The 46079-nt window shown below is 38.4% G+C and carries 50 protein-coding genes, 1 tRNA gene and 1 pseudogene; 30 read left to right on the forward strand and 22 right to left on the reverse strand.

The window, feature by feature from the left end; genetic code table 11:
• Positions 1-122: pseudogene (locus tag H5968_RS15050) on the reverse strand (photosystem II D2 protein (photosystem q(a) protein)); the annotation flags it as partial.
• Positions 123-675: 553 nt separating this feature from the next.
• Here H5968_RS15050 and H5968_RS15055 point away from each other — a divergent pair.
• The 5 genes from H5968_RS15055 to H5968_RS15075 all read left to right on the forward strand — a co-directional run bounded on the left by H5968_RS15055 (position 676) and on the right by H5968_RS15075 (position 4050).
• Positions 676-951, forward strand: a complete 276-nt coding sequence (locus H5968_RS15055) for a hypothetical protein (RefSeq protein ID WP_096567746.1) — start codon at positions 676-678, stop codon at positions 949-951.
• A gap of 14 nt (positions 952-965) precedes the next feature.
• Entirely contained in the window at positions 966-1643 is a 678-nt protein-coding gene (locus tag H5968_RS15060; RefSeq protein WP_187040604.1) for an ABC transporter ATP-binding protein, read from the forward strand.
• A 300-nt stretch (positions 1644-1943) separates the two neighbouring features.
• On the forward strand, positions 1944-2492 hold the full coding sequence (locus H5968_RS15065) for an NYN domain-containing protein (RefSeq protein WP_096567750.1): 549 nt from the start codon (positions 1944-1946) through the stop codon (positions 2490-2492).
• A 264-nt stretch (positions 2493-2756) separates the two neighbouring features.
• Positions 2757-2828: transfer RNA gene (locus tag H5968_RS15070), tRNA-Asn, on the forward strand.
• A gap of 22 nt (positions 2829-2850) precedes the next feature.
• The gene (locus H5968_RS15075) at positions 2851-4050 is read left to right on the forward strand and encodes an aminotransferase class V-fold PLP-dependent enzyme (protein ID WP_187040605.1); all 1200 of its coding nucleotides are present in this window, start codon (positions 2851-2853) and stop codon (positions 4048-4050) included.
• Positions 4051-4094: 44 nt separating this feature from the next.
• Here the strand turns inward: H5968_RS15075 and H5968_RS15080 are convergent, their stop codons facing one another.
• Positions 4095-4934, reverse strand: coding sequence for a M56 family metallopeptidase (locus H5968_RS15080; RefSeq protein ID WP_096567754.1), 840 nt, complete (start codon positions 4932-4934; stop codon positions 4095-4097).
• Positions 4935-4949: 15 nt separating this feature from the next.
• The gene (locus H5968_RS15085) at positions 4950-5369 is read right to left on the reverse strand and encodes a BlaI/MecI/CopY family transcriptional regulator (protein WP_096567756.1); all 420 of its coding nucleotides are present in this window, start codon (positions 5367-5369) and stop codon (positions 4950-4952) included.
• Between the two features lie 143 nt (positions 5370-5512).
• On the opposite strand from H5968_RS15085, the gene H5968_RS15090 reads away from it, so the two are divergent.
• Together H5968_RS15090 and H5968_RS15095 are read left to right on the forward strand one after the other, a co-directional pair.
• Positions 5513-5965 carry a DUF29 domain-containing protein gene (locus H5968_RS15090; RefSeq protein WP_187040606.1) on the forward strand — a complete coding sequence of 151 codons (453 nt, stop codon included), beginning with the start codon at positions 5513-5515 and terminating at the stop codon, positions 5963-5965.
• A gap of 200 nt (positions 5966-6165) precedes the next feature.
• Positions 6166-6906, forward strand: coding sequence for a 2-phosphosulfolactate phosphatase family protein (locus tag H5968_RS15095; RefSeq protein WP_096567764.1), 741 nt, complete (start codon positions 6166-6168; stop codon positions 6904-6906).
• A 111-nt stretch (positions 6907-7017) separates the two neighbouring features.
• Here the strand turns inward: H5968_RS15095 and H5968_RS15100 are convergent, their stop codons facing one another.
• The gene (locus H5968_RS15100) at positions 7018-8802 is read right to left on the reverse strand and encodes a M61 family metallopeptidase (RefSeq protein WP_187040607.1); all 1785 of its coding nucleotides are present in this window, start codon (positions 8800-8802) and stop codon (positions 7018-7020) included.
• 1002 nt (positions 8803-9804) lie between these two features.
• Between H5968_RS15100 and H5968_RS15105 the strand changes: the two genes are divergently transcribed.
• Entirely contained in the window at positions 9805-10485 is a 681-nt protein-coding gene (locus H5968_RS15105; RefSeq protein ID WP_187040608.1) for a helix-turn-helix domain-containing protein, read from the forward strand.
• 343 nt (positions 10486-10828) lie between these two features.
• Positions 10829-11164: an STAS domain-containing protein gene (locus tag H5968_RS15110; RefSeq protein ID WP_187040609.1), complete on the forward strand. Its 336-nt coding sequence runs from the start codon at positions 10829-10831 to the stop codon at positions 11162-11164.
• Here H5968_RS15110 and H5968_RS15115 read toward each other — a convergent pair.
• From H5968_RS15115 to H5968_RS15130, 4 genes are all read right to left on the reverse strand, one after another.
• Entirely contained in the window at positions 11161-12297 is a 1137-nt protein-coding gene (locus tag H5968_RS15115; protein WP_187040610.1) for a PP2C family protein-serine/threonine phosphatase, read from the reverse strand. The two genes, H5968_RS15110 and H5968_RS15115, sit on opposite strands and share 4 nt — an antisense overlap.
• A 484-nt stretch (positions 12298-12781) precedes the next feature.
• Positions 12782-13549: a DUF1350 family protein gene (locus H5968_RS15120; RefSeq protein ID WP_187040611.1), complete on the reverse strand. Its 768-nt coding sequence runs from the start codon at positions 13547-13549 to the stop codon at positions 12782-12784.
• A gap of 455 nt (positions 13550-14004) precedes the next feature.
• A complete protein-coding gene (locus H5968_RS15125; protein WP_137666596.1) occupies positions 14005-14724 on the reverse strand; it encodes a hypothetical protein in 720 nt (239 codons plus the stop codon).
• A 170-nt stretch (positions 14725-14894) separates the two neighbouring features.
• The gene (locus tag H5968_RS15130) at positions 14895-15296 is read right to left on the reverse strand and encodes a hypothetical protein (RefSeq protein WP_187040612.1); all 402 of its coding nucleotides are present in this window, start codon (positions 15294-15296) and stop codon (positions 14895-14897) included.
• A 259-nt stretch (positions 15297-15555) separates the two neighbouring features.
• Here H5968_RS15130 and H5968_RS15135 point away from each other — a divergent pair, with 259 nt between their 5' ends.
• The 4 genes from H5968_RS15135 to H5968_RS15150 all read left to right on the forward strand — a co-directional run bounded on the left by H5968_RS15135 (position 15556) and on the right by H5968_RS15150 (position 17900).
• Positions 15556-15870, forward strand: a complete 315-nt coding sequence (locus H5968_RS15135) for a hypothetical protein (RefSeq protein ID WP_334310632.1) — start codon at positions 15556-15558, stop codon at positions 15868-15870.
• Positions 15871-15984: 114 nt separating this feature from the next.
• Complete coding sequence (locus H5968_RS15140; protein WP_096567777.1) at positions 15985-16332, forward strand: YtxH domain-containing protein; 348 nt, start codon at positions 15985-15987, stop codon at positions 16330-16332.
• Positions 16333-16352: 20 nt separating this feature from the next.
• Positions 16353-16826, forward strand: a complete 474-nt coding sequence (locus H5968_RS15145) for a hypothetical protein (RefSeq protein WP_187040613.1) — start codon at positions 16353-16355, stop codon at positions 16824-16826.
• 264 nt (positions 16827-17090) lie between these two features.
• Positions 17091-17900 carry a TPM domain-containing protein gene (locus H5968_RS15150; protein ID WP_096567781.1) on the forward strand — a complete coding sequence of 270 codons (810 nt, stop codon included), beginning with the start codon at positions 17091-17093 and terminating at the stop codon, positions 17898-17900.
• On the opposite strand, the gene H5968_RS15155 is transcribed toward H5968_RS15150, so the two are convergent.
• Positions 17852-18022: a hypothetical protein gene (locus tag H5968_RS15155; RefSeq protein ID WP_187040614.1), complete on the reverse strand. Its 171-nt coding sequence runs from the start codon at positions 18020-18022 to the stop codon at positions 17852-17854. The genes H5968_RS15150 and H5968_RS15155 overlap by 49 nt on opposite strands.
• A 103-nt stretch (positions 18023-18125) precedes the next feature.
• Here H5968_RS15155 and H5968_RS15160 point away from each other — a divergent pair, with 103 nt between their 5' ends.
• Positions 18126-18755, forward strand: a complete 630-nt coding sequence (locus tag H5968_RS15160) for a precorrin-8X methylmutase (RefSeq protein WP_096567783.1) — start codon at positions 18126-18128, stop codon at positions 18753-18755.
• A gap of 63 nt (positions 18756-18818) precedes the next feature.
• Here H5968_RS15160 and H5968_RS15165 read toward each other — a convergent pair whose 3' ends face one another.
• The 4 genes from H5968_RS15165 to hisF form a co-directional block, all read right to left on the reverse strand.
• A complete protein-coding gene (locus H5968_RS15165) occupies positions 18819-19523 on the reverse strand; it encodes a phosphate ABC transporter permease (protein WP_187040615.1) in 705 nt (234 codons plus the stop codon).
• A gap of 221 nt (positions 19524-19744) precedes the next feature.
• Positions 19745-20581, reverse strand: a complete 837-nt coding sequence (dapB, locus tag H5968_RS15170) for a 4-hydroxy-tetrahydrodipicolinate reductase (protein ID WP_096567788.1) — start codon at positions 20579-20581, stop codon at positions 19745-19747.
• A gap of 162 nt (positions 20582-20743) precedes the next feature.
• The gene (locus tag H5968_RS15175) at positions 20744-20935 is read right to left on the reverse strand and encodes a hypothetical protein (protein ID WP_096567789.1); all 192 of its coding nucleotides are present in this window, start codon (positions 20933-20935) and stop codon (positions 20744-20746) included.
• Between the two features lie 99 nt (positions 20936-21034).
• Positions 21035-21808 carry an imidazole glycerol phosphate synthase subunit HisF gene (gene hisF, locus H5968_RS15180; RefSeq protein ID WP_187040616.1) on the reverse strand — a complete coding sequence of 258 codons (774 nt, stop codon included), beginning with the start codon at positions 21806-21808 and terminating at the stop codon, positions 21035-21037.
• Between the two features lie 236 nt (positions 21809-22044).
• Here hisF and ruvB point away from each other — a divergent pair, with 236 nt between their 5' ends.
• From ruvB to H5968_RS15200, 4 genes are all read left to right on the forward strand, one after another.
• Positions 22045-23163 (forward strand): Holliday junction branch migration DNA helicase RuvB, encoded by a 1119-nt coding sequence (gene ruvB / locus H5968_RS15185; RefSeq protein ID WP_187040617.1) that lies wholly within the window; start codon positions 22045-22047, stop codon positions 23161-23163.
• Positions 23164-23528: 365 nt separating this feature from the next.
• Positions 23529-24182 (forward strand): MotA/TolQ/ExbB proton channel family protein, encoded by a 654-nt coding sequence (locus tag H5968_RS15190; RefSeq protein ID WP_187040618.1) that lies wholly within the window; start codon positions 23529-23531, stop codon positions 24180-24182.
• Complete coding sequence (locus H5968_RS15195) at positions 24166-24564, forward strand: biopolymer transporter ExbD (protein ID WP_187040619.1); 399 nt, start codon at positions 24166-24168, stop codon at positions 24562-24564. Before H5968_RS15190 ends, H5968_RS15195 begins: the two co-directional genes overlap by 17 nt.
• A 12-nt stretch (positions 24565-24576) precedes the next feature.
• Positions 24577-25377, forward strand: a complete 801-nt coding sequence (locus H5968_RS15200) for a tetratricopeptide repeat protein (protein ID WP_187040620.1) — start codon at positions 24577-24579, stop codon at positions 25375-25377.
• Positions 25378-25441: 64 nt separating this feature from the next.
• On the opposite strand, the gene H5968_RS15205 is transcribed toward H5968_RS15200, so the two are convergent.
• Entirely contained in the window at positions 25442-25942 is a 501-nt protein-coding gene (locus H5968_RS15205) for a dihydrofolate reductase (protein ID WP_187040621.1), read from the reverse strand.
• Between the two features lie 195 nt (positions 25943-26137).
• Here H5968_RS15205 and H5968_RS15210 point away from each other — a divergent pair, with 195 nt between their 5' ends.
• The 3 genes from H5968_RS15210 to H5968_RS15220 all read left to right on the forward strand — a co-directional run bounded on the left by H5968_RS15210 (position 26138) and on the right by H5968_RS15220 (position 29978).
• The gene (locus tag H5968_RS15210; protein ID WP_187040622.1) at positions 26138-27409 is read left to right on the forward strand and encodes a glycosyltransferase; all 1272 of its coding nucleotides are present in this window, start codon (positions 26138-26140) and stop codon (positions 27407-27409) included.
• A gap of 56 nt (positions 27410-27465) precedes the next feature.
• Positions 27466-28791, forward strand: coding sequence for a condensation domain-containing protein (locus tag H5968_RS15215; RefSeq protein ID WP_187040623.1), 1326 nt, complete (start codon positions 27466-27468; stop codon positions 28789-28791).
• 89 nt (positions 28792-28880) lie between these two features.
• Positions 28881-29978: a glycosyltransferase family 4 protein gene (locus tag H5968_RS15220; protein WP_187040624.1), complete on the forward strand. Its 1098-nt coding sequence runs from the start codon at positions 28881-28883 to the stop codon at positions 29976-29978.
• A gap of 53 nt (positions 29979-30031) precedes the next feature.
• On the opposite strand, the gene H5968_RS15225 is transcribed toward H5968_RS15220, so the two are convergent.
• Positions 30032-30829, reverse strand: coding sequence for a TIGR01548 family HAD-type hydrolase (locus tag H5968_RS15225; protein WP_187040625.1), 798 nt, complete (start codon positions 30827-30829; stop codon positions 30032-30034).
• A gap of 372 nt (positions 30830-31201) precedes the next feature.
• Here H5968_RS15225 and H5968_RS15230 point away from each other — a divergent pair, with 372 nt between their 5' ends.
• Positions 31202-31813, forward strand: coding sequence for a hypothetical protein (locus tag H5968_RS15230; RefSeq protein WP_222620692.1), 612 nt, complete (start codon positions 31202-31204; stop codon positions 31811-31813).
• A gap of 267 nt (positions 31814-32080) precedes the next feature.
• Here H5968_RS15230 and H5968_RS15235 read toward each other — a convergent pair whose 3' ends face one another.
• Positions 32081-32893: a nuclear transport factor 2 family protein gene (locus H5968_RS15235; protein ID WP_187040626.1), complete on the reverse strand. Its 813-nt coding sequence runs from the start codon at positions 32891-32893 to the stop codon at positions 32081-32083.
• A gap of 453 nt (positions 32894-33346) precedes the next feature.
• Between H5968_RS15235 and murG the strand changes: the two genes are divergently transcribed.
• Entirely contained in the window at positions 33347-34423 is a 1077-nt protein-coding gene (gene murG / locus H5968_RS15240; protein WP_187040627.1) for an undecaprenyldiphospho-muramoylpentapeptide beta-N-acetylglucosaminyltransferase, read from the forward strand.
• 184 nt (positions 34424-34607) lie between these two features.
• On the opposite strand, the gene H5968_RS15245 is transcribed toward murG, so the two are convergent.
• Positions 34608-35438, reverse strand: a complete 831-nt coding sequence (locus H5968_RS15245; protein ID WP_187040628.1) for a squalene/phytoene synthase family protein — start codon at positions 35436-35438, stop codon at positions 34608-34610.
• A 481-nt stretch (positions 35439-35919) separates the two neighbouring features.
• Here H5968_RS15245 and modA point away from each other — a divergent pair, with 481 nt between their 5' ends.
• On the forward strand, positions 35920-36666 hold the full coding sequence (modA, locus tag H5968_RS15250; protein WP_370569775.1) for a molybdate ABC transporter substrate-binding protein: 747 nt from the start codon (positions 35920-35922) through the stop codon (positions 36664-36666).
• Between the two features lie 231 nt (positions 36667-36897).
• Here the strand turns inward: modA and H5968_RS15255 are convergent, their stop codons facing one another.
• On the reverse strand, positions 36898-37359 hold the full coding sequence (locus tag H5968_RS15255) for a phosphate-starvation-inducible PsiE family protein (protein WP_187040629.1): 462 nt from the start codon (positions 37357-37359) through the stop codon (positions 36898-36900).
• A gap of 217 nt (positions 37360-37576) precedes the next feature.
• Here H5968_RS15255 and H5968_RS15260 point away from each other — a divergent pair, with 217 nt between their 5' ends.
• The 3 genes from H5968_RS15260 to H5968_RS15270 all read left to right on the forward strand — a co-directional run bounded on the left by H5968_RS15260 (position 37577) and on the right by H5968_RS15270 (position 39651).
• Entirely contained in the window at positions 37577-37753 is a 177-nt protein-coding gene (locus H5968_RS15260) for a DUF2283 domain-containing protein (RefSeq protein ID WP_096567816.1), read from the forward strand.
• A 35-nt stretch (positions 37754-37788) separates the two neighbouring features.
• Positions 37789-39291, forward strand: coding sequence for an RDD family protein (locus tag H5968_RS15265; protein WP_187040630.1), 1503 nt, complete (start codon positions 37789-37791; stop codon positions 39289-39291).
• 105 nt (positions 39292-39396) lie between these two features.
• Entirely contained in the window at positions 39397-39651 is a 255-nt protein-coding gene (locus H5968_RS15270; protein ID WP_187040631.1) for a hypothetical protein, read from the forward strand.
• A gap of 48 nt (positions 39652-39699) precedes the next feature.
• On the opposite strand, the gene H5968_RS15275 is transcribed toward H5968_RS15270, so the two are convergent.
• From H5968_RS15275 to H5968_RS15290, 4 genes are all read right to left on the reverse strand, one after another.
• Positions 39700-40224 carry a GNAT family N-acetyltransferase gene (locus H5968_RS15275; protein WP_187040632.1) on the reverse strand — a complete coding sequence of 175 codons (525 nt, stop codon included), beginning with the start codon at positions 40222-40224 and terminating at the stop codon, positions 39700-39702.
• 184 nt (positions 40225-40408) lie between these two features.
• Positions 40409-40822 (reverse strand): chorismate mutase, encoded by a 414-nt coding sequence (gene aroH, locus H5968_RS15280; RefSeq protein ID WP_096567822.1) that lies wholly within the window; start codon positions 40820-40822, stop codon positions 40409-40411.
• Between the two features lie 94 nt (positions 40823-40916).
• Positions 40917-41738 carry a signal peptide peptidase SppA gene (gene sppA, locus H5968_RS15285; RefSeq protein ID WP_096567824.1) on the reverse strand — a complete coding sequence of 274 codons (822 nt, stop codon included), beginning with the start codon at positions 41736-41738 and terminating at the stop codon, positions 40917-40919.
• Positions 41739-42253: 515 nt separating this feature from the next.
• Positions 42254-42550 (reverse strand): hypothetical protein, encoded by a 297-nt coding sequence (locus H5968_RS15290; protein WP_096567826.1) that lies wholly within the window; start codon positions 42548-42550, stop codon positions 42254-42256.
• A 404-nt stretch (positions 42551-42954) separates the two neighbouring features.
• On the opposite strand from H5968_RS15290, the gene H5968_RS15295 reads away from it, so the two are divergent.
• The 3 genes from H5968_RS15295 to H5968_RS15305 all read left to right on the forward strand — a co-directional run bounded on the left by H5968_RS15295 (position 42955) and on the right by H5968_RS15305 (position 45722).
• Positions 42955-43752 (forward strand): MlaE family lipid ABC transporter permease subunit, encoded by a 798-nt coding sequence (locus H5968_RS15295; RefSeq protein WP_187040633.1) that lies wholly within the window; start codon positions 42955-42957, stop codon positions 43750-43752.
• 103 nt (positions 43753-43855) lie between these two features.
• Positions 43856-44242, forward strand: a complete 387-nt coding sequence (locus H5968_RS15300; protein WP_187040634.1) for a DUF3119 family protein — start codon at positions 43856-43858, stop codon at positions 44240-44242.
• A 139-nt stretch (positions 44243-44381) separates the two neighbouring features.
• Complete coding sequence (locus tag H5968_RS15305) at positions 44382-45722, forward strand: DUF3086 domain-containing protein (RefSeq protein ID WP_187040635.1); 1341 nt, start codon at positions 44382-44384, stop codon at positions 45720-45722.
• Positions 45723-46079: the final 357 nt, after the last annotated feature.

Genomic DNA, 46079 nt, shown 5'->3' on the forward strand with positions numbered 1-46079 from the left:
AAGGCACAGGGGAATAATAAAACACCTGACCAACCTACGAATACGAAGCGATCGCGCTTTAACCAGTCGTCTAGTACGTCAAACCACCCTCTTGACGGGGCGCGTCCAACTGCTATGGTCATGAGAAAGAATCTCCAAAAATTTATAAGTACGGATTTTGTCTGTTTATGGGTGGCTATGACATGACCTTCCATAAACAGAAGTATAACCAAATTGTCAACCTAGTTTACAATTTTTTACGGTCTCTAATCATAATAAGTGCTTTTCTCTAATTTTTCCAGTGTTATAAAAAAAAAGGCTGAAAACCCTTGAGGTTAAGTTTTTCCGCCATGTTCCAAAACTTAACCGTGCTTTAGGCAAGGGGACGGGAGTTGCTTCAAGCCGGGAGACCTGTCCAACCCACTGCCTCAGCAATACAACTACCTCGCCCGCTGGGGGAAAGTAACGCTTGAGGAGAGAACCACCTCGCTTGTGAGACACCGCAAGTGATCTAGTCTAAGTGGACTCGTTGAACCAAGAATCCCCCCACCTTTAGGTAGGGAATGTCAATGAAGATAAATTTTGATCTTGGTCATGGGTAATGGATAATATTATTCCCAATCCCCAATCACCAATCCCCAATCACCAATAACGCTAGAATTATTCCTACAGTCAGTGAAATGTGATTAATTCTAAATGTTTACCATCGATTTAAGCATCAGAAATACTGCTTTCCCGATCTCAGTACAACGTAAGTCTGCTGAAGATGCTGAAGCTGTTTATCAGCTGATTTTGGCAGCAATGCGTACTGGCAACCCTGATCTTGTTGAACTCAAGTGCGAAGGCAAAACTGAGAAAAAAATTGCTGTCCGTGCTAGTGAAATTTCGGGAGTCCAAATTTCGCAGAAAGATGGTGCAGCTAGTAGCAGTGGTAAACCTCCGGGCTTTGCTGCTTTCACTATGGCTGAATAAACCAAGGTATAAAAATGACGGTAGTAGGCATTGAAGTTAATAATTTGAACTTCTTTTGGCCTAGTGGGGAGCAAGTAATTAAATCTTGCTCTCTCAAAGTCCCTAAAGGTGAATTTTGGATGCTTTTGGGGACTAATGGCAGTGGGAAGTCAACTCTTTTAAGGTTAATAGCTGGTTTATTAGCTCCCCAGTCTGGGGAAATTGGTATTTCTCCTCCTGTGGGTTTTGTGTTCCAAAATCCTGATCATCAATTAGTTATGCCCACTGTTGGCGCTGATGTGGCTTTTGGATTGGTGGAGGAAAAACTACCTCCTGCTATGGTAAAAGCTAGGGTAGAGGAGGCTTTAGACGCAGTAAATTTACTATCTTTACAACGCAGACCTATTTATGCGCTTTCTGGTGGACAAAAACAGCGTGTGGCTATTGCTGGGGCGATCGCTCGTCACTGTGAAGTTTTATTATTAGATGAACCCACGGCTTTATTAGATCCAGATAGTCAATTAGATTTAGTAGCTAGTGTGCGTCGTTTGGTAAAAAATCGCGGTATTACAGCTTTGTGGGTGACACACCGTTTGGATGAATTAAATTATTGTGATGGCGCGTTTTTATTAGAAAGAGGTGTTTTAGTTGACGCTGGTGAAGCTGAACGCCTAAAACAGCGATTAATGACAATAGATGGGGAATCTTTGTGAAATAGGTGACAGGTGACAGTTGATAGACAAGAGATATGAAGAAATTTCTTATCTTTTGCCTTCTGTTACCTGTTCCCTTAAATATAACTTAAATATAAGAATTATTTATTTTGAGATAAAAAACTGTTATAACTCGGATTTTTAGTTGCTTTTCCCAAGTATTGCTCTCTGTCAGAGGGTGTATTTTCATTATGGGAGGCATTTTTTATTTTCTGTAACATGATGTTACAAGCTATACTTCAATTACTATAAGTCTTATGAATGATTTTTGTTAACTCTAGATAATTGTGATTAAAAACCATGCCCCGTTCTATCATCCCATCCATTTTGTTAGTGGATGGTTACAACATTATAGGCGCTTGGCCTTGCTTGAAAAAAACTCGTGATGATGCTGGACTAGAGGCAGCACGCGGTGAATTAGTGGAAGCTATAACTAATTATAGCGCGTTTCAAGGATATGAAACTCAAATTATCTTTGATGCCCAATATCAAAATGCTGCTGGTAGTCGAGAAATGATTACAGAATTCCTCACAGTGCATTACACAGACTTTGGACAGACCGCAGATACTTACATTGAAAAAGCTTGTGCGGGTTTACGTCACCAAATCGCCCAATGTTTAATTTCTCGCGTCATTGTTGCCACATCAGACCGAGCGCAGCAGTTGATGGTTCAGGGGTATGGTGCCCAATGGTTATCAGCACATCAATTATGCGGTGAAGTGGAAGCTACGGTTTGTCGGATGCGTCATAGATATCAACCCAAGAAACAACCCAAAGGCAGATTTTTAGCTAATGCTATTGATGATCAGGCTAGACAGAAGTTAGCACAATTAAGAATGGGACTTTAATTTACGATTGGCAAAAATGTCTGAACTCCTTACCGGGAGTGGCTTTAGCCTGGAATCAATTATATAGCAAGAGTCAGGAGTGAAACCCTTTTGTAGTCAGAGTTTCATGATTAATTGATGTCCTGACTACTCTGTGTACGGCTATATGTACCAGCAGTATAAAAACAACATCGAAAATTAAATAAAAAAATAAATAAAAAAAATTTTGCCAAAGCAGTTGACATCATCTGATTTTCAGTCTAATATAGTAATCGTTGCGAGCGTTCCTCAGTAGCTCAGCGGTAGAGCGATCGACTGTTAATCGATTGGTCGCTGGTTCGAATCCGGCCTGGGGAGTTCAATAAATAGAGGATAAAGCATGAAGGAAGAAAACGCAAATTTCAATCTTCATGCTTTTGATTTTGAGAAATTTTGGTCACTTGAACCAGAGGTGATATTTCTCAATCATGGCTCTTTTGGTGCTTGTCCAAAAGCGGTTTTGGAAGTTCAGCAAAGATTACGTCAACAACTAGAAGCTGAACCTGTGCGGTTTTTTGGTCGAGACTGGGAAATATTAATAGATCATGCTAGAAGCAAATTAGCAAAGTTTGTTGGTAGTGATGTTGAAGATTTGGTATTTGTGCCGAATGCAACCACTGGGGTAAATGCTGTACTCAGGTCATTGAGTTTTGCACCAGCAGACGAAATTCTCACCACTAACCATGAATATAACGCTTGCAGAAATGCCTTAGATTTTGTTGCGAGTCGCACAGGTGCGCGGGTGGTGGTGGCTAAAATTCCTTTTCCTATTGCTTCACCGCAAGAAGTGGTGACAGCAGTGATGGAACAGGTTTCACCAAGAACAAAATTAGCACTGTTAGATCATGTTACTAGCCAAACGGCGTTAATTTTTCCTATTCAAGAGTTAGTTAAGCAGTTGCAAGCACAGGGAGTAAATACCCTGGTTGATGGTTCTCATGCACCGGGGATGATTCCTTTAAATTTAGTGGAAATTGGCGCAACTTATTATGTAGGTAATTGTCATAAATGGTTATGTGCGCCCAAGGGTGCAGGTTTTTTATATGTGCAAAGGGATCAACAAACAAAAATCCGCCCTTTAACAATTAGTCATGGTGCAAATTCTCCCCGCACTGATAAAAGTCGCTTTCAATTGGAATTTGACTGGATGGGTACGGATGATCCTACTGCTTATATGTGCGTACCGGAAGCAATTGATTTTATGGATTCCCTGTTACCTGGTGGGTGGATAGAATTAATGCAGCGTAATCACCAGATGGTTTTAGCAGCAAGAAAGTTACTTTGTGAAGTGTTGGAAGTTGCACCAGTTTGTCCAGAAGAAATGATTGGTTCAATGGCAGTTTTACCAATTTATGGAAAGTTGGCAGATTGGGATTTTATGTTTTTCCATGATCAGTTATTGGATAGATTTGGAATTGAAGTACCTGTGATACCTTGGGAGGGAAATCCGCGTTTGTTGATCCGAGTTTCTGCACAGATTTATAATCAACTTCAGCATTATGAGGATTTGGGGAAGGTGTTAAAAGATTTGTTGGATTAATGGATAGATCCCCGACTTCTTGAAGAAATCAGGGATCTGGGTGATTAGGTATGGAAAATCACCGTTACCAAAGGCAGAAATGCTAATAGAAAAATATGCCAAGATTGTAATGGCATTTCTGAATTTGGTTCTGTTGGTGTTAACAAAGCGTCTATTCTTTGTTCTAACCTATCAACCGCAGAAGAACCTAAAGCTGCACAGCAAACTTCTGATGTTAGGGTTTGGTTACTCACCACTAACAATAAAGATTCAGCTAAAATTAGGGGATCTACTTGGGAAGCTGCATAACTATCAGCCCTTAATTCTCGCAACATTAATAATTCTTGCCAAAGTGCTTCTGTATTGGGCAACCAGGAGGTACAAGAACGCACCCAGCCGAGCCAAAAAAACCAGAATGTATCCCTATACTGGTAATGTCCTTGTTCGTGTGCGAGGACGCTTTCTAGGTGTTCTGGGGAGAGAGTTTCTAGTAATCCTTGACTGACTACTAATTCTGGTTGCCAAAATCCCATTTGACCGGCAAATAAAGCCTTTGTTTCTAGGATTCGGACTTGTTTACCTGCTAGATTGATTTGTGGACATTCACAGGCAGATTTTACAGATTTCCAACCTTGAAAAGCCTGTTTAATTCCTAAAATGTTGAAAATAGCGAGAAAAATTAAGGACAGGAGATAGCTAAAAGAACCTGTAGACATTCCCCCCATTTTACCCTGTGTACCCATGCAAAACACAGCGGTGACAGTCATGAAGATGAGTAAGGGAGGAAAGAGGAATAAAAATAGAGTTTTTCGCCATCTTAAATGCCAATTTCCTGCGGGGATGTGGGCATAATGTCGTAAACTGTAGGCGATCGCTACAGCAATTAAAATCATGAGTAGGTGCATAATGTGATTTGTCTCCTATTTTTCTCCCCTGGCTTGACGTGCAGCTTGAATGCGTTTGGCGATCGCTTCTATTTGTTCACTAGCTGCTTCATCTAAACTATCAGCAAAGGCGGCAACTACATCAGGATTACCTACTGCTAAAAATCGCTGTAGTTGCTCATGGGCTTTAATCATCTCTGCTTGTTGTTTTGTTAGCAGTGGCCGCCAATAAAAGGCTTTTCCTTGTTTATCGCAAGCTAACCAACCTTTTTCCGTGAGACGACGTAAAACGGTGGTGACAGATGTATAAGCTAGTTCGCGGTTAGGATCGGCAAGGATGCGATCGTGTACATCTTTGACTGTAGCTGAACCAAGTTCCCAGACAATGCTGAGAATTTCTGCTTCCAAAGGACCGACGGATAATTGCTTAGGACGGTAATCTGGTAATGGAGCCATGTTGATGGTTTGAGCGATGAAGTTGTTTATATTTCCAGGTTACAGTTTGATTGTCGGTTTGCCACTCTTAAAAATATCAACTTAAACATTCTCAACTGGCTTTAACTTAAACTTAAGTTAGGTCACGTCAGGTAAATAAAGCAATGACACAGACACAAGTTGCAGTATCTTTATATGAGCAAGATTATTTACTGTGGATTGAAGATACAGTCAATAAGTTACGGAGTAGGGATATTGAGGGGTTAGATTTTGAGAATCTGATTGAGGAGATAGAGAGTTTGGGGCGATCGCAAAAACACGAACTTGAAAACCGGCTAGGAGAACTTCTTGAACATCTTCTCAAGCGGACTTATGTAAATATGCCTGATTGTTATCGTGGTTGGGTAGAATCCATTGATAAGCAAAGGGTATCTCTGAAGCGATTACTCAAACAAGCACCGAGTTTAAAGCCCTATTTTCACGAAGTTTTTGATGAAGTTTACGAAGATACTCTCAAAATTGTGCGTCGGGGTTATCCGCAGTGCGAGTTTCCTGATACATGGCTATTTAGTCCTGATCTTGAAGCGATGCTGAATGTGGATTTTTGGGAAGATTAAAAATGAGAAATCCTCATATAGACAATCTCGAGTTTTTTCTATCTTGAAGGACGGTTAAGTTTTTCTGCCACCCTCCAAAACTCAACCTCAAGGGTTTTCAGCCCATTTTCTTATAAAGATCGAGATTTGAAGATAGCCAGTGAGTGACATCAAGTGGGTAGAATATAACCGCAGTAGTATAGAGCAGGTATATCTAGCCCGTGAAGATATTTGTATATCATACTCCAGAATTAACCCCAACTGAGGCAACGCCAGAATGCGCGATCGCTGTTGATGTTTTGCGAGCCACTAGCACAATAGCGACAGTGTTAGCGGCTGGAGGCGAGGCGGTGCAAGTTTTTAGTGATTTAGATCAACTCATGGCAGTGAGTGAACAATGGCCTGCCGAAAAACGATTACGGGCTGGAGAAAGAGGCGGCGCAAAAGTGTCTGGCTTTGAGTTGGGTAACTCGCCCCTAGATTGCACAGCAGAATTAGTACAAGGGCGACGCTTGTTTATCAGTACCACTAATGGTACTCGTGCCTTACAGCGCATTCAACAAGCTCCTATTGTCCTTGCAGCAGCTTTAATTAATCGGTCTGCGGTGGTGAAATTTCTCTTAGAAAAACAACCAGAAACCATTTGGATCGTTGGTTCAGGTTGGGAAGGTAGTTTTTCTTTAGAGGATACTGTTTGTGCAGGTGCGATCGCTCATAGTATTTGGCAACAAACCGATTCTTCCCTGGAAGAAATAGCTGGGAATGATGAAGTTACCAGTGCGATCGCTCTTTATTCACAATGGCAAAATGACTTACTGGGATTATTCCATCAAGCTAGTCACGGTAAGCGATTATTACGCCTGGAATGTTTAGAAGATTTAAAATATTGCTCCCAAACCGATATTTTAGATGTTTTACCAATGCAACACGAAGCAGGTGTTTTAAAAAGTCAGAATCAGTAAGGAGGCAGGAGTTATGTATTTTGGATTTTGGATTTTGGATTTTGGATTGTTTTTGTAGTCTCCAATCTAAAATCTAAAATCTAAAATCTAAAATCTATCTCCCTATCTCCCTTACTTAATAGCTGATAAAGGCACACCTAACCAACCTAAAAAGTTCTCTTGCTGAGTAGTATCAGGATCTTCTACTGGACGTAATTGATATTTATGAGGATGTTGTGGTGCTAAGGTGATGGAATAGTTACGCAGTTCGTCTTGGTGGAAAACAGTGATATTGATAGTATCGTTGGGTTGGTAATCTTTTAACCGTTCACTTAACTGATTTTTTCCTACCTTAATACCATCAATTGCCAATAATTCATCACCTGCATTAATTCCTGCTGTGTATGCAGGAGAACCCATCTCGACAAATTTAATTATTTCCTGTCCATGTTCAGTTTTGATTCTCACACCTAAATATGGTTCTGTCTCTAATTCTTCTACCAATTTTAAACCAAAAGGTTCTAAATATTGATTGAATGGTAACTCATCCAATCCATGAATATAGCGATCAAAGAAATCCGTTAAATCAGTGCCGGAGACAGTTTCAATTACCTCCTTTAATTGTTCTGGAGTATAACCAATTTCTTCTTTACCAAATTGCTGCCACATTTTCCGCATCACATCATCAAAAGACAATTGATTATGATGAAGAGAGCGAATTAACAAATCCAGCAATAGTGATACCATTTCCCCTTTTAAATAATAGGAAATTTGCGAATTACCACTATTAGCATCTTGACGATATAGCTTAATCCAAGCATCAAAACTAGATTCAGCAAGTGGTTGTACTTTCCTTCCTGGCGTTTTCAGATATTTGGTAATTTCTTCATTGACATGATGAAAGTATGATTTAATATCATAAATTCCTGCCCGGAAAGGAATTACTAAATCATAGTAACTTGTAGTACCTTCACAAAACCAGAGAGAATCAGTATAATTTTCTTGATCGTAATCAAAAACTTCTAACCCTTTGGGACGGATTCTTTTAACATTCCACAGATGAAAAAACTCGTGGGCTACTAATTGGGTAAAACGTTCATATTTATCTTGAATATGAAATCCAAACCGGTGATAAATTAATGAACATGAGTTTTTATGTTCTAATCCGCCATAAGCCTGATCAAATAAATGCAGTATAAACAAATATCTTTGATAGGGCAAACCACCAAACATTTGTGCTTCAAATTCAATGATTTTATGGAAATCTTCTAGCAGTTTTTGCGGTTTGTAGTTTCCTTTTCCCCAAATTGCTAACTCATGAGGTTTTCCTAATACATGAAAGTGAAACAAATCATGATTACCAATTTCAAATGGAGTATCAACAAGAGTATCAAAATCTGCTGCTAGGAAGGTATTGGCTTCTTCTGTAACTGCTGGTAAACCTGTGGTTACTTGCCATTCTGGGTGTGGTGGGACGATGGTAATATGAATTGGTTTTTCTTCCCAACCGGGGATTCTTAAAAACAGCGCCGCACCGTTAAAATAACCATGAGTAGCATCTAAATGATTTGTGCGTACTGATAATTCATTGGCAAAAACGCGATAACGCAGGATGACTTCAGCAGCATCACCTTTTTCTATCTGCCAGTGATTTTTACTGATTTTTCGCCAGAATAAGGGTTCTGAGCCGGCAAAGGCAGCAAAATCTTGTAAATTCTTAGCGTATTCTCGCACTAAGTATGAACCTGGTGTCCATACTGGCATTTTCAAGTCAAGAATTGGTAATGGGTAGTTTACAAGGTGTAATGTTACCTCAAACAGATGATTTTCTGGTTGGGGCATTGCTACCCAATAGTGAATTAATACATTAGTATGGGGTAATTGATTGTTACTAAGAATTACTGTTGAATTATTCATTTGCTATTTCGACGGAGTTTGTAACTGCTTAAATAAAAAGTTTTTAATCACTAATTACTATAGTCATTCTCTTTATTGAACCATCTCAAAATAGCAAGTCTTGTTAAAACAAGTCTCTTCAAAATAGATTATACATGAGTTAATTATTTTTTTTATGACAGTTCGTGAATTGTCACTCAATATTTTGGACTATTTCTATAATTTAGATACCATATTCTAATATAACTATACAAATTTTGGTTAGTATTAGTAACTTAAATATCCATCAGTAATCACTATTTACTTAATTGATTTATTTATATGTTTTTTTTTACACTTGACATCAATTCAATAATAATTAGGGGTTGCTGAGAAAGTCTTTCCGTGAGGGCATAGGAGTCAGGAGTCAGGAGTCAGGAGGAGATTTGAAAATTTCTTTGCCATCTCTTGAAATCCCAAAAAATGCACACTTTTTCCGGTATACCCTTCAAAACCCTTGCACTAATTTCTGTGTTTATCAGCCTCTAACCTTTGATATATCAAGGTTTTAGGTTTATTCAGCCAACCCTAATTAAAACTTATTAGTTAAAATCTCTAGCTGTTTGAGGTTAATAAATTGACACTTCCTGCGCGTTTACGTGCGGGGATTCTTGGTTCGGTGAGTCTACTTAGACTAGATCCCTTGCGGTGTCTCACCCAGAGGTGGTTCTCTCCCTAAGCGTTACTTTCCCCCTGTCCGGGGGTAGTTGCGTTACCGCAAATTTTTTTCATAAGTCTTTAATATACCTAAAAATCTGTAATGATAGGCTTTGTATATGGGAATGACACCAACTACACTTACAGTCCACTATATATTCTTTCGTAAAGTCATCCTGGCAGGAATGATGTGAGACCCAATTTTTTGATAAATCTAAAGAATGCAGGTGCATAAAAAAACACATTAAATGCAAGAAAATTTATTGACACACTCAAGATGCAGGAAATGGGGTATAATAGACAACAAAAACCTATATCCTCTGCCTTATGCCGAATCAAGATTTCACCCCAAAGTTGCGAAATTTTATGCAGCGTGTAGGTATCTCTAGTTTTAAATCTTTGAGTGACGCTGCTGGTGTTTCCGAGTGGCAAATCTTGTGTTTAAGACGGGGAAAGCTGGAGCAAATACGGGTAGAGGTTTTGCTGAAGCTATCAAAAATCCTACAGATATCACTGGGTGAAATAGTAGCAGCGTTTTCAACTGCAAGTTCTGATTCCCAAGTTGTAGGTTTTGCAGTCACAACTCACAATTTAGGTACGGATGAACAATTATTACAAGAAATTACTGATTTGAAAAGAGAGTATGAACGAATCGTGCTGATGCTGGAACAACAGCGAGAGGTGTTACAGCAAGAGTTTCAGCAGTCGAGTTTACAAATTTTGGAATCTTTATTGTTGTTTTGGCCTACAGCAGCACAGAAAGCAAAGGATAATCCCCAGCTAGAAGCGGTTAAAATACTACCTGTGGTGCAAAAGCCTCTGGAAAAATTATTGCAAGCTTGGGAAGTGGAAGCGATCGCCTCTGTGGGAGCCGAAATACCTTATGATCCCCAATGGCATGAATTATTGCAGGGAACAGCCCAACTAGGCGAAAAAGTCAAAGTGTGTTATGTTGGATACCGTCAAGGTGATAAGCTGCTTTATCGAGCTAAGGTAAATCCTGTGTAATGATCAATTCTCTGAATCAGTTGTGTAAAATAAATCTTATAGTTAGGAGTTCCCCCGAACCATTTGTTAAATTAGCATAAAACAAAATATGTAATATCAACTATTGATTTGTAGAGAATAAATTTCTAGCTAAAAGCCGATGTCTATCAGTGCAAATTTGACAATTTTTTATAAATTTTTTATTAGAAAATTATATTTTTTTATTCAAAATTTTATATTGCATAAGCTATTTAAAGTAAGTAAATATTTCTATTTTTCTGATGATTATTTGAGGAAAATTTATTATATTGGTATATACTAGCTACAAGAGAACACCATTGATATCAATCAGAGTAACCTAATTATGAGTCAGCAGGTGAAAGTTCTTACACTTAAAAAAAATTTAAATGCTGAAACTGCATCAGAATTTCAGCAAGATATTGCCCAAATTTTAGAAAGTGGTGTAAAGGGTGTAAAGATTGTCTTAGTTGATTGTCAAAATATTACATTTCTGGATAGTTCTGGTTTAGGCTCTCTAATATTAGCTTTTAAAACCCTACGAGATGCTGACATTAAAATGGTTCTCTGCTCGGTGAATGATCAAGTGAGGATGATATTTGAATTAACCAGTATAAATAAAGTTTTGGAAATTTTTCCTAGCCAAGATGCTTTTCATCAAGTCTTACTAGCTACAAGTTAATCAAATTTAATTTGCAGAATAGATAAATCATCATCAAAGGATTCTTTGGAGTTTAAATTGATTAAATATTTCAGTATATAATCAAGTTGGTAATCAACCGAATGTTGTAAGCTAACTAGCAACTGAACAAATCCATCCAGACTCCAAAGATTACCATCTGATTTAGTAATTTCATAAGCGCCATCGCTAAAAATGTAAAGACTACTGCATTTTTCAATTTGGTAAGTTTCATCCACATATTTTGCTTCAGGAAACATCCCAACTGGCATTCCTGGCGTTTTTAAGAGTTTTATTTCTGTGGTACTGCGAGATTTTCCAGATACTAATACTGCGGGTGGATGTCCAGCACTTGCATAAATTAGCTGGCGATTGATGCGGTTGTATACACCATACCAAATAGTAAAATATTTATCATTTTGGTAGTTAATCTGAAAAGTGTCATTTAAAGCTTTTAACACCTGACTAGGCTGATAATAATTAAGTTCTTTGAGCGCACGGGAACGAAGCAGATTGAGTACAGATACAGAGGGAAGAGTTGCTCTGAGTCCATGTCCAGCAGTATCTAATAAATAAATTGCCAAATGATCAGCATCTAACCAATAATAATCAAAGCAATCTCCTCCTAGTTGTCGTGAGGGAATGAATCGAGAACTAACAGTCAGAGGTGTAGACATGGGTAAGGGTAAAAGGGATTTGACATATTCTGCTGCTTCTGCTAGTTCTGTTTCTAACAATAGCTTTTGGGTTTGTAAATCCCGATTTAACTGATGTAGACGTAATCCGGCTCTGACTCTGGCTTGCAGTTCATTTTGTTCAATAGGTTTGGAAATAAAATCATCAGCACCAGCATCTAGTCCTTTGACGCGATCTGCAACTGAATCTAAAGATGTTAATAAAATAAAAAATGTGGAGGATAATTTAGGGTCTTTCTTGATGCGATCGCAGACTTCTAATCCAGATAAACCTGGCATGATCCAATCACAAATGATTAGGGCTGGAGGACAAGCCAAAGCTTGTAAAATCCCTTCTTGACCATTATTAGCAGTGATTACTTGATAACCTTGTTTTTCTAACATCCTTTTAAGAAGGATCTGGATTGAATAGTCATCATCAATTACTAAAATCTGAAACATAATAAATCGTGTATACAATTAATATTATACCCAGGAATACAAATTAAAATACAAGATGAAAGTGATAAACAAATGGTTAGTAGTATGATGTCTCAAAACTACTAACTTTGGTTTTAAAAAATCATTTTTAATGATCCATTTACTTATTACTTAGGGGTTGCTGAGAAAGTCTTTCCGTGAGGGCATAGGAGTCAGGAGTCAGGAGTCAGGAGTCAGGAGTCAGGAGGAGATTTGAAAATTTCTTTGCCATCTCTTGAAATCCCAAAAAATGCACACTTTCTCCGGTATACCCTTCAAAACCCTTGCACTAATTTCTGTGTTTATCAGCCTCTAACCTTTGATATATCAAGGTTTTAGGTTTATTCAGCAAACCCTACTTACTAAGATTCTGATATCATCACATACAGCATATTTCAGTTAATAGCAGTACAGAATTGAAATCAAAGTAAGTATTAATCGTTGTGTATTCCTGACTCCTGGGGTATTATGAAGATGCCAGAGGATTGAGCCATAACAGCATGACTTTTTTTAACTGGTGTATATCACGATATACTTCTTGTTTAAACCATTGTCCTAAAGCATCAAGAGGAGTAAAAGAATTTCCAGCTTGCCAATTAATATCTTGACCTAATGGTGTGGTATGATTTCCTGGTAAGGTTTGTACTGTCACCATTTCTGGAAAACGTTTTTGTAATATTTTTGTTAAAATTACTGATTGATCAAGATTATCATTGCTAAATTTGATTAAAAAATTACGGCGAATTTGATAACTTTCTTCTACAAGTTGGTTAGTTTCTAAGGGTGTGGGAGTAAACTCAATCGCCAAAGTAGAATTTAATTGTTCTACTAGAGGAATGGCATCTTTAGCAGTGTAATTGTTAAATGATATGAGAATATTACCTGCCCTTTCTACTGGGAAAAGACTACCAATCAGTAAATGCAGTTTGCAACCCATACTGTGTCCAATACCATAAATTGGTAGGTACAGCTTGCGTAATTCACCGGAATAGTGTAATCGTTCTAGAGTGCGTTCAAAGTTCAGCAGTACAGATTCGGCGATCGCCTGATGATCTAAGGTGTTGACAAAAGGTGTAGCAACCACCACATAACCTTTAGCTGCCAACTGTTCTAGTAACCAGCGGTAAGTCAGGTGGGGTGCGGTAGCGACAAATGCACCCCCCAAAAAATGGATGATCCCGATGGGATGACGGGGAATAATTACCCAGTTGCCTCTAATTTCTTTCCAGTCCATATCAATGTGCAATACCTACGCTAAATCCACGCTGCCGCGTGCTTCATATTCTTTAATATTACTCTGTTCCTGCCAGAGAAGATTAACAAAATTTTTGCAAGGGAGTAATCTGCTGGAAATAAGCTGTTGGACATTTAACTTCCATATTATCTAAAATTAAAACTCTTGTGGGGTGGGCATCCTGCCCGCCCTGGTTGTGTAAATTAAAGGTTTAAGCTGTTGTGCATTTAATTTGTATAAGTGGAACAGGCATCTTGCCTGTTAAACAAGAGTTCAGAACATTAGGGTTATACAATTTAGCTGTGTAACAGCTTATCAGCTTAGAAATAAGTACCCAGGCAAAATTAATTTAACATATTGATAGAAAACAAAAATGTCTATATTCCTGATCTGTTCCCTCTCCTAACTATAAAATTTATTTTGCCCAACTACTTATTTTTTGATTTGGAAGTTTTTTAACCCTGCTCCTGTAACCTTCGCATTTCATATTGCACATCTAAAGCAATCTGCAATGCTTCATTTAATAATCGTCCATGTTCTGTTGCTTGTTCAGTCACTTGGATAGCAGTTAAAGCAGCTAAATTACTAGCAAATAAATCAGCATTACTCAGGATGAAATTCTTATTTTCTCGCAAAATTCTTTCTGTCTTCAAAGCACGTACTAAATCTAATTTAGTGAAATTTAAAGCTTGAATAACTCGTTCTCTGTGCGTGATACCTACCTCTGGATTACCTGCTTCTTCTATTTGATCATTAATATATATAGCTTTAATCACTGCATTATATCTTTCCACATCATTAAGTAAATTTTGCAAAGAATTAGTCATATTTTTTTTGAGTAATTTGCTTTTACTCCTCCAAAGAAAATATAAGATAGTTTGGCTTAAACCCCCACTCCAGACACTAAATAAAATTAGTAATATCCAAGAGGGAATGGTAATCCAACTGGCAAATATTTTGATCATAACATCAAATACCAGATATGAAAAAACCAAAGTTGAACAACCGATAAAAATTACCGTAGCTCCTTCAGAACCTTTGATTTTTGCGATTAACATTTTTTGCCAATGATTGAGATAATTAGTAATGATAAACAACTCATTATGAACAGGTAAATTAGTCAATTTTTCCAACTCTTGATGACTAATTTCCAAACCTCTTAAATCATCACGCACAGCTTTCCCAACCTCATGGAAATAGTAATTTACTCTAATATAGCAATGAAAATTCCGAAATGGTAAGTGAAATGATATAGCAGGAAAAGGAATAAGCATTCAGCCGTCAGCTATCAGCTATTAGCAAAACTCACCAAAAATATAAATATTAGCCTGTGAATTTTGCCGAATCATGATTTCTGAATAAGCGTGAATAAATAAAAACCCGAAAAAATCAAAATAAATATAATAGTAGTAGCATAAACTATGACATCTTTGAGAATAAATAATATCCAATCTTTCCTCAGTTCTTGTTTAAATTTCAGTTCCCTTAACTTGCGTTCAAGTTCCACATCTTCTTTAGTAGATATATTCATCAAACTACTGGTATCTACATCATCAAGTATTTCTGCTGGAAAGCGTGTTGCTGCTGGAGTTGCAAAAGTTTCCAAAAAATTGTTTAATTGCTGATTTACCTCAGTTGTCACAATTGGTAGACTATACTGATTGAGCTTCCTGAGTTCTTTTTTGATCAGCTTTTTCACAATTTTAACTATTAATGCTTCTAAAGCTTCTAAATTTTTATCCGCCATCTGATTGAAAATTAAATATTTTCTAGGTAAGTATTCAGCATTCAGTAATCAGTAATAAGCTATTATTTAGGATTTATGAGTATTGTTAACGAGGAATTAGGAATTAAAAATCCTTGCAAATTAGCCTCAAGAGCAGTTTTAGCTGACTGCTGAGTGCTGATAGCTGAATGCTTACTTTTCTAGTATCACCTTTAAAGTGTAGTTTAACTGAATGTCAAACAACTGAAGTTAGGGCTACAGTGAGAGCAAAAAGGTAAAAATGGTGATTATGGTTATTATAGTTGTCCTGATTAATATCATGATCTCAATAATGCTGCTTTACATAGCTCGATTGCTATGGCAACTTAAACACAAGCTAGGAATCATAGCAGACAGGTTAAACAGCTATGAACACGCTCTCCATACCGTATTATATACAGCACCAGCAAATATTTATACAGGACAACAGCAAATTTATGAATTATGGCAAAAACACCAAAACCTGAAATTGCAAATTCAACAGGTGCAACAAATTCTTAACCTCGTATTACTAGGGAGAAACATTTGGCAGAGGTATAAAAAGTATAAATTATAAACTTCACCGTGAGTTTCGACAGCTTCAACTACTGCTTGCTCCATGACTCCCTATTGCCAGAACATCAAACCAGCATAAAATGAGTGTAATGGATATAAAAGATTAACCATAAAAATGTCTAATAATCGTTCGGGAATATTTATAGGCGGTATGATGCTAGGAGCTACCATTGGTGCTTTAGCAGGATTACTCGCTGCACCCCGCCCGGGGAGAGAAACGCGGAAACTTTTGAAAAAATCAGCAGATGCCTTACCAGAGTTGGCAGAAGATATATCAACCAGCGTACAGATTCAAGCTGATCGACTTTCTGCCACTGCATTGCAAAACTGGGATGATACCCTAGAGAGACTACGGGAAGCGATCGCAGCCGGAGTAGAAGCCACACAACGCGAAAGCCAAGCCCTAAACAGGCCAAACCCTGCTGAACCTAAAAACACTGATTCTCTCACCCAGAATCTATAACGCTCACAAATAGCATAACCGTGATTCACCCTCTGTTTTGGCTGGGACTGTCTATACTCTTAGTCGCTGCTAGTCTCACCGCTGTTTTAGTAGCGGCCATACCCGCTGTGCAGGAGTTAGCACGCGCAGCCCGTAGTGCCGAAAAATTTTTTGATACCCTCTCAAGAGAGTTACCCCCCACTCTCAAAGCCATTCGTAATACCAGTTTAGAAATAACAGACTTAACCGATGATGTGAGTGAAGGTGTCAAAAGTGCCGGTCAAGTCGTGAAACAAGTAGATCAAAGTTTGAATAGTGCCAAAAAACAAGCTCAAAATATTCAAGTCAGCACACGCAGCCTCGTAGTTGGTGTTAAAGCAGCCTGGAAAACCTTCACACGCCAAAAACCTGCCAGACGTAACCCCGAACGCTTATCCATTCCTGACAAACCAGAGTTAACTTTGCCAGAGCGAGAATTGCTAAGTTCGGAAAATAGAAGAATAGTTGATAGGTGACTGGGGACTGGTGACTGGTGACTGGTGACTGGTGACTGGTGACTGGTGACTGGGCATTGGGCATTGGGCATTGGGCATTGGGCATTGGGTTATTAACTTCCCCCTGCTTCCTGCTCCCCTGCCTCCTTCCTGCCTCCTTCCTGCCTCCTGACAACTGACCTTAAATTAGAGTAAAGTAAACAAGTGTAAAGAAGTATCACTTTTCTCGTAATCTTTAAAAAGCACTTGTTTACCTTTGCCCTTAATATTTGTATAAAAAATTCCATGCAGCGTTGTTTTTGGCGAAAAATTTTAGTATCCATTGCAGTATTTTGCTTTGCTGGGTCAATTTGGGCGATTCATTCACCATCAGCCTTAGCTTATGAAAATCCTGACTTACTACCGGACACATTTACCCCAGTTGTCGATTTAGCAAAGACTCTCCCAGACCCCCAAGAAGAAAAACTTGTCAAAGACTTAGAACAATTTGAAACGGATACAGGCTGGAAATTGCGAGTATTAACCCAGTATGACCGCACCCCAGGCAGGGCAGTGATCAAATATTGGGGTTTGGATGACAAAAGCATTCTTTTAGTTGCAGATGCTCGCGGTGGTAATATTCTTAGTTTTAGTGTGGGTGATGCGGTTTATGAACTTTTACCCCGCACATTTTGGATTGAACTACAAACCCGGTTTGGTAACTTGTACTTTGTCAGGGAAAACGGCGAAGATCAAGCAATTCTACAGGCTTTAGATTCAGTAAAAGGTTGTTTACTCAAAGGTGGTTGTAACGTCGTTCCTGGACTACCAAGAGAACAATGGATACTCACCCTGATTACATCAGCTATTGGTGGTGTGATTTGTGGCTTTGCGGCTCAACCCCGCGATGATAAACAAGTCTTTGCTTGGCAGTGGGCGTTAATTTTTTCACCTTTGTGGGGAATTTTGTTTATTGCCTTCGGTATTGCCCCAGTTATTACCCGTACCAGCGATTGGATTCCTCTAGTTCGTAATATTTCCGCTTTTTTAATAGGTCTGTTAGTCGCCTATCTCTCTCCTGTTTTCAGTCGTCCTTCTTCCAGTGCTGAGTCTTGAGTGACTAGGGACTGGGGACTGGTGACTGGTGACTGGGGACTGGTGACTGGGGACTGGTGACTGGTGACTGGGGACTGGTGACTGGGGACTGGTGACTGGGGAAGATTTTTAAATATTACCAATTACCAATTACCAATTACCAATTACCAATTACCAATTACCAATTACCAATTCCCTCCCTTGTGATGATAAGCTGAAAGCTGATCTGTGAGAAGCTTAACGGCAATGGAATGGCACGTAACTGATGCTCAAAGCTTGGCAATTATTGATAGTGAAATTGGCGATCATGTCTTTTCACCAGCGGAATATGAAATAGTCCGGCGAGTAATATACGCCACCTCTGATTTTGAGTACCAGTCTTTGATTCGTTTTTCGGAACACGCTTTACAAGCAGGAGCAGCCGCACTGGCAGCACGTACTACCATTGTGGTAGATGTGCCAATGGTACAGGTAGGTATTGCCTACGATATTCAAAATACCTTTGCCAACCCGGTGTATTGCAGTATGGAGGCTTTAACCCGTCCCCAAAAAGAAAGAACTCGCTCGGCTTGGGGGATTGAAACTCTAGCCAAGCGTTATCCAGAGGGAATTTTTGTAGTTGGTCAAGCTCAAACTGCCCTCACTACATTGGTAGATTTAATTGAAGCGGAAGAAATTCGACCGGCTTTGATTATTGCTACTCCAGCAGGTTTTATTAATGTAACTGCTGATAAAGAACGTTTACAGGATTCTTTAGTACCTTATATTACTATTGACAGTCGTAAAGGTAATGCGGTGGTAGCATCTGCTATTGTTGATGGTTTGGTTGATTTAGCTTGGCAAGCTTATGGTCAAGATAGAACTGGGGTAAGTTAGATGATAAGTGTGGTGATGGAGTTATTAACTTCCCCCTGCTCCCTGCCCCCTGCTCCCTGCCTCCTAATAATCATCATCTCCATATCTTTGTGGTTCTGGACGACGACGGCGACGGGGTTTTTCTTGTTGGTTTTCTCGTAAGCGAGCACTAACTTCATTGAAGAAATCTTCTCGCACGTACGGATAGTCACTCACCCATAAATTACGACTGGGAATGTAGATATTACTAAATTCCTCGATTATGCTTAAATCTGGGCGATTTGACATGAATACCATTTCTGCGATTTGACCACGAGTGATTGCTTTGTGTGCAGGACGTAATGGGGCATCAAATTCGATACTAAATCCTGTATCGTCGCCCACTTCTAAATTAATTCTTTTTTCGCGATTTTCAATAATTACTAACTCGCCTTTGTTATTGACTGTTTCTTGTTTGCCAATTAATTTTTCTGTAATCCACCAATCTATTACCCGCCCCCGAAAAAAGCCGCTATACTTGTAACTCCGACATTTTGCATTGCGAATACTAGCTTGAAATACGGGATACCATAACCAAAAAAATGCCCCAAATACCCCAAAGACAAAAATCAAACCAAAATCTAGTTTCAAAAAGATCCTTAGCAGGAAAATTACAACTACTGTGACTACAGAAATTAATAATCTTTGTAAAAAGTTGTTGAATTTTCCCCAGTAGTATTTGTACTGTGAACCACTGGCAATAAGAGGAATAATTTGTTCAAATTTTTGGCGAGTCAGTGGAACAAGCATATTAATTAATTGATAATTGACAATTGATAATTGATAATTGTTTGATTCCAGTTCTAAAACATCCCCTTTTAGATTTTAGATTTTAGATTTTGGATTTTCACAAATATAGGACTATACAGGGTGATCAGGATATCAATATATTTCTAGAAATGAGACTAAACAGTAATTTCGCTCCTGACTCCTGACTCCTGACTCCTGACTCCTGACTCCTGACTCCTGTTTTACAGAATCTTTTCTAATCCATATACTAATGATTTTAACTGGTTAATTTTGCGAATTGCTAGTAAAACTCCAGGCATATAACAGGAGCGATCGCTTGTATCATGGCGTAGGGTGTAAATTTGTCCTGCTGCACCAAAAATTACTTCTTGATGGGCAATGAGTCCAGGTAGGCGTACACTATGAATTCTAATCCCTTCATCAACTAAAGATCCTCTGGCTCCTGGTATTTTTTCTGTTTCTGTGACTTGGGGAGGGTTAAAAGTTTTACCCATTTCCGCTAATAACTGCGCTGTCTGAATGGCTGTACCGCTTGGTGCGTCGGCTTTTTGGTTGTGATGCAGTTCGATAATTTCTACATGATCAAAGTATTGGGATGCGGTGACTGCGGCTTGTTGTAGCAGTACCATACCGATGGAAAAGTTAGGAATAATTAAACAACCTGTACTGGCTTTTTCGGCAAAGTCGGCTAAGTTTTTGAGTTGTTCGGGACTTAAACCGGTTGTACCCACTACGGGACGAATACCATAGGCGATCGCACTGCGAACGTTATCATACACTGCATCTGGATGGGTAAAGTCTACCATCACCCCTGGTTGTAGCTGTCTTTCTCCTGCTACATAGCCTAACATTGGCTCTAATTGATTGGTTATTGGCACTTCTAAGGGTTCGCTTAAACCTGCCAATTCTCCTGCGTCTTTTCCCTGATGTTCTGGTGAGGTATCGAGAGCGCCCATTAATGTCATATCAGGTGCTTGGGCTACTGCTTTGATTACTTCGCGTCCCATTTTGCCAGCAGCACCGTTGACAATGACTGGGATAGTAGATTGATTGGTCATGTTTCTAGAAATACGTTTTTAGTTATTTTACCTATAGAGCAGGGAACAGGGAACAGGGAACAGAAAGCAAAAGGCAGAGGGCAAGAGGCAAAAGTTAATATTCTACCCTTGCACCCCTGCTTTCTTCAGTGTCACCTGTCACCTGTCACTTGCTTTCTGCCTTTAGGAAACTTTTAATAAATAGCTCATACAGTGTCCCATTAAAAAGTAGACTACTAACATTGCGGCCGCTGCGAGAGCAACCAATGTACCCGCCAACATGAGGGAAAATTCTTTGTTTTCGTAGGCTTTCTCCATCAGGTGCAGCGACCAGGCAACCAGCGCCACATCAAAAAGTAAAATAGGAATCAACATATTTCTTAATATTTCTTAATACTAGTAAACTAATATTAACATTGTTTTCGGTAACTGTGTCTAGCCGAAGAGAGATGGAATTGGTTGCTGGGGCTGGGATCAACAAGGCAAGCGGACTGGAACAGATCGTTCCTGCAAATAATTTTTAATTTGGGCTACGCTTAATTGTCCATAATGTAAAAGAGATGCTAATAAAGCGGCTTCAGCTTGACCTGCTGTTAAAGCGTCATGGATATGCTGACAATTTCCTGCACCACCAGAGGCAATAACGGGAATTTGCACAGATTCGGCGATCGCTCGCGTTAACTCCAAGTCATATCCAGCTTGAGTGCCATCTGCATCCATACTTGTCACCAACAATTCACCAGCCCCCCTTTTTTCCACTTCCTGCGCCCACCGTAAGGCATCTATTCCAGTATTTTCCCTACCACCACGCACGTAAACATCCCAACCAAGGTTATTGGGGTCTACTCTTTTGCGGGCATCAATAGCCACAACTATGCACTGATTACCAAAGCGATCGCTCGCTTCATTGATCAGATTTGGGTTGCGGACGGCCGCAGAATTAATACTAACCTTATCAGCCCCGGCTCGTAACAAACCTTTAACATTTTCTAAGGTTTGGATTCCACCCCCCACAGTCAGCGGAATAAAGACCTGTTCAGCAGTCCGGTAAACCACATCAATAATCGTGTCCCGGTCTTCATGAGTAGCTGTAATATCCAGAAACACTAACTCATCAGCACCGGCTTCGTTATAAACTTTGGCTAGTTCTACTGGATCACCCGCGTCCTTGAGGTCTACAAAGTTAACTCCTTTAACAACTCGTCCCGCCTTGACATCTAAACAAGGTAAAATTCTTTTAGATAACATAGTGATTTCTCTATCTTTGGTAATTGTTCGGAATTTAAATTGTAAAGGTAATTGGGGAATTAGGTGACAGGAGGCAGGGGAGCAGGGAGCAGGGGGAAGTTAATAACCCAATGCCCAGTCACCAGTCACTAGTCCCCAGTCCCCAGCGATGCACTGAGCTTGTCGAAGTGTCCCCAATCACCAATCACCAATCACCAATCACCAATCCCCAGTCCCTAAGTTAAGATAGCTGAATTATGACCATAATCTCCTCAAAAAAACAGCCTCCAGAACCCAACGGACAGCCACAACAGCGCAGCGAGTCGCCTAAAGCTTCTACCCAAAAAGCGCCTCCCCAGGAAAATATACTGCAACCGGAAGCGACTGTTGAGGAAGAAGGTAAGCAGGAAGAGAGTATTCGCCCCCAACGTTTTGCAGATTACATTGGGCAGAAAGATTTAAAGGATGTATTAGAGATTGCCATTAAAGCAGCTAAATCTAGGGGTGAAGTGATGGATCACCTGTTGCTGTATGGTCCGCCCGGTTTGGGTAAAACCACAATGGCGATGATTTTAGCTGCGGAAATGGGGGTAAATTATAAAATTACTAGCGCCCCTGCTTTAGAACGACCAAGGGATATAGTCGGTATATTGGTAAATCTCAAACCGGGTGATGTGCTGTTTATTGATGAAATCCATCGGCTTTCCCGGATGACGGAAGAAATTTTGTATCCAGCAATGGAAGATTATCGCTTAGATATTACCGTTGGTAAAGGTTCGAGTGCCAGAACCAGAAGTATACCTTTATCTAAATTTACCCTAGTGGGAGCGACAACCCGCGTTGGTGCGTTAACTTCACCGTTGCGCGATCGCTTTGGTTTAATCCAAAAATTGCGATTTTATGAAGTTGACGAACTCAGTAAAATTGTCCTCCGCAGTGCAGAATTATTACAAACTCCTGTTAACACTGAAGGCGCTACAGAAATCGCCAAACGTTCACGGGGAACACCAAGAATTGCTAATAGATTACTAAAGCGAGTCCGTGATTACGCGGAAGTAAAATCATTTACAGAAATTGACCAACCGATTGCAGCGGAAGCATTACAACTATTCCAAGTTGATCCTTGTGGGTTAGATTGGACAGATAGAAAAATGTTAAGCGTGATCATTGAAAACTTTAATGGTGGTCCAGTGGGGATAGAGACTTTAGCCGCAGCGACAGGAGAAGACACCCAAACCATAGAAGAAGTTTATGAACCCTATTTAATGCAAATTGGCTATTTAAGCCGGACTCCTCGCGGTAGAGTAGCCACAAAAGCTGCATATCAACACATGGGTTTTAAACCACCTAATAATGAGCAGTTATCTTTGCTTTGATCAAAAAAAATGGGATAAGCTGTTGTGCATTTAATTTGTATAAGTGGAACAGGCATCTTGCCTGTTCCACAAGAGTTCAGAATATTAGGATTATACAATTTAGCTGTGTAACAGCTTACAAACCCGCCCTTGTAGGGCGGCTTTATTTGTCTATTGTTAATTTGGGTTGGCTGAAAAATTCTTTTCGTGGGGGTAGAAGAGGCAATGGTTCGACTTAGCTCACCAAGAATGACTGAGTATTTTTTCTGAATAGTAGCAAATGATTGACATCCATTCTCAATTGCTCTAATTTAAATTGAAAAGTGCGATCAGCTACACTTGCTAAAATAGTCAAGAAATTTTATCTAAAGGCTTGAAAATCGGACATGGACATCAAAAATCTGTTTACAGCAGGTGGTGTAGTGATGTGGCCGCTACTGCTATCTTCTGTAGTGGCACTGGGGTTAATTATTGAACGGATCAAATTTTGGGTCAAAATTAGCAACCGTCAGCACCGAGTAGTCAGAGAAGTATTGAGTCTGTATCGTCAAAACAATGTGGTTAGTACCATTGATACATTGAGGAAGAATGTAGATTTGCCGATTTCCCGGATCTTTTTGACAGCTTTGGAACTAGAAGAAGCAAACCCAGAAGAGTTTCGTTTGGCTTTGGAAAGTGAAGCTCAGGCAGAAATACCTTTGCTCAAAAGATTTAACACGGTTTTTGATACTATTATTGCCCTTGCACCTCTGTTAGGATTACTGGGAACTGTACTGGGTTTAATTACTTCCTTTGCATCTTTGAATATTGGGAATGTGGGAGGATCACAAACTGCAAATGTCACAGGTGGTATTAGTGAAGCTTTGGTTTCTACTGCTACAGGTTTAATTGTGGCAATTTTTACACTTTTGTTTTCTAACACATTCCGGGGACTTTATCAACGGCAAATAGCTTTGATTCAAGAATATGGTGGAGAGTTAGAACTGTTATATCGTCGTCGCTACGAAAGAGGAGAAAAAACCTATGCGCCTACAAGATGATCCAGATATCCCTGCACAGATTAATATTGTGCCGATGATTGATGTGATATTTGCGATTTTGACATTTTTTATTATGTCAACTTTATATCTTACTCGTTCCGAAGGTTTACCAGTAAATTTACCACAAGCAGCAACAGCAAAAAGAGATAATCCTGCACAGGTGACGCTCACAATAAATAATACAGGTCAGATTTTTTTGAATAAAGAAGCTGTTAGTTTAGAGCAGTTAGCAGATCAGGTGAGAGCAAAAGCAGAACCTCAAAAACCTTTAATGGTAATACTTAATGCAGATGAAGCTGTGAATCACGGGCAAGTGGTAGCTGTGATGGATAAAGTGCGACAGGTAGAAGGTGTGAAATTAGGTATTGCTACTCGTAAATAATTAAGGATTCAAATGATTAAATTAATCTGTATTTTCCTGAGTTTATTACTGACCTTTGGTTTTTGTACACCAGCGATCGCACAAACCCAAAGTATTACCGCAGAAGAGCTACAATTAGGGGATGAGTTAGCAAATAAAGCCTTTACAGCTACAAATCAAGGTGATTTTACAACAGCGGAAAAATATTGGACAGAAATTCTGGAAAAATTCCCTACTAATCCTGCAATATGGAGTAATCGCGGTAATTCGCGGGTAAGTCAGAATAAATTACAGGCTGCACTAGAAGATTATAACAAAGCCATTGAATTAGCACCTAATGTAACTGATCCTTATTTAAATCGCGGTGCAGCATTGGAAGGTTTGGGAAGATGGGAAGAGGCGATCGCTGATTATAATCATGTTTTGGAATTAGATCCAAACGATGCAATGGCCTATAATAATCGTGGTAATGCCACAGCAGGTTTAGGGAAATGGGAAGAGGCGATCGCCGACTATCAAAAAGCTACAGAAATAGCTCCCAATTTTGCTTTTGCTCGTGCTAATTATGCCCTAGCTTTGTATGAAACAGGTGAAATAAATACAGCTATCCGAGAAATGCGGAATATAGTCCGTAAATATCCTAAATTTGCCGATATGCGTGCTGCTTTAACCGCTGCTTATTGGGTAGGTGGTAACAAAGGAGAAGCTGAAAGTAATTGGGTAGCAGCTTATGGACTAGATACACGGTATAAAGATATTAATTGGGTAACAAATATTCGCCGTTGGCCTCCTAGTTTGATAGCAGCATTAGGTAAATTTTTGAAATTACAGTAGTACAGTAATGATGATGGCGATCGCTGGGAAAAAAAAGAGCGATCGCCCCAAAAATTACCTAAAATTAACATCTTTCAATTTCCACAAATTTAAACCTAAAACCATTTTCCTGTAATTTTTCTTCTTTGGTTAATTTGCCAAAGTTGCTAAATTCAGGAAAATATATATCACCCGCAAAACTCCCTTCCACAATTGTCAAATATAGCTTATTAGCAAATTCCATAGCCTGAGTATAAATTTGTTCTCCACCAGCAATAAATATCTCTTCTGTTTCACTCATTTTACTCCATTGAATTGCCTCAGACAGTGAATGAAAAACAAGACAGCCAGGAGCTTGATAATTAGTATCTCTGGTGACAATTATATTAGTACGATTTGGCAAGGGGTGATTAAAAGTAGCATAGGTTTTACGACCCATAATTACAGGATGTCGCCAGGTAATTTCTTTAAAATAACGTACATCACTGGGAATATTCCAAGGAATACCCCCACGAATGTGTTCTTTTTTGGAATCAGCTAAAATACGATCTTCGGAAATAGCAGCTATGAGACTAATAAGAGGCATAATTCATAAATATCCTTATTCTTGAACAGACAATAATTATTTTATTTTTAATATAGTGATGTTTTTGCTCACTAAACATAAGTTTTATAAAGTTTTCAAATTAGTAACAGGATTTTTTATAGAAAATAGCTATATTTTTGACTTGTGGTGCTGTTTTCTGGTATAAAACATTGTAATTTACCAAAAAACTATAACATGACTCATTACGGCTTAATTTGCCCAGCATCCACTGGTCATTGGAACACCATGTTACCATTAGGCAAAGAATTACAACAACGTGGCCACCGTGTTACCCTGATAGGTGTTCCTGATGCACAACCCAAAGCACAAGCAGCAGGGTTAGAATTTCAAGTCATGGGTGAAACAGAATGTCCCCCAGGTTCAACAGCAGAAGCTTTGGCTAAATTAGGTGAATTAAGTGGACAGGAAGCACTAAAATACACAATCAAACTCTTTAAAGAACAAATCAACATCAAACTCAGAGACATCCCCAAAATTGTCAAAGATGCAGGTATAGAAGCACTACTAATAGATCAGACTTTTGCAGAAGGTGGTACTATTGCTGAAATTTGTCGGATGCCTTTTATTACTATTTGTAGTGCAGTAGTTTTAAATCGAGAACCCAGCGTTCCCCCATTTATAACAAATTGGAATTATAACCCAACATGGTGGGGAATACTGCGTAATAAATTAGTTTATAAATTATTAAATAAAGCAACTCAACCGATTACAGAATTAATAGATAGCTATCGTCAAGAAAACAATTTACCTGCATACTCTCAAGTTAATAATCGTTATTCTCCATTAGCACAAATAAGTCAACAACCAGCAGAATTAGAATTTCCCCGCAAAGATTTACCCCAGTGGTTTCACTTCACAGGACCCTATCATAATTCTACAGGTCGGGAAATTCCTGATTTTCCCTTTGATAAATTAACCGGACAACCTTTAATTTATGCCTCACTGGGAACTCTGCAAAATCGCCTATTACCAGTTTTTAAAACTATTGCCGAAGCTTGCAAAGATTTAGATGCCCAATTAGTAATTTCCTTGGGTGGTTCGGCTGATCCTCAAGTTTTACAAGGACTACCAGGAAATCCCTTAGTAGTGCGTTATGCACCACAGTTACAACTATTAGAAAAAGCCAATCTCACCATTACCCATGCAGGATTAAATACTACATTGGAATGTTTAACAAATGGTGTACCAATGGTAGCAATTCCCATTGCTAATGATCAACCAGGAGTAGCTTCCCGGATAGTTTGGTCAGGATGTGGGGAAGCTGTTCCTGTGAACAAAGTGAATGTGAATAATTTGCGGAAAGCGATTACAAAAGTCCTCACGGAAGAATCTTATAAAAAGAATGCTTTGAGGTTGCAAGCAGCGATTCAGAAAGCAGGTGGAGTGAAGCGAGCAGTTGATATTGTAGAACAGGCTATTTCTACTGGTAAGCCTGTTTTGAAGTAGAAAATTTAATTGATCATAGTGCTTGTTGAACAACAAAAAATCAACTCCAAGAATTTATGAAATCAATCACTAGAAAACTGGGTTTAGTTGAAAAATGGATGGAACTAAGCCACGAGTTAGGGGGTGGAATAATTGTAAATATCGCAGAAATAGAAGGAAAGTTAAAACCTGAAATTGTTCAACAAGCACTTAAATTAGTTCAACAACGTCATGCCATGCTGCAAGTTTATATTGTAGAAACTGAAAATGGGATGTATTTCCAATCTGAGGGGATAACAGAAATTCCCTTACAAGTTATCTATCAACAATATGAAAACGAAGCATTAAAAATAGCAGAAAAAGAACTACATACAAAATTTCCTCCAGGTAAAACTCCTCTTTGTCGTCTCACTCTGTTGTATTTTCCAGAAAATCAAACTACCTGTCAAATGATTATCACATTCCATCATGGAATTGTTGATGGTCTATCTTGTATGCAGTTTATTAATGATTTACTGCTTTATTCTCAAAAAATTGCAGATGGTGAAAATATACCACAGATAGAATCATTGGAATTAATGCCAGCTATAGAAAACCTAGTTAATTATGACCTCATTCAAGAAACAGAAATTACAAAAACTTCAGTGAATGAACAAATAAACCTCGAACCACAATTAATTATTGAAGGTAAAGCATCTGCAAATGAACGGTTTAGTAAAATCTTGCCACGAAACCTGAGTCAAGATATAACTAAGATGCTAATTAGCAAATGTAAACAAGAGGAAACCACTGTTCATGGTGCTATTTGTGCAGCCATGTTATTTGCTTTTACAAACTTATTAAGTCCCAATGAACAGATAAATTTAGCTTACGGGTTGCCTGTAAATTTAAGAAAATATTGTCAACCTGAGATTAATCATCAAAATTTAGGTTGTTTTATTTCTGTCTTAGGATTTAATCAATTAGTTGATAAAAATACATCTTTTTGGGATTTAGCCAGAAAATGTAAATCAAAAATACATAATTCTTTGATTAGTGGTATACCATTAAATTTGCTAAAACAAAACAGATTTCGCAGTTTGGCTAGGGAATTGATGGGTCAATCTGTCATTAGCAAAGAGGAACAAATGGGAAGAAACAATGCTTTTTCCATTTCCAATAGAGGTAAATTCCAAGTTGGATATAAACAAGACAAAATAAAAATCAAAGACTTATATTTTGCTACAGGTCAACATCTTGGTGGTGATTGTTTTTGGTTGGGAGTTGTCACATTAAATGATCAGATATTTTTCAGCTTTGTTTATGTAGATCCTGTTATCAGTGATCAGACAGCAAATAAATTTGCCGATGATGTTATTCATATCCTGCATAATTCATGTACCAATAATTTTCTACTTAATTAAATGTCGCCAATTCCAAATTCTAAATTACATTTTTGGTTGCACTTTATAATATTATATTATTAACATCTTTTTGGGAAAAATCAAACAATATGGACTGGGACAATAACTCAATAGTAATTTATTCCAATTTTCCCTTTCATCTAGAAGAGTGGTCTCCTATTTCAATTAATAAAGGTATAGGAGGAAGTGAAGAAGCGATAATTTATTTAAGTCAAGAATTAATAAAATTAGGTTATCAAGTCACAGTCTTTAACAGATGCGGTGACATGGAAGGAGAATATAACGGAGTAGTTTATCAATCTGTTGATAAATTCAACCCAGAAGATAATTTTAATGTCTTCATTTGTCATCGTGCTTGGACTCAACCAATGCAAATGAAAATTAAGGCTAAAAAAACTGCCGTATGGATGCACGATAACCCGAAATTATTTCCTGAGATTGAAGAATCGCAACGTGCAGCATTTCTCGAAAGTTTTGATAAGCTGTTTATGCTATCCAACTTTCATAAAGCAATGTTACCAGATTGGATACCAGAAGATAAAATATTTTTCACAACCAATGGTATTAATTTAGAGGATTTCAATTTAACAGAAATTACAAGAAATCCTAAAAGATTAATTTCAATTAGTGATTATACAAGAGGAATTGAACATCTACTTACTCAATGGGATAAAGTATTAAAAGAAGTTCCTGACGCAGAACTTCATCTTTTCTATGGTTGGCAAGGAGTGGATGCACTAATTAATTCACCCTATATTCAGAGATTTCCTCAATTACCAGATAAAAAGAAAAAAATAATGGAATTATTCAACCAGAAAAACGTTTATGAACATGACAGAATTGGACATCAACAACTAATCAAGGAATTATTTCAATCGGGTATTTGGGTTTATCCTTGTCATACACCAGAAACCTTTTGTATAAGTGCTTGGAAAGCGCAAGCTGCTGGTTGTGTTCCTGTGGTGACAACTTTTGCAGGTTTAAATGAAACTGTGAAATCAGGAATTAGAATACCTAGACCTGCGGGAAATGAGGAAACTAACAATACTTTTGTAGAAGCAGTAATAGACTTATTAAAAAATCCCGAAAAACAGGAAACTCTCAGACAGGAAGCGTTATCTTTGAAAGATTCCTTTGGTTGGGATAAAGTCGCTAAACAATGGCATGAGGAATTTATTTTAGCTTAAATACATTAGGTGCGTTAGCATAGCTTCTCGCACCTGAAAAACCCTATTTCACACTACTTTGTAAATATTTCCCACCCCCAAATTTCCTCCGGTGTCAATTCCTGCACATTACTAAATACTACCTTTGCACCTGCTTTAATCAAAGTCTCAGTATAAGCTTCTTGACGTTCTACCGTTCCCTGAACATGAGGTGGTAAAACTCCCACACCCACCCATGTGCGGGAATTATCTAAACTTCTAGCTTTTGTCACAGTGTGCATATCTGCAACTGTATCACCCACATAAATCACAGTTTGCTTTTTCTCAGCACCATTTTCTAATAAATTTATCGTTGCAAACAGTCCCGTCGGATCAGGTTTACCAGGTGCATCTTCCATCGCAATTAAAACCGGAGATGTTAAACCCAAACGTCTTTCTAAAATATAGTTAGCAGAACCGCGAGTAGCACCGCTAAAAAATCCCCAATCAATACCAGCTTGTGTTAGTGCTTCTAAATAACTAGCTTGTAACAATAAAGGTTCATCACAAATATAACCATTCCAATTTTCTGGATCTGTTCCGCGATAACGAGATTGAAAATAGACAACTATATCTTCATAATTTAATGCTAATTCTTCTCTATTTTTTCCCTGACTCACAAAGTAACGGTAAATTAATTCTTGAGAACCTTCCCAATCATTATTCCAAATTCCCTCAGATTTGAGATTATCAATATCTACATCTGTGGGACGATAGACTTGATGAGTAAAATGCTCTACAGTATCTGCTAAAGCGCGACGATAAGAACCGCTAACATCACGAATTACACCATCAATATCGAAAACGATCATTATATTGGTTTGTTTAGTCATAGTCACAGGTAATAGCTGTTTTTTAGAGTTTAGACCCAATTCACCATAGATTTTAATAGATTCAGAGGTATGAGACAAAAAAATTTTTGCCTTTGAAGTCTGTAACTGGAGAAGATATCAGTGGGGAGCATTGCTGTCTGTATCAGGACTTTCACCCACAAATTTCAGATTAGCTATAGGATGGTATGAGTGGGGATCACCAAGGTTTATCCTCCTGTAGCTAGAGAAAAGGTTAAAACTTTATGCCGTAAATTCCAGCAGTCTAAGTACAACAAAATCTGTATTCTTGTCAGGACTAGACATAGGGGGTACAACCCCTGGTATCATAGTTGAACAGGAATAAAAATTACACAATTACGGAGGTGCATCTCTATGCTTAGAGGTAACACGAAAAAACAATTAACCTATTCTCCTCAAAGTCAATTAGCCTATTTTCATAGGAAAAAACTTAGCTATTACCCGGACAAACAATACACCTATTACCCTCAAAAAAAAGTCAGCTATTACCCGGACAAAAAATACACCTATTACCATTTAATTGCTGTATTTATAACCGGGTTGATAGGAGGATTGACAATCAATAATCTTTATCACAATTATCATTACCAAAGTGTACTTGATTCACCATCTTTAGAGTCAGCAAAAGCAAAAAAACCAGCCGTTGTCAAAGTTACTGCTCACATTATCACAATAGACAAACAAACAGCCTTCAATTCTGTCTGGAATCTGCCACAAGTACAACGCAAAGCCAAAGAGATTGAAAGTCTTTCTCAAGGCAGTATTCGTTTGTCCGCACTTGTTGAAAGTTCTCCTACTACCGATAGACCTTTTTATATAGTGAGAGTGTTTGAAAATCATCCAGATAAAACTACCAGTCCGGTTTATTGGTTTAAAGTTTCCAGTTCTACTGGTGTCATCCAACCTTTAGATTTGGTGCAGAACGAATACATAGCTCTGGAAAAATGGAATCCTGATGGACGGTAATAGTTTAAGCTTGGTCATGTCTTAAATAACGAATCGGTAATCCTTTTGATTTTTCTCTAGTCTCTACTCCTTGCATTTTGTTTTTTTTAACTACTTTAATCAAACAAATTTTGACCAGAAAAATATCTTAAATAGGATTTTGGACTTGTTGTTGACTTAAGTCAATGGAGAAAGGTGAAGGGCAAAATTGTCTTAACGAAGGCAGAAGGCAAGAAGCAGTATCTTATTCTCCCCAATCACCAATCACCTCTTCCCCAATCACCAATTCTATTTTTTCACAACTTTGAGACGCTGAGTAATCATTGTCATGCCATCATTACGCAGGATGACCGCAGAAATCCATTGTTGTCCAGGGGTAGATGGTGCAGTTCCGGTTTTAAATAATCCTCCAGCAGAGAGTAATTCTAAATTTACTGGTGTGGGGTTGAGATATTTGCTGGGTTGGATGGTTTCTTCCATAGCACTTCCCAATAGGAAATCATTACCTAATGGTTCTTGGACAATAGCATCAAAGCTATATTTCTGACCAACTTTTACCTGTTGTGGTAATTTAATTTCTACTTGGGGTGGTTTGTTGCCGGAGGTAAGCTGGGTGCGTTCGGATAAAATCTCTTGGTGCAGAATTTTTGTACCTGCAATGCGCTGACGGGATGTAATGGTAGCATTGAGAGCTAGATTATTACGGTTAGAAGATGGTAAACCTGTGATTGTGGTGACTGTTTCTGCAATGATGGTTTTGCCTTCTGATTTCCAAGATTTTAGTCTAGTGCTGTATCGTAGTTGAGGATATCGCTGCCAGAAAGATTTTAAAGCTTGTTCCATTGTTTGGCGGTTTAATCCATCGCCATGAGTGAATTTGGGGCTGTAAAATTGCATTACGCCTTTAATATCACCCCGACTAGAGGCTGTGTCAATTTGTGTGAGGAGGTTTTTTAGTGCTGGGGGTGCATTTTCCGGTTGAGCAGCTTGAGCAATTTGCCCATTACTGGTTAAATTCAGTGTCAGTAGGCAGGACAACAGGGAAATACTGCCAGTTAATGTTTTGTTGTGGTTCATTAATAAAGCAATAATATTAGTCATTGATTATAGTTTACTGATTTACTCACAGAAGGTCAGGAATTTACAGCAGGAGTCAGGAGTCTTAGGGGCGAAGTAGGGGCGAAGCATTCAGGCGATAAATTATCAATTTTATGAAAAGGTTATCTTCCGAATGCTTTGCCCTTACAGGAGTCAGGAGTCAGGAGTAAAACTCTATTTATGTCTAGGTTGCAACTGAGATTCTGTACCTCATGGAGATGTAATCTGCTGTATTTATCAACAACCGCATAAAGTAAAATGTTTGGCGCTACCTTGATTGTAATGGATATGTTAAAAGGAAGGCGGTTTCATTGTTAAATGGTTGTCAGTAGTGGTGACAGCTATCACTATGCTAACTAATCAAGGTTTTTGCAGTTTTGTTAATTCGGATGACTTCGAGTAAATTAATTGCATAACCATGATATATTTCGATGGTTTTAGGAAATATAGGTTTCAATGCCAAACGCACGGTTAAAATTACTCATAGCTGCTAGTGGGACTGGTGGACATTTGTTTCCGGCGATCGCATTAGCTGATAAATTACAAGAATATGAAATTGAATGGCTTGGTGTCCCCAATAGACTGGAAACTCAGCTTGTACCTAGCCAATATCCTTTGCATACCATTGCTGTGGAAGGGTTTCAACAAGGTTTAAGTCTTGCCTCTGTGGGTATCCTGTTTAAACTCATTGGTGGAATTTTGCAGGTGAGACGCATTCTTAAACAAGGAAATTTCCACGGATTATTTACTACTGGCGGTTATATTGCTGGTCCTGCGGTGATTGCGGCTCGTTCTTTGGGTTTACCTGTGGTTTTTCATGAATCTAATGCTTTACCTGGTAAGGTGACACGATTTTTTGGACCTTGGTGCAGTGCGGTGGCTGTGGGTTTTGATGTAGCTGCTAAGTATTTGCCTGGTGTGAGAACTGTCTGTGTGGGTACTCCAGTGCGATCGCAATTTTTGGCTCAGGAAATTGCAGAAAATTTAGATTTACCTATCCCTGATGGTGCGCCTTTAATTGTGGTTTTTGGCGGTAGTCAAGGTGCGGTAGCGGTGAATCAGTTGGTGCGCCAGTCTGCTCCGGCTTGGTTTGATGCTGGTGCTTATATTGTACATTTAACAGGCGATCGCGATCCAGAGGCGGATAGTTTACAACATCCCCAGTATATATCATTACCATTTTACGATAATATGGCGGCTTTGTTACGACGGGCTAATTTAGCTATTAGTCGTTCTGGTGCGGGGAGTTTAACCGAGTTGGCGGTGTGTGGTACACCAGCAATTTTAATTCCTTATCCTTTTGCAGCGGAAGATCATCAATCTTTTAATGCAGCGGTGTTTACTGAAGTTGGTGCGGCGTTGAGTTTTCAGCAGTCTGAGTTGACACCAGAAATTTTGCAAAAGCAGGTTTTAGATTTGTTGCAATCTCCAGCAGATTTAGCCAAGATGGGAGAGAAAGCAAAAGCGATCGCAACTCCCGATAGTGCTGATAAGTTGGCTGCTTTGGTGCGGGAAATGTTATTTAATAATTGACAATTGAGAATTGTCAATTATCAATTGATAAAAAGTTGATTAAATTTAACGGGAGCATCCCAAATGTGTAAGTTTATTTTTTTTGATTTAACCGCAAAGGACACAAAGTACACAAAGGTAAGAGGGTTTCAGAGAGTTTTTGGTGTAGCGGCGGTTATTTTTTCAAAATTGGGATGCTGCCAATTTAACCAGCTATGACATTGACATCCAGGAAATTTTCAATCAAAGCATAAACATCACTACGGCTGAGTTTTTCTTTACCATTGGCTAACGCCTCCAGTGTACCGTGAGCTAAGGCCAAAGGAATTTGACAGAATTGCAAAGCAGGTCCTGGCGGGAGAGAGTTAGTATAACTATCAGCTAAGGCCAGATTACGACGTGCGTATTTTTGTAGATGTTCGTGATGCCAACCTTCTGGGAAAAAGTCTACACCACGGGTTAAATCTTCAGCATTATTACGTAAAATATTTACAGCTTGTAAACCTCTACCAAAAGCGATCGCCTGAGTACGGTTAGTTTCTGTACCATCGTACCATGACCATAAATCTGAGAGTAACAAGCCCACCGCACCTGCCACCCCAAATGTGTAACGATCTAAATCAGATTCGGTGGCAATTTTCCAATTTCTTTCTGCCCAAAAAGCCATCCTATCAGCCATTGCTGCTGTTGCATCCCAAATGCGAGGGGCAATACTTTCAGGTGCTAGTATTGACCATTCTCTCACCCGTAGACTCACTTCTGCTAAGGAATTTTCGTAACCTTTAAATCCTACAGCAAAAGCATCTACCGCAAAACCATCAACTCCAGCTTGCAATGTTTGGCTAATGTTGCGTAACAGATGCGCTTTGGTAGCATTATCTAATTCTGGATGATCTTCAATTTCATCAATGGCACGCATACACAAATATGCTGAGGCCACAGCTTCTTGCAAACCTGACGGTAAAATACTGATGGGTATATAAAAAGTTCTACTGGTTTCTTTGAGGATTTGCAAGGCATCTTGGCGTAAATCCATTATTTCACTCCTCTGTTGATTTTCACACCATACCGGAATTTTAGATTTTTTGATGATACTGGATTTAGTTTCTACTCCCAAATCTAAAAAACTATCTCGTATTTCATCGAAAAATTAGTAGTTTATGGTATCGCAATTAACAAAAATCTCAAATCTATGAAATTCTAGTCTAGTATATAGGGTTTTGGGAATAAACACCTGATGTTTTTCTGGGTAATTTATGTTTATTTCAGTAATAAAAATTACTGAATTTTATAATTAATATTTAAGTCAGCAATCAAAAACCATACAAATCGTATTTAAACATACATTTTTCCTCACTGGAGATATGTCAATATCTACCAACTTAGATGGTAAAAATTTGGTAGCATTGCCAATACTCCACGGAGTGTTAATTATTATGAAAGAAAATTTCTCAAAAACACTTTTTTCCGTGAAAAGAAGACGATTAATGATACTAATTGCTATAGCATTAACCACAATGCTGATAGCAATTGGTATACCAACCCTTACTTCCGCCCCTGTAGTAGCACAGTCTAATACCAACTTACTGGTATCTGCCGCTGCAAGTTTACAAGAGGCTCTAGAAGAAATTAAGCCCCTATACCAACAAACCAACCCCAACATCAACATTACTTACAACTTTGGTAGCTCTGGTGCTTTACAGCAACAAATAGAACAAGGTGCGCCAGTGGATGTTTTTATATCTGCGGCAAAAAGACAGGTAGATGCTTTAGAACAAAAAAATCTTTTACTTCCTGGTAGTCGTACCATCATTGCTAAAAATCGCCTAGTTTTAGTTGTACCAGGTAATATTTCTGGTATTAGTAGTTTTTACAATCTCAAAGATACAAGAGTCAAAAAAGTAGCTATTGGTGAACCTAGAAGCGTACCCGCAGGGCAATATGCACAACAAGTATTACAGAAATTGAAAATTTGGGATCATATCAAATCAAAACTGGTTTTTGCTAACAATGTGCGTCAAGTTTTATCATTTGTAGAAAGTGGCAATGCTGATGCGGGTTTAGTGTATTCTACTGATGCCAAAATTTCTAATAAAGTCAAAGTTGTCGTTGCGGCTGACGAAAAATATCATTCTCCAATTATTTATCCCTTAGCCATACTCAAACGCAGTAAAAACGTTGATACAGCTAAGAATTTTTCTCAGTTTTTAGCTAGTGATAAAGCTAAAGCTGTATTCAAAAAATATGGGTTTATTATGCCTTAAATATCGCTAAAATTAAATTCCTGTATTTCTCAATCAAATCTTGTGGGGTGGGCATCTTGCCCGGCCTAATTATTTAAAGTAAATGACATCATTGATCTTTACTTTTAAAGTACAGGACTTACGCAAAAGGGAACGAAAGTAGGGGTAATTCATGAATTACCCCTACGCAAGAATAAGGTTTTCAGTCACATCTTGCGTAAGTCCTATTCACTTTTAAAGTCAAGAAAATCCTTAATCTTCACTAATTCTCTCACTAATGTTGACGTTTCCAAATAACTTATTTATCCAAGGACTAGCAATAAAAATTCCTGCTAGTACCAACAAAAATACAGAAATTCCAAAAATTTGGTCACGGGGAATTTCTAACACACCACGTAAAATAATTTCTCTTAACGCAGAAACAATAGTAATTTCTACCGCAGCACCTACAGAAATACTATGTTCTTGCAGATAATCAACCAAAAGCCTAAATAATTCCACAAGTATCAAGATAAACAAAATATCAGATGTTACTTGCCGCAAATCTAATGGATGCAAAAAGGAGATAAACATATCTCCTAATCTGATGAGCATCACACAAAATAAACCTACGCAAAGAGAAATAACAATAACATCTTGAAAAAGTTCTAAATTACGGACAATTCTATCTCTCTTAAACCAACTATTTACTTCTACAAGTATGCGTTTTGGCATAGTCGCTACAGTATATTTATTTTTATGGGTGGTAAAAAGTAATCTTAAATTAAAATCCAAATTTACAATGTTTATCGAGAGCATTAATAAACTTTTATGAATTATTTCCGCCCAACTCAATAAGCAGAAACTAACAGAAAATAGCTACTAAAGAGATTAATGATAGCTTAGAAGCTTCTTACAGAACTAGCAAAATTGAGAAATACTGGAGCGAATCATGAAAATTACTTATGACTCAGAAGTTGACGTTTTAAGGATTATCTTTAGTAATGCAGAAATTGAAGAAAGTGATGAAGAAAAACCAGGAATCATTTTAGACTATGACGAAGTTGGAAATATTATAGGAATTGAAATAATAGTTTACACATCAGATAGGATTGCTATATGCTTATAATTGGTAAGTATCAAAAACCTATCCTGTAGCAGTGCATGAGCTACTGTATCAATCCTAGCTGTCCCAAACCACAAAACCCCAAACAACCCTTATTTTGTCAAGCTTGTGGTTCTGAGTTACTTTTAGAGGGGTGTTATCGAGTCATTCGTCCTTTGGGTGGTGGTGGTTTCGGTAAAACCTATGAAGTGGAAGACTCTGGTGCAAAGAAAGTTCTCAAGGTTCTGTTTAATACAGTTCCTAAAGCGGTGGAACTATTTCAGCAAGAAGCGGAAGTGTTAAAACGACTCAACCATCCCGGTATTCCTAAAGTTGAATCAGATGGTTACTTTATTTATTCTCCTAGAGATGCTAAAGAACCCCTGCATTGTTTGGTGATGGAAAAAATTGAGGGAATGAACTTAGAACAATACATGATTCAACGTAACCATCAACCCATCGGTGAACGTGCTGCTGTAAGATGGTTGAAACAGATAGTTGAAATTTTACAACAGGTCCATCAACAAAATTATTTTCATCGAGATATTAAACCACCTAATATTATGTTACGCCCCAATGGGCAGTTAGTATTAATTGATTTTGGGACAGCACGGGAAGTTACACAAACTTTCATGCAGAAAGTCGCAGGACAGCAAGTTACAGGAATTATTTCCGCAGGTTATACACCATTGGAACAAATGAATGGTAAAGCTGTTCCGCAATCAGATTTTTTTGCATTGGGGCGGACTTTTGTTTATTTGTTAACTGGTAAGTCTCCTGATAATTTTCATGAAGATGCACGAAGTGGAAAGCTAATTTGGCGAAATCATGCTGTGGGTATTTCTCCGGGTGTAGGAGATTTGATTGATTATTTAATGTCTCCATTTCCGGGAAATCGTCCAAAAGATACGCAGGAAATCTTAAATTGTATTAGTGTAATTGATGGTTCTTTGAAATTGGAAAATTCAGGGAATGAAGTTCCCAGTAGTAACCATAAAACAAGTAAGTTGAAGTATGGAAGTTTCTGGTTGCGTTTATTAGCTTACTGTACAGACATTTTTCTTTTAACTATTACTATATCCCTATGGTGGAAAATATTTTTTAACTTTTTTCCTTTGTTACCAGATTATACTATTAATTATGTTGGGGCTTTTGGATATTCTTTAATACTTACATCACTAACTACATTAGGAGGAGTTTTCGGAGAAATATTTGCTACTATATTTACTATATTATTTATTAACTCTTTCACTGATCCGACAGAACCTTTATTTGCTTTTATCATACCTACCTTTGGTTTTATTAGCAAATGGCTATATTTTACTTGGTTTGAAAGTTCTCCTATGCAAGCAACTTTGGGTAAAATGATTTTCGGTCTTAATGTTAAGAATATCTCTCAGAAGCGTTTAACATTTGGTGAAGCTAATGTAAGATTTTGGAGTAAAAGTCTTTCTGGTTTAATTCTACTGATAGGTTTCATTATGGCTGGTTTTACTGAGAAAAGGCAAGGTCTACATGATAAAATAGCTAAAACTTTGGTTATTAAAAAACGATCTCCATAATTACACATCATTTATTTTCTGTTCGTTACACTGTCACTAACACACTCTACTAAAATATAACTACAACCACCTTATTTGTGTAAAATATAAAAGGAGGTAATGATTATGCCAAATCTGACATTAAGCGATCAACAGGTAATTGAATTAGTTAAACAGCTACCCCCAGAAAGTAAACGGGTAGTATTGTTAGAATTAGCTAAGGATAGTGAAAATGAGCGTGAGTTGCGGATGGAGTATGCTGAAAACCAACTCCGCAACTTGTGTGCTGAAGGAGGTTTAAATTGGGATACTATGTCAGAAGATGAACGTGAATCATTTATAGATGATTTGGTGCATGAGGATAGACAATGCAACCAATAGTTGTATTTGATAAAAACATTCTCTGAATTATTGGTTATTTCCTATCTCTTAAATATCATAACCCATAATATAATCATCCATCACAAAACCACCACCAAAATCTATTACCTTACTCTCAATAATCTTAAAGCCAAATCGAGTATAAGCTGTAATTCCTTTTACATTACTTTTATTAACATTGAGTATAATTTTCTGCAAATTCATATCTTTAGCTTTTTGACAAACATGAGATAACATTATTTGTCCATAACCAAACCCATGCAGCGCAGGTAATAAATAACATTTATGTAATTTCAAACAATTAATATGATTAAGATTATCTTTTACTTCCGCACCATAAGATAAATAACCAACTATTTGATTATCTTTAACGACTTTATCGTAAAATATTCCTAGCTGATAAATTTCTTTTTCAATTATTTCAAGAGCATACATTTTATCTAACATATACTCTATTTGTTCAATACTGATAACTCCAGGATAGTGACTACACCAAATTTCCCGACTAACTTTGATCAGTTCCTCAAAATCAGTATCTAATAACTTTTCAATTTTGATTGTTAAATTATTCATATACGGCAAGTTACAGGAAACAGGTGACAGGTGACAGTGTGAAAAGTCTTTGGGTGTGTAGGTTTGATCATCAAGTTATGTCCTAAGCGACTTGTCTGTTGTGATATCAAGTGAGTTTTACTCCTGACTCATAACTCCTTGATCTCCTGACTCCTGACTCCTGACTCCTAAATTCTGCTATATTTTAAACTTTAGTTTCTAGCGGGTGCTGAGAAGTTTGTAAAGTTTGCGGTAAACCCCAATCTGGACGCAATTTAGCCGCTTGACGCAAATAAATGTGGTGAACGGGGGCGGAAGTTGGCAAATAGGCGTGAATTAAAAAGCGGATACAACGCTGTAAACTGCCTTCGACGTGCATTTGTTGGACATCCAACATAGCTACACTATCCCATAAAGGACGACGGCGGGCGATCGCTGCTGGGAAAATAGCATCTAAGTCACGGGTGACAGAAAAAGTAACACTTAAAATTTCTGTTGGTTCTAGTTTATTCCGTCGTTCCAGTTCATTAATTAATTCTGTCACCGCTTCTGTAATTGCTTCTACGCTATTTTCGGCAACGGTTGTTGCACCACGAATTGCCCGCATTTGCCATTCCACTTCCAAAGTCCTCCTGAATTAGTCATGAGTTATTAGTCACTAGTCATTAGTCATCAGTACACAGACTGGTAACTAGTGACTATTGACAATTAATCTACGGTCTATATAACCACAAGGGTAAACCACTTGTAGACATTTCAAATTCCAGCCAATCAATTCCAGCCGCAATTTGTGATTTCGACTGACTACTACCTGGTAGAACTCGACTCAATAATGGTTTACGTTCTTCTAGCGTATAACAAGGAGTTTTTTCTGGATCAAGTCCGACTAATTCCGCTGTCCAGCGTCGTGCATCTTCTTCTGTTCCCAAACGGTCTACAACCCCTAATTCTAAGGCTTGTTCTCCGGTGAAAATGCGCCCATCAGCGAAATTTTTAACTGTTTCTACCTCCAAGGAACGAGCCTGTGCTACTGTCTCTACAAACTGCTGATAGCTGACATCTATCAATTCTTGCAGGATGTTTTCTTCTGGTTCTGTCAGTTCCCTGTCAAAAGATAATATATCTTTATAAGGTCCAGACTTGATCACCTTAAAGGAAACACCTACTTTTTCTAACAGACGTTCTAAGTTGTTTCCCCGTAAAATCACGCCGATACTACCTGTAATTGTGCCTGGGTTAGCCATAATGTGTTCCGCTCCCATGCCAATATAAACGCCTCCAGAAGCCGATATATTGCCAAAACTCGCTACGATTTTGGTTTTTTTGCTCAATCTCTTCAAGGCGCTGTATATTTCTTGGGAATCTCCTACAGTACCCCCAGGGCTATCAATACGCAGCAGTAAAGCGGGAAATTTTTTCTCTTCTACTGTTTTTAGGGCTTCTAACACTCGTTTGCGGGTAGCACTGGCGATCGCACCAGTTATTTCAATCCGAGCAATTTGTTTACGAAACTTGGGTTTAAACGGCCAGATCATGAGTAATCTAATCAGTTAATAGATTTAATATAAATTGTCCAGCGGTCAGATGACCTCTTCGACTCTTTTCAGAAGATTAAACCAGCAAGTATGAAGCTATTTAAATTTTAAGGAAATTTTTAGATTTGGTTTATAGTGTTGTTTGCTATATTTCTTAATAAAGGGATATTTCTTTAAATGTTCCATTCTCAACCAAACTCTGTACTGGTTTGTTGCGTGATTGTCAAAAATCACCATTTCCAAAACACAATCTAAGTTGGTAACAGTACAGCAATTATACGGTTGCTTATACATATATATTTTTTACAGCACAATTTAACAGCATAATGCAAAGTTATTAGTCACAAGCGACTAATGACTAAAAAAGCTTACTTACAAAAAATCACAGCAATAACTGAGCTATGCCAAAAAATAGTTAAAGTCAGGGATAGCAGCAGATTTGTTTATAAGAAAGTTAATTTAGTTGTTAATTGTCATTAAATCAAAGAGAGACATTATCTAACTTTCTGAGTTACTTAGGAATCAATACGCAGTATTTGATACCGATAATAAGCATAGATATCAAAAAGCCCACCCACAAAACCGAAAGTAAGACTGATAACAAATAAGCCATTGATAGGACTACCAGTACCAAAAGTAGCCAGAAAATGCAAAATCTGAGCGGGTACTTCTTCAGTTAGTCCTTGCAAACCGGGGACAAAGCCAAAAAGGCATAAACAGATTAATATACCGCCCACCAAGAATATCGGAGCAATAAAACTGAAAACAGTAGTAAGCAAGAAAGATCGGAGAAAGTTGGTAAAAAGATTCATAATCAGGCAATCTCCAAGAGTAAGGTGAATGATAGCCAAGAAGCAGTACGTTAATTTCTACAATACGTGCGATCGCTCCTGAAAAGTTAATTTGTCAAAAATCTTAAGTTTTCATTAAAAGAAAAGTTAATATAACCCTCAAGTGATGAGGCTATGTTGATGGCTTCCAAAGGGTAAAATACCTGATATATCAAGATTTTCGCCGTTTAATAACGTCGTAATATATTTAATCAAGCAAAAGAAGCAGCTTAATTTTCTGAGAGAATCTTTAAACTAAGTTAATGTTTGGGGATTGGGGATTGGGGACTGGGAAAAATAACTAATGACTCATGACTAATGACCAATGACAAAAAACCAATAACTTTCGCTATTCTTAAAGCATTCACTGAGTTAGATAGAAAACATTGAGCCAGACTATATCCAAATCCGGTTTAGGTGCATGGACCAAGCGATTACTAGCAGCGATTTTTTTAGGTGGACAAGTGATAGTTCACCTGATGAAAGGCAAAATCCATCGCCGTAATACCTTAGAACAACTAGCCGCCGTCGGTCCAGATTCCCTGTTTATCGCCTTATTGACGGCCGTTTTTGTAGGTGCAGTATTTACAATACAGGTAGCACGGGAGTTTATCAACTTTGGCGCAGGAAACTTAGTTGGGGGAGTATTAGCAGTAGCCTTAACCAGAGAACTGACACCAGTGCTAACAGCAGTGATTTTAGCTGGGCGAGTTGGTTCTGCATTTGCCGCTGAAATTGGCACAATGCGGGTTACAGAACAAATAGATGCCCTGTTAATGTTAAAAACAGACCCCATTGATTATTTAGTTATTCCCCGCATCCTGGCTTGTTTATTAATGCTGCCTATCTTAACCTTGTTATCCTTAGTTACTGGAATGGGTGGGGGACTAATAGTTGCTATCAACATTTACAACCTCTCAGATACAGTATTTTTAGACTCAGCCCGTAACTTCTTAGAAATTTGGGATATCTTTAGCGCCATGATTAAAGCAGCCTGCTTTGGCGTTTTAATTGCTATTATTGGTTGCAGTTGGGGTTTAACCACCACAGGAGGAGCAAAAGGTGTGGGACAATCAACTACAACAGCTGTTGTTACCGCCCTGCTGATTATCTTTATTAGCAACTTTTTTCTATCATGGTTAATGTTTCAAGGAACAGGTGGAGGATTCACTCCTGGACTGTGATGGTGACTAGTGATTGGTGACTAGTGACTGGTGGTTGGGTTAGTAACCTCCCTATCTCCCCCGATTCCCTGTTCCCTGTTCCCTGTTCCCTCCAACTAAAATTATGACTACTTCATCAGTACCTAACGCCCTATCTACGGTGGAACTCAAGCCAAGTTACAATATCCCTATTGTGTTGGTGCTTGGTTCTATTCCCCTACTGCTGTTGCAACCTTGGGTTGGAGGAGCGATCGCACTGCTAGGATTATTTTTAATGTTGCAAGCTGTAACCTTGCGATTTCAATTTACTGCTACTGATTTTGATCTTTACCGGGGTGAAAAGTTAATTCGGCGTTTTCCTTACCGAGAATGGCAAAACTGGCGGATTTTCTGGGATAGAGTTCCCATTTTGTTTTACTTTAAAGAAATCAACAGCATTCACTTTTTACCGATTTTATTTGACCCCAAGAGCTTAAAATCTTGCTTAGAAGAACGTTGTCCCAGAATATGAATAGTCAACGGTTGGTAGACTGATAACTGATAACTATAGCAGGAGTCAGGAGTCCGTAGGGGCAAACCCCCCGTGGTTGCCCGAAAAACGCCCGTACTACGGCTATAATTTAGTCGCGTTAATAATTACAATCCTATTTATGAACCCAGAGGAATCCCAAACTCCAAAACCGATAGATGACTGGTGGGAAGAAACGCCGAATGAAATTTCCACAGATGGAAAATCGGCGGAAATATCAGCAAATTTATCGGATGATTCACCATTAGAGACAGAAACATCAACTCCAGCACAACCATCAGCAAAGGAAGTTGATGTAGAGTTTGCAATGATGAACACAAAAACACAAACATCACAAACGTCAAAAACAGTAGAAACATTAGAAACATTAGAAACATTAGAAAAAATAGATAATAAATTCCTGGAATCAGAATCAGAATTTAATTCACTATATGCAGTAGCAGCGCAACGAGTAGCTGAGTTACAGGAAACCGAATCCGCACTCAAAGCAGAAATATCTCAACTGCAAATTACTTACAAAACCCTTCAGGGACAGGTTAGCGAAACTCAAACAGCACTCTCGAAAATGGTGCAAGAGTCCCTTTCATTGTTAGAACAGCGTAAACAGGCATTGCAAATTTCTGTAGAACAACTGGAGCGACGACAAGAACGCATTAGAAATGAAATGCGAACGACTTTTGCAGGTACGTCTCAAGATTTGGCTATTCGGGTACAGGGTTTTAAAGATTATCTCACAGGTAGTTTACAAGATTTGGCAGCCGCAGCGGAACAATTGCAACTTGTGCCGGCTGTGAGGGAAAAAGAAAGAGAAAAACCAGCCATAAAAGAGGCGAAAAAAGAATCCAAACCTGTTGAAGAACAGTCTCAGACTTTGCAATTTGCCCAACAACAGTTTCAAGATACAACAAAACAAATTCGCCGTTTAATTGATCAATATCGCAACCAGCCAGATTATTATGGCCCTGCATGGCAGTTAAGGCGCACTTTTGAACCTGTTCACGCTGAAAGAGTCTCTAACTGGTTTTTTACCTTAGGAGGACGGGGTGCGCTGCGGACGATGGGTAGTCGTTTGCAGAATATTTTGATTGCTTCAGCGGCCATTTCGATTTTACATAAATTATATGGCGATTACGCGGAGCGTAGTGCCGGGGGCGATCGCCTACGTACTCTGATTTTAGCTAATAGTCCCGAACGTTTGGGCGAATGGCGACGGGGTTTACAAGATTGTTTAGGTATTGGTCGTCCTGATTTTGGACCAGACAGAGGTGTGGTATTATTTGAATCACCTAACGCTTTAGCCCAAAAAGCAGATAGATTAGTTAAATCTAATCAAATGCCGTTAATTATCATTGATGATTCTGAGGAGCAAATTAGTTTAGGCTTATTGCAATTTCCTTTATGGTTAGCTTTTGCACCAGATCCGAAAATGATGCGCGATCGAGATTTTGATGATGATTTTTAATTATAGGGAATGGTGACTGGTGACTGGTGATTGGTGATTGGTGATTGGTGACTGGGGAAAAAAATTTTAGATTTTAGATTTTAGATTTTAGATTGGAGTTAACAAAAACAATCCAAAATCCAAAATCCAAAATCCAAAATAAATAACTCCTGACTCCTGACTCCTGATAGCGACTTGTACTGAGCCTGTCCTGAGCCTGTCCTGAGCCTGTCCTGAGCCTGTCCTGAGCCTGTCCTGAGCCTGTCCTGAGCCTGTCCTGAGCCTGTCCTGAGCCTGTCCTGAGCCTGTCCTGAGCCTGTCCTGAGCCTGTCCTGAGCCTGTCCTGAGCCTGTCCTGAGCCTGTCCTGAGCCTGTCCT

The organism is Sphaerospermopsis sp. LEGE 00249, from assembly GCF_014299995.1.
Taxonomy (GTDB): domain Bacteria; phylum Cyanobacteriota; class Cyanobacteriia; order Cyanobacteriales; family Nostocaceae; genus Sphaerospermopsis; species Sphaerospermopsis kisseleviana.

What these genes read in the sequence shown, in the direction of transcription:
- H5968_RS15080 (WP_096567754.1), bottom strand. Translation starts at nt 4,934, where the DNA reads ATGCACCTACTCATGATTTTAATTGCTGTAGCGATCGCCTACAGTTTA.
- ruvB (WP_187040617.1), top strand. Translation starts at nt 22,045, where the DNA reads ATGACCATAATCTCCTCAAAAAAACAGCCTCCAGAACCCAACGGACAG.
- H5968_RS15225 (WP_187040625.1), bottom strand. Translation starts at nt 30,829, where the DNA reads ATGACTAAACAAACCAATATAATGATCGTTTTCGATATTGATGGTGTA.
- H5968_RS15175 (WP_096567789.1), bottom strand. Translation starts at nt 20,935, where the DNA reads ATGTTGATTCCTATTTTACTTTTTGATGTGGCGCTGGTTGCCTGGTCG.
- H5968_RS15130 (WP_187040612.1), bottom strand. Translation starts at nt 15,296, where the DNA reads ATGGCGGATAAAAATTTAGAAGCTTTAGAAGCATTAATAGTTAAAATT.
- H5968_RS15140 (WP_096567777.1), top strand. Translation starts at nt 15,985, where the DNA reads ATGTCTAATAATCGTTCGGGAATATTTATAGGCGGTATGATGCTAGGA.
- H5968_RS15305 (WP_187040635.1), top strand. Translation starts at nt 44,382, where the DNA reads ATGAACCCAGAGGAATCCCAAACTCCAAAACCGATAGATGACTGGTGG.
- H5968_RS15110 (WP_187040609.1), top strand. Translation starts at nt 10,829, where the DNA reads ATGAGTCAGCAGGTGAAAGTTCTTACACTTAAAAAAAATTTAAATGCT.
- dapB (WP_096567788.1), bottom strand. Translation starts at nt 20,581, where the DNA reads ATGACCAATCAATCTACTATCCCAGTCATTGTCAACGGTGCTGCTGGC.
- H5968_RS15075 (WP_187040605.1), top strand. Translation starts at nt 2,851, where the DNA reads ATGAAGGAAGAAAACGCAAATTTCAATCTTCATGCTTTTGATTTTGAG.
- H5968_RS15265 (WP_187040630.1), top strand. Translation starts at nt 37,789, where the DNA reads ATGAGCTACTGTATCAATCCTAGCTGTCCCAAACCACAAAACCCCAAA.
- H5968_RS15260 (WP_096567816.1), top strand. Translation starts at nt 37,577, where the DNA reads ATGAAAATTACTTATGACTCAGAAGTTGACGTTTTAAGGATTATCTTT.
- modA (WP_370569775.1), top strand. Translation starts at nt 35,920, where the DNA reads ATGCTGATAGCAATTGGTATACCAACCCTTACTTCCGCCCCTGTAGTA.
- H5968_RS15085 (WP_096567756.1), bottom strand. Translation starts at nt 5,369, where the DNA reads ATGGCTCCATTACCAGATTACCGTCCTAAGCAATTATCCGTCGGTCCT.
- H5968_RS15230 (WP_222620692.1), top strand. Translation starts at nt 31,202, where the DNA reads ATGCTTAGAGGTAACACGAAAAAACAATTAACCTATTCTCCTCAAAGT.
- H5968_RS15135 (WP_334310632.1), top strand. Translation starts at nt 15,556, where the DNA reads ATGGTGATTATGGTTATTATAGTTGTCCTGATTAATATCATGATCTCA.
- H5968_RS15220 (WP_187040624.1), top strand. Translation starts at nt 28,881, where the DNA reads ATGGACTGGGACAATAACTCAATAGTAATTTATTCCAATTTTCCCTTT.
- sppA (WP_096567824.1), bottom strand. Translation starts at nt 41,738, where the DNA reads ATGATCTGGCCGTTTAAACCCAAGTTTCGTAAACAAATTGCTCGGATT.
- H5968_RS15235 (WP_187040626.1), bottom strand. Translation starts at nt 32,893, where the DNA reads ATGACTAATATTATTGCTTTATTAATGAACCACAACAAAACATTAACT.
- H5968_RS15055 (WP_096567746.1), top strand. Translation starts at nt 676, where the DNA reads ATGTTTACCATCGATTTAAGCATCAGAAATACTGCTTTCCCGATCTCA.
- murG (WP_187040627.1), top strand. Translation starts at nt 33,347, where the DNA reads ATGCCAAACGCACGGTTAAAATTACTCATAGCTGCTAGTGGGACTGGT.
- H5968_RS15290 (WP_096567826.1), bottom strand. Translation starts at nt 42,550, where the DNA reads ATGAATCTTTTTACCAACTTTCTCCGATCTTTCTTGCTTACTACTGTT.
- H5968_RS15165 (WP_187040615.1), bottom strand. Translation starts at nt 19,523, where the DNA reads ATGCTTGTTCCACTGACTCGCCAAAAATTTGAACAAATTATTCCTCTT.
- H5968_RS15205 (WP_187040621.1), bottom strand. Translation starts at nt 25,942, where the DNA reads ATGCCTCTTATTAGTCTCATAGCTGCTATTTCCGAAGATCGTATTTTA.
- H5968_RS15270 (WP_187040631.1), top strand. Translation starts at nt 39,397, where the DNA reads ATGCCAAATCTGACATTAAGCGATCAACAGGTAATTGAATTAGTTAAA.
- H5968_RS15060 (WP_187040604.1), top strand. Translation starts at nt 966, where the DNA reads ATGACGGTAGTAGGCATTGAAGTTAATAATTTGAACTTCTTTTGGCCT.
- H5968_RS15255 (WP_187040629.1), bottom strand. Translation starts at nt 37,359, where the DNA reads ATGCCAAAACGCATACTTGTAGAAGTAAATAGTTGGTTTAAGAGAGAT.
- hisF (WP_187040616.1), bottom strand. Translation starts at nt 21,808, where the DNA reads ATGTTATCTAAAAGAATTTTACCTTGTTTAGATGTCAAGGCGGGACGA.
- H5968_RS15105 (WP_187040608.1), top strand. Translation starts at nt 9,805, where the DNA reads ATGCCGAATCAAGATTTCACCCCAAAGTTGCGAAATTTTATGCAGCGT.
- H5968_RS15120 (WP_187040611.1), bottom strand. Translation starts at nt 13,549, where the DNA reads ATGGACTGGAAAGAAATTAGAGGCAACTGGGTAATTATTCCCCGTCAT.
- H5968_RS15210 (WP_187040622.1), top strand. Translation starts at nt 26,138, where the DNA reads ATGACTCATTACGGCTTAATTTGCCCAGCATCCACTGGTCATTGGAAC.
- H5968_RS15150 (WP_096567781.1), top strand. Translation starts at nt 17,091, where the DNA reads ATGCAGCGTTGTTTTTGGCGAAAAATTTTAGTATCCATTGCAGTATTT.
- H5968_RS15065 (WP_096567750.1), top strand. Translation starts at nt 1,944, where the DNA reads ATGCCCCGTTCTATCATCCCATCCATTTTGTTAGTGGATGGTTACAAC.
- H5968_RS15215 (WP_187040623.1), top strand. Translation starts at nt 27,466, where the DNA reads ATGAAATCAATCACTAGAAAACTGGGTTTAGTTGAAAAATGGATGGAA.
- H5968_RS15115 (WP_187040610.1), bottom strand. Translation starts at nt 12,297, where the DNA reads ATGTTTCAGATTTTAGTAATTGATGATGACTATTCAATCCAGATCCTT.
- H5968_RS15160 (WP_096567783.1), top strand. Translation starts at nt 18,126, where the DNA reads ATGGAATGGCACGTAACTGATGCTCAAAGCTTGGCAATTATTGATAGT.
- H5968_RS15090 (WP_187040606.1), top strand. Translation starts at nt 5,513, where the DNA reads ATGACACAGACACAAGTTGCAGTATCTTTATATGAGCAAGATTATTTA.
- H5968_RS15100 (WP_187040607.1), bottom strand. Translation starts at nt 8,802, where the DNA reads ATGAATAATTCAACAGTAATTCTTAGTAACAATCAATTACCCCATACT.
- H5968_RS15190 (WP_187040618.1), top strand. Translation starts at nt 23,529, where the DNA reads ATGGACATCAAAAATCTGTTTACAGCAGGTGGTGTAGTGATGTGGCCG.
- H5968_RS15195 (WP_187040619.1), top strand. Translation starts at nt 24,166, where the DNA reads ATGCGCCTACAAGATGATCCAGATATCCCTGCACAGATTAATATTGTG.
- H5968_RS15300 (WP_187040634.1), top strand. Translation starts at nt 43,856, where the DNA reads ATGACTACTTCATCAGTACCTAACGCCCTATCTACGGTGGAACTCAAG.
- H5968_RS15200 (WP_187040620.1), top strand. Translation starts at nt 24,577, where the DNA reads ATGATTAAATTAATCTGTATTTTCCTGAGTTTATTACTGACCTTTGGT.
- H5968_RS15245 (WP_187040628.1), bottom strand. Translation starts at nt 35,438, where the DNA reads ATGGATTTACGCCAAGATGCCTTGCAAATCCTCAAAGAAACCAGTAGA.
- H5968_RS15275 (WP_187040632.1), bottom strand. Translation starts at nt 40,224, where the DNA reads ATGAATAATTTAACAATCAAAATTGAAAAGTTATTAGATACTGATTTT.